We start from the raw sequence: 55,269 nt of genomic DNA, 5'->3' as shown, positions 1-55,269 counted from the left end.
ATAATCCTGCGGCAGACCTTTAACCGGGTTTACTCTGCCGGGGTGTCGTCCGGTGCCATCATGTCATTGAACATCGCTTGCCCCTTTTGCACCTGCACATCCAACCAGACCCGCAGATCATCGACAGTCGCCACATAGGTTTCCATGTAGGGCTGCGCTTGCGGCAGGGTTTCGACGATTTCGGCTGCAAAGAAATACGGGGTGATCAGGATCGCGATCAAGAACAGAACAATGATAAAGCCGCGACGGAAACCGCGACGCTTCACAACGTCGTCTTTTTCCGTCTCTGTCAGGCCAGTGGTATCATTCTCCTCTGCGCGGGCGCGCAGGCTGGCGTTGATTTCATCAATACCCGGAACGGTGCGCAGGTTGGCGTTGGCTGCAACCGCACCTGTGGCAGAAGCGGCAAGGTTCGCGCGCGAACCGCTCTCTGTTTCAGCAAGCTCCGAGATGCGGCGGCGGGTCCCGTCAGGCGCGGCGGCGGCGGGTTTGGCCGCAGTCTTGGTGCCATCCGCAGGCAGATCATGTTCCCGCTCTGCCTCTTCCCGTAGAATATCCGCGATCGAACTTTCCAGAGGCCTGCGTTTGGGGGCCGCAGGCGGCACCGGTGCAGGTGGCTCAGCCGGTTCCGAAGTCTCGGCAATGTCTTCTGGCGCACGACCGGCAACAATCGGCTTATCCGTCTGGAACCATGTATGCGCACAACTTGAACACTGCACATCACGGCCACCTTCGGGGATGACATCGTCGGCAACATCATATTGCGCATCACAATTAGGGCATATCAGCCGCATGTCATTCTTCCTTCTGCCCTTCAACCAGCAGTGTTTTTATTACTTTATCGTTCCGCAATTTAGCAACCACTGCGACAAACGCAAAGGATTTGCGCATCGCCCTCGCACCGATCATTGAAACCTGCGACAGATTTCGGCAGAACGGCAGCGTGACCAAAGGGAATACACCGTGATCGAACTCAATAACGTCGCCTATGGTTATAACGGCAACACGCTGTTTTCCCAGCTTTCTTTGGCGCTGGACCCGGGATCTTTTCATTTTTTGACCGGACCATCGGGGGCAGGAAAAACAACGTTATTGCGGCTTTGCTATGCCGATTTACGCGCCCAATCCGGTCAGGTGAGCCTTTTTGGACAGGATGCCGCCACGCTTAATCGCGACGCAGTGGCAATCGCGCGTCGCCGGATCGGGGTTGTGCATCAGGATTGCCAATTCCTTGACCATCTTTCCATTGCCGAAAATATCGCCCTGCCGCTGACCGTCTCCAACCGGGGCGATGAAACGATGGATAACCTCAAAGAGCTTCTTAGCTGGGTTGGCCTGGAACATCAGGCGAACCAATTGCCTGCCGAGTTATCTGGCGGCGAACGACAGCGGGCGGCGCTCGCCCGTGCTGTGATCACGTCGCCGGATGTCATTATCGCTGACGAACCGACCGGAAATGTGGACTGGGAAATGTCACAACGGCTGCTGATGTTGTTGGTGGAACTGAATCGCATGGGCAAGGCGGTACTGATCGCCACCCATGATTTGCACATGATCCGGTCGCTGAAATCCGATGTCAGTGCGCGTGTGTTGCGTCTGAAAGACCAGCAGCTTGTTCAGGCGGGGGCGGATCTGTGAAGGCGCTTTTTGAACTTATTGTCGGGGACCCGCAGGCGGACCGCGCTGTGCCACGTTCCGGTATCACCTCCCGGCTCACCGTGTTTGTGGCTACAACCATGGCCTTTCTGGCGGTGCTGGCGTTGGCGCTTTCAACCACGGCGGGGCGGGTGGCAGACCGTTGGGCGGATGAGCTGGCACAGGCCGCCACGTTGCGCCTGCCCGCCGATCCTGACCAGTCCGAGGCGCTGCTGCGGCTTGCCCTGCAGATCCTTGAAACCACACCCGGCGTTGCCTCTGCCCGCACACTGAGCAACGCAGAGCAGCAAGCCTTGCTGGAACCCTGGTTCGGGCCTGATCTTCCGCTAGAGACGCTGAACGTGCCGCAACTGGTCGAGGTCATTGCCGAAGATGACGGTTATGATCTGGCTGGGCTAAGCGCGCGGCTTTCTGCGGAAATTCCCGGTGCAGTACTGGATGATCACGGGGCGTGGCGCGAACCACTGATTGCCGCCGCCGGGCGGATTCGCCTGATCGGCTGTGCCATCGCGCTGATGATCGGGGCGACGGTGGCGGCCATGGTGACACTGGCCGCACAAGCATCGCTGTCGGCCAATGCGCAGGTGATCCGGGTGTTGCGGCTGGTCGGCGCGCGTGATGTCTACATCGCCCGCGCCTTCGTCCGGCGCTTCACCCTACGCTCTGCCGCCGGGGCAATGCTGGGGACGATCCTTGCTGTGTTGATCCTATTTGTCCTGCCACAAGGCGAAGGCGTTGGGCCTTTCACAAACATCGGCTTCACCGGGACAGGCTGGCTCTGGCCGGTCCTAATGCCGGTCTTGATCGCATGTATCGCGTTTTTTGCCACACGCGCCGCCGCCCTGCGCAGACTGAGAGAGCAAACATGAGATACGCAATCCAATGGCTCCGGTCGCTTGTCTTTAATATCCAGATGTATCTGGCGATGCCGGTGCTCGGTATCCTTTACCTGCCCGCTGCCATTATATCACCCAAAGGGGCCATCGCCGCCTGTCATGCCTATGTCCGATGGGTGCTTTGGACGGCGTCATGGATGATAGGGCTGAAATGCGAATACCGGGGCGAGGCCCCCAAAGACGAGGTGATGGTCGCGGCCAAGCATCAATCGTTCCTTGACGTATTGGCGATCTACGGGGCTGTTCCCCGTGGCAAGTTCATTATGAAAGCAATCCTGAAATACGCACCGATCATCGGGCAATTCGGGCTGCGCATTGGCTGCATCCCGGTTGACCGGGGCAAGCGAGGTCTGGCAATCAAAAAGATGCTCGCCGATGTACAGAGCGGACGCGCGCTTTCAGGGCAACTGATCATCTACCCCCAAGGCACCCGCATCGCCCCCGGCGTCAGCGCCCGCTACAAGATTGGCACCGGTGTGCTGTATCGCGAGCTTGGTCAACCGGTGGTACCTGTCGCCACAAATATCGGGCTGTTCTGGCCTAAGCGCGGCATCTACCGCAAACCCGGCACGGCCGTATTCGAATTTCTGCCCAGAATTGAACCGGGGCTGGACCTTGATACCTTCATGGCAAAGCTGGAGACCGAGATCGAAACCGCCTCTGACCGGCTGAACGCAGAGGCCGGGTTTCATGGTTAATGATATCGTTAAAGATATTGCCGCAATCGAGGCGCTGTACGGCCAGCCGAGCGAGGCTTCGGTGATTAAGGTCGCCGACCATTTGACCCCACTTTATACGAAATGGATCATGGATTCGCGGTTCTGCGTCGTTTCCACCGTCGGGCCGGGTGGCACCGATGGCAGCCCGCGCGGCGATGACGGCCCCGTGGTGCAGCCATTGGACAATAAGACCCTGCTGATGCCCGACTGGCGCGGCAACAACCGGAAGGACACGTTGCGCAATATCGTGGCTGACGGGCGGATCAGCCTGATGTTTTTCGTGCCCGGTTCAAACAATGTTGTGCGGGTCAACGGGACAGCGGTCGTTTCAACGGCACCAGCGCTAATCGACCGGTTCGAACAGAACGGGCGGCATCCACGTAGCGTTGTGGCGATCACCGTGGCAGAGGTCTACAGCCAATGCGCACGGGCACTTATGCGGGCACAGATTTGGACTTCTGGCGATGAAAGCACGGGGCTGCCGAGTGTTGGCGAATTACTGGCTGAGCAGAAACAGGGCTTTGACGGGCAAAGCTACGACGCCGCATGGACCGGACGCGCCGCCAAGACTATGTGGTAGGGACCACCGCTCAGTTCTTGAGCAGCTGCGTTTCCTTGCTGGCGATCACCATGCGTGCGGCCGGCAAAGGCGCTGTTTCATGCTCCAGTTCCGGGAAAATAAGGCACAATTCCGCATACGTTTCCTTGGAAAAGGTGGCGCTATCGCCCAGAAAATAGCTTTCTGTTTCCAGCCCATCACAATCAACAACTTCGTGCTGATCGAACAGGATGTGGAAGTATTCGACCCCAGAGTCGATCGGGGCCTCAATGATGCTGTGATCATTCATCAGTTTTTTGACCGGCACCAAAATTTCGTCGGTTCCGAAAAGCAGCTGCACCCGCCAACCCGACAAAAGCACGCGATGCTGTGGTGAAAACTGCAAATCTGACCGGGGGCGGCCCGGACCAAAGGCGTCCTGTCGGATCAGAATAGGGCGAAACCTCTTCTCACTTTCCAACACACTCGCTGGGAAATAGCGGCGGCCGATCCAGCGAATTTCCTGCAGCCCATGATCGCGCGTCTGCACCAGATCACCGACACGCAGCGTTTCGACGGCACGTGCCCCGTGCTGCGTCATGATCGGGCAACCTTTGGTAAAACAAAGCGGCGACGCCAGATTGCCATAGGCGATACTAGGTCCCTCGTTGGTATCGACCACCGTCAGCGGGGTATTGATCGGGGGAAAACCACCAATGTCGCCGACGAAGGCGAGACCTTCTACCGTCGCATAGGAGGTAGAGCCCGGTTCGTTGATGTTAAACGCCAGAAGCGTATAGCTATTGCCGTCCGGATCCTGCACCGTCAGCGAATATTCCGCCTCGACCCGTAAGCCTGACGCATAGGTTTCGCCGTCATAAGTCGTCGCGTTTTCGAGGGTTTGAGAGTTGCTACTGTCCCCGAAACTACTGTCGCCGCTGTCATCCACCTGAACCGCGGCCCAGTCGTTGTTGTTTAGCGTGATCGTCACACCCTGCAAATGCGAGCCATCACCCTGCGTGATGCCGGAAAGCTGCTGCCCCCCTGAAACAGTGAGATCGGACTCTGCCAATGTGTATATCGTGTAAACTGCCATGTCTTACGCGTCCGTCTTGGTCGACACCAATGATGTGTATGTGCGACGCATGAACAGGTCGCAGGAAACAATGGCGATTTCGTGCCAATACGCGTTAAAAAATAAGGTGTATGTTTCGTTTATAGGCCGCGAGCCACGCGGCATTGCAGAGACTGGCTTTTATGCGGCCAGCCCCTTGGAGCCAAGATCAAGATAGCGGCGCTGGCGGGCTTTGCGCACATCCTCGGCCGTCTTCCCGTCGAATTCTTTCAGCAACGCGCCAAGCGCCTTGCCGACCGCCTCGATCGCGATCTCGCGGTGACGATGTGCACCACCCTTAGGCTCTGCGATGACAGTGTCACAGACGCCCAGCTCTTTCAGGTCTTGCGCCGTCAGACGGAGTGCCTCAGCCGCTTCGCGCATCTTCTCGGCATCTTTCCACAGGATCGAGGCGCAGCCTTCTGGGCTGATCACGGAATAGACCGAATGTTCCAGCATCGCGACACGGTCCGCTGATGCAAAGGCCACCGCCCCGCCGGACCCGCCTTCGCCGATCACAACACTGATCAGCGGCACGCCAAGGGTCAGGCATTTCTCGGTCGAGCGGGCAATCGCCTCGGACTGGCCGCGTTCTTCCGCGCCTTTGCCGGGATAGGCACCGGGGGTGTCGACCAGAGTGATGACCGGCAGGCCGAATCGGTCGGCCAAATCCATCAGGCGGATCGCCTTGCGATAGCCTTCGGGGCGCGCCATGCCAAAATTCCGTTCGATCCGGGACTTGGTATCATGACCTTTTTCATGACCGATCACGACAACCGGGCGGCCATTCAGACGGGCCAGCCCGCCCATCACCGCATGGTCATCGGCAAAATTGCGGTCACCGGCCAGCGGCGTATATTCGGTGAACAGCGCCTCAATATAGTCTTTGCAATGGGGGCGTTCAGGATGGCGGGCCACCTGACATTTCCGCCAAGCGGACAGGTCTGCATAAAGCGACTGAAGCAAATCCGCCGCCTTCTTATCAAGGGCCGCCGCCTCTTTTTCTACATCCATTTCCGGATTGTCGCGAGCCATCGCGCGCAGCTCTTCTGCTTTGCCTTCGATTTCAGCCAGTGGCTTTTCAAAATCCAGATATTGGGTCATGCCGGAAACTCTTCTCTGCTTTTCAGAATATATGGTCGAATCTAGGCGCATTGGCAACGCCATCATCCCAACCGACTGAACACACGGCAACAGACGGTGCACAGCACACACGAACGGTATTTATTGTTGAGCAAAAAAATACAAAAAATCCAGTGACACCTGATCACCTCTCATATCGGAAACCTTCACCGAAAATTATCTGAATTCGTGCTCGACAGGGCTTAACACGCTCCCGAATGAGCGGCTAAAGGTCAGGGTGTTGCAACAAGGTACATGTGAGAGATCTATGAAAATTTTCGGACTTATCAGTATATTATTATATGTTTCGGCTTCTGCAGCGATGGCGCAGTCAGTCAATTTCGGTACGGACAATGGCGAATGGTCTAACGACGGTGAATGCGATGACCCACGCTTTGTAGGGGCCGGTATGACGACGACCCCGCTACTGCATGACGACGTGCTTGCGGACGCCACCGATTGCCAGACAGCTTTTGAAGCAGGCAACCTGACCCTGCGCGGCGTCGCCCAAAACGGCACAGTTGATTTCGGTGATGACAGCAGCGAATGGGCCAATGACAACGAATGCGATGACATGCGTTTCGAAGGGCCGGGCATGACGACGACCCCGCTGCTGTTCGAAGACATCATGACCGATGCGACCGATTGCCAGACCGCATTCAACGCGGGCCTGCTGGCCTTGGCCGGATCAGGGGACGTAGAGATGCCGGATGATATCATCGTCAAGGGCGTGAACTTCGGTAATGACCTTGGCGAATGGTCCAACGACGGTGAATGCGATGACCCGCGCTTTGTAGGGGCCGGCATGACAACAACGCCGCTATTGCAAGACGACGTCCTGCGCGACGCGACAGATTGTTCCACAGCGTTCCAAGCGGGCAATTTAACACTGCGTGGGGTGGCTAAGGACGGCACCGTCGATTTCGGCGATGACAGCGGCGAATGGGCCAATGACGGCGAATGCGACGACATGCGTTTCGAAGGGCCCGGCATGACCACAACCGCGCTTCTGTTTGACGACATCATGACCGATGCAACCGATTGCCAGACGGCATTCGACGCAGGCAACCTGATGCTGGTCGGTCAATAAAACCTTCGCGCCAGCCTGCGATCATCGCGGGCTGGCGCATGATCGGGTCATACTATTGCGCCCCCTGCTTTGCAAAATCAGCAAGATTTGTCCGCTTGGTCTTTGCTAAAGACTTTGCATGACACAGCAAAAAGCCAAAACCCACCCCCATCAGGACCGCATTATGCGGGTGATTGACTATATCCACAGTCACGCAAGCGCAGATTTGTCGCTTGAGCAGCTTGCCGATGTGGCGGCGATGTCTCGCTTTCACTGGCACCGGGTCTTTACGGCCGTCATGGGTGCGCCGCCTGCCGTGATTATTCGAACGGTGCGGATGCACAAAGCGACCATGTTGCTGTTGCGGACGGATATGTCTGTCGCCAAGGTTGGGGCCGCTGTGGGCTATCCCAATAAACGCAGATTTGACCGTACCTTTAAAGACGCTTATGGCCAAAGCCCGGCGGCGTTTCGCGCCGCGGGTTTGGCATCAGATGAAATATCCCCATCAGTAGGAGAACACCCCATGTTCACTGTCGAGACCCTGATCGCCCCGGCCAAACGCCTTGCAGCGCTCAGCCATGTTGGTGATTATTCAGAAGGCAGCATTTGCTATCAAAAAGTTGCCACGATCATTACGACCGGTGGGCACTGGTCGCACGTGCGGGGCATGGTTGGGATTTACTACGATAATCCCGATGTCACCCCGACCAACGCATTGCGCAGCCATGCGGGCGTTCTTTGGGAAGGGGACGATGTGCCAGCGGGTCTTGAAGACGTTGCCATCGCAGGGGGGCGTTATGCCGTGCTTCACTTCAAGGGGCCTTATATCGGTCTGCAAAAGGCCTATCGCTATCTTTACGGCGATTGGCTCACCGAAACGAATGAACCCCTGCGCGACGCCCCGTGCTATGAGGTCTATTTGAACGATCCCACCTGCACCCCACAAGACGAACTTTTGACGGATATCTACATGCCGCTGGCGGATTAACCTCAGCCTGCGATCATCTCGGACTGGCGCACGATGACCTCGGCCTGCTTGATCGACGCAATATCAACCAGACGGCCTTTGTAGACAGTCGCGCCCTCGCCCCGCGCCTTGGCCTCTTCCATTGCTGACAGGATTTCGCGGGCTTCGGTCACGGCGGCATCGGATGGGGTGAAAACCTCATTCGCGAGTGCGATCTGTTTGGGGTGGATCGCCCATTTCCCCACCATGCCCAGCGTCGCTGACCGGCGCGCCTGCGCGCGGTAGCCTTCGTCATCGGAAAAATCGCCAAAGGGACCATCGACCGGCAGCACACCATGGGTGCGGCAAGCCGCGACGATGGCGGTTTGCGCCCAGTGCCACGGGTCGGAATAATGCCGCGTGTCACCATGCAGCATATAATAGTTTTCCTGCGTGCCACCGATGCCGGTCGTTTGCATCCCCATAGAGGCCGCGAAATCCGCTGCCCCCAGCGACATGGCTTGCAAACGCGGGGAGCTGGCGGCGATCTCCTCGACATGGGCGATGCCAGCGGCGGATTCGATGATGACTTCAAAACTGATCGGCTTGCGGCGCCCCTTGGCGGTTTCGACGGCCGTGACCAGCGCATCAACCGCGTAAACATCCGCCGCACAGCCGACTTTCGGGATCATGATCTGATCCAGCCGGTCGCCCGCTTGTTCCATCAGATCGACCACATCGCGATACCAATAGGGTGTATCCAACCCGTTGATCCGCACTGAAAGATATTTACTGTTCCAGTCCACATCGCTGATCGCGGCGATGACATTGGCGCGGGCTGTGTCTTTGTCAGATGGTGAAACGCTGTCTTCCAGATCAAGGTTGATCACATCCGCCGAACTTGCCGCCATTTTTGCAAACAGCTTGGTGTTTGAGCCCGGACCGAACAGCTGGCAGCGATTAGGGCGGGCCGGGGCGGTCGGTTGCAGGCGGAATGACATTTGCGATCCTCAGCGTATCAAAATTTCACATCTCTCTCCTTAATGGTTAGATTGTTGCGCAACGGATCGCAAGCATGATTTCGCAGCCGCAGCATTTCTGCCGCAGCTTTGCTTACGCTTAAAACTATTAAAAAAGCTCAGACGCCCGCGTCGACAATCGCCCTGGCGAGGATCGGCACGCTGTCTGCGTTCAGCCCGGCCACATTGATCCGGCTATCGCCGACCATATAAATCCCGTGGGTTTCGCGCATCTCTTCAACCTGTTCCGGCGTCGCGCCCAATCGACTGAACATGCCGCGATGCTGCGCGATGAAATCGAACCGGTCGGAATTCGTCAGGCGCTTCAGCTCATCCGCGAGCTGCTGCCGCAGGGCAAGCATACCGTTGCGGGTTTCTTCCAGCTCTGCCTCCCAATCGGCACGCAGGCCGGGGTCGGTCAGAATGGTCGTGACGACCCGCGCCCCATGATCGGGCGGGAAGGAATAGTTTTGGCGGTTCAGGAACGCCAGGTTTTGCTGGGTCAGCGCCTGCTGGTCCGCATCCTTGGCAATCGCCATCAGAACACCGGTCCGTTCGCGGTAGACCCCGAAATTCTTTGAACAGCTCGCCGCGATCAGTACATTGTCAAATGCCCGCGCGATCTGACGGGTGATCAGCGCATCCGCATCCAGCCCATCACCAAAGCCCTGATAGGCAATGTCAATAAAGGGAACAGCGCCTTTTTCCTGCAGAATTTCAATCACTTGACTCATCTGATCATAGGTCAGATTGGCCCCGGTCGGGTTGTGGCAGCAACCATGCAGCAGCACCACATCACCCTTGGCCACCTGTCTCAGGTCAGCCAGCATACCGTCAAAATTCACATCGCGGGTGACACTGTCGAAATAGGTATATTCGGCCATATTCATGCCGAGGTATTTCAGGATCGACGGGTGGTTTGGCCATGTGGGGTTGGACAGCCAAACGGTCGCCTGTGGCGCGGCGATGCGGATCAGTTCAAGCGCCTGCCGGATCGCGCCGGTCCCGCCCGGCGTGGCAATCGCGGCGATCCGTTCGGCGGGCACGCTGTCACCTAACACCAGATCACGCATCGCAGCCCCAAATGCCGGATCACCAGCCAGCCCGGTATAGGCCTTAGTCGATTGATCGGCGAGGATACGGCGCTCTGCCTCTTTGACCGCACGCATGACGGGGGTGTTGCCAGAGGCATCCTTGTAAACACCAACACCCAAATCCACCTTTTCGGTGCGCGGGTCAGCCTTGTAGGCGGCCATCAGGGCAAGGATTTTATCGGCGGGTCGGGCTGTCAGGTTTTCCAGCATCAGGCTGCTCCGGTTTCGATTGGCAGGTCGGCATACATGCCCCATTCGGACCATGAGCCATCGTAAAGTGCGTGATCGGTCTTGCCGATCCGTTCAAGCGCAAGCGACAGGATCGCGGCGGTCACGCCGGACCCGCAGGTGGTGATCGCGGTTTTTTGCAGATCGACGCCTGCGTCACTAAAGATCGTGCGCAATGTATTGCGCGGCTTCATTGTGCCGTCTTCTTTCAGAAGGTCTTGATAAAACACGTTTTTCGAGCCGGGGATATGACCCGCGCGCAGCCCTTCACGCGGCTCTGGCGCATCGCCACGGAACCGGGCCGGGCCACGGGCGTCAATGATTTCCTGATCGCCCAGCTTGGCCGCGCGCGCGACCTCTGTCACATCGCGGACAAGATCTTTGCGCGGGGTCACAGTCATATGCCGGTCGCGGATCACGGGCGGGGTCGCGGTGACTGCATGCCCATCCGCCAGCCATTTGGGCAGCCCACCATCCAATACGGCGATATTGGTCTGGCCCATCAACCGGAACAGCCACCAGACGCGGGCAGCGGAAAAGATACCCGCCCCGTCATAAACCACCACCTGATGCCCATCACCGACGCCCATTGCGCGCATGCGGGACATGAATTTTTCCACTGGCGGGGCCATATGTGGAAGTTCGGAACGCTGGTCGGAAATCTCGTCGATGTCAAAGAAACGCGCGCCAGGGATATGCGCCGTTTCGTATTCCGCCTTTGCGTCGCGGGCCATGTCTGGCAGATACCATGAGGCGTCAAAGATCCGAAGATCAGGGTCCTTCAAATGCGCCGCAAGCCAGCCTGTGCTGACCAGCGTTTTCGGGTCGTCTGACACGGCGGCGGTCATGGTCATACCTTTTCCATTGCGCTTCACAAAACCCGCTGATCGGCTCAGCGCCCGTCATTGGTCATTTCAGAGCGCGGGATAGTTCAGGATGATCGCAAAACGCTTTAATATCAGCGCATGCGTAGCGCGCACAGGACAGCGATACAAGGGGGCGTATAAGACGCGTTTCATGCCGCCATAATCAACGCCACGCGACGACGTAATCGGACCGAAATTCCATATCATAGCCACATATTTGCCGCGTTTCACATTCAGTGGTCTGGTTCTTACGAGTGATTGGCGAGCAGCGAAACCTGTTGCGGACCGTTTTTGGAGACGAGTATGACATCATTGACAAGACGCAGGGCCATTGGGTTGGCCGCTGCGGCTGCCAGTTCCGCGTGTTACAGCCCTTTATACGCGCAATCGACCAACAAGCCAAAAGTTGCATTTACGCTATTGTTCCCGCCCGGGGGCGACTATGGCTGGGACTACGAACATATGCGCGGCATCCAGCAAGCGCGGGATTTTTATGGTGATCGTGTTCAGATCGACACCTTTCATGAAGTCGCCGAATGGGGAAATGGTGACAAGGAAAAGTTCCAGGAACTGGTCGACGATGGATACAATCTGATTTTCACGACCTCTGCCGGTTACATGCGCTCAGCCGTCGAGATCGCACAGCAGAATCCGCAGGTCATGTTTGAATGCTTCGACAGCTACATTCGCTCGGCAAACATCGCGACATTTAACACGCGATGGTACGAAGGCCGCTACGTCGAAGGATTTCTCGCTGGGTCAGTGTCAAAAACCAATCGTGTTGGTTATCTCGGAGCCTATCCAATTCCACAGGTGATCCGTGGCATCAATGCTGCGTATCTGGGTGCAAAATCAGCCAACCCCGACATCGAATTCGAAATTGTCTGGCTGAACACATGGTTTGATCCACAGGCTGAAAGAACCACTGCGCTGGAATTAAACCGGCGGGGCGCCGATGTCCTGATGCAACACACCGTCACCACGGCGGCTGTTGAAGTGGCGCAGGAAAATGGCATCTACAGCTTTGGCCAGGGCTCGGACATGAGCAAATGGGGACCAGACGCCGTGATGACCTCTATGGTCAACAACTGGGGCCCATACTACACACGCAGGATTGGTGAATTCCTCGATGGGAACTGGAAATCAGAGGAAAATTGGCTGGGGCTCGGTCAGGAAATGGTCGCGCTTAGCCCGCTGCTGGAGACATTGCCCAGCCGCACAGTGCTGCAAACTCAGGACTTGATTGCGCGGATCTCATCAGGTGAGCAGCATCCTTTTGTTGGCCCGCTGCGCAAACAAGATGGTTCCGGATGGCTCGCCCCCGGTGAAACAGCAAGCGAAAGCGATCTGCTGACAATGGATTACTATGTAGATGGGATAGCGTCAGTTTATCCGACGGAAAGTTAAGGCAAGATAATGAGTGGGAAATTTGGTAAGAGTGTTACCGCACAACTGATGTTGGCGGCAAGCTTTCTAACGGCGCTTCCAGCGTGGGGCGAAACGACACTGACAGGCATTGACGGCACAGTCGAGATTAGGGGCGAGCTTCTCGATTACGACGAAACGACCTATCGCATCATGACACCGGCGGGTGAATTGGCCGTGCGCCGGGAATTCGTCGTCTGTACGGGTGATGGCTGCCCTGAAACGGCCAGCGCAAATGCAAACGACGATAGGCTGGTCGTTCTGACCTCTGACGATGGTCGGATCAAAATCGAGGGCCAATTGATTGAGGTGACGAACAACGCCTACGTCGTTGAAACGACCAATGGTCTTTTGAACGTGCGGAGCGAGTTCACCACCTGTGAAGGGGCAGCATGCCCAGACACCAGTATCGAAAGCGATAGGTTCGCGGTCTCCGTATCAGGAAGCGATGGCGCGGATCTTCTCGCATCAATCGTTGGTGATTATGCAAGCGCCAAGGATTACAATCTGACTCAGCAGTTGGGTGGTGAAAACACCTTGCAAACACTGCTCGTGGGCAATGAACGCGGGCTGGAAATCGCACGTGTTGTCGTTCAGGAAATGCAAACGCAAGATGCACTGCGTGCTTTGATCAATGGCGAAAGCCAATTTGCTATCACGCGTGAACGGATCACCCCGGCCGCGCTTGCAACGCAGCTGGGCAACAATGTTGCTGACATTTCGGACTATCTCAACGAAGAAATCATTGGGTTGGACGCGGTGAGCTTTGTTGTCGGCGCATCCAGCGGCATTGACGTTATCAGCTTGCGCGATGCGCGCTCTGTGATGAATGGCACAATCACAAATTGGTCACAGCTTGGCGGCGCGAACATGCCAATCACGCTGCATGCGATCGGCAGCAATAGCGGCCTGATGGACCAGCTTCAGTCTTGGGAAATGGTGAGTGGCAGCACGCTTCCGGGTGTGACCATGCATGACACAGCTGAGGCGTTGAATGACGCAGTCAATGCCGATTCAGCCGCTTTTGGCGTGATCTACAAATCGCAGGCCACTGCAGTGAAAACACTGAACCTTGCGTCGGGCTGCAATATCTTCGTCGATAACTCAGAGTTTTCGATCCAGACCGAAGAGCATCCGCTTGCCCTGCGCTGGTATCAGTACAGCCTTAAGGAAGGCACGGTTTCTGAATTCGCGCGCAATCTGAGCCGGTTCATTCCGACTGACTTTGGGCAGCAATCAATCGCTTCCCGTGGCCTTGTCACGCAACAATTGCAGATCCTGCCGATGCATACGCAAGGGGCCCGTTTGCTGTCGACAATTCTGTCGAGCGATACGGATCGTGCATCCAATGTCGTCCTTCGGGACTATTTCCAGGAAGCCTCAAACGCGCGGCGCATCTCGACCTCGCTGCGGTTCCTCAGCGGGAATGCCACGCTGGATACCAAGGCCGAAAGTGACATTGACCGGATTTCTGAAATTGTCCGGTCGAGCGAATACGAAGGTTACGAAGTGCTGGTGTTTGGCTTCAGTGACTCTTTTGGTTCGCTGGAAGCCAATCTGGATCTGTCAGGCCGCCGGGCCGCTTCGGTGCGCGACCTGCTGCTGAACAAAAACCCAGGCTATCTGGAAAGCAGCACAGTGCGCAGCTTCGGCATCGGGCCAATCGCACCTGTCGGCTGTAACGAACTTGCAGAAGGCCGCGAAAAAAATCGCCGCGTGGAAGTCTGGATTCGTCCCCGCGCCTAAGCCTGCATTGAAAACCGATCTGGCGCCCCCGTGGCGCCAGATTTATTTAATCGCATTTGACGAAATACCTGAAATATCTCGCCGTACCCAATGCGTATGCAGTCTTTGATTTCAAGCTGGGTTCGATGAAGTGAATTTTCGCATCGCACGCCACCCCCACCCGACGCACATCAGATCAGTCGCCGTGCCGTAGCAATCGCTGCTTCTGACGACCCCAGTCGCGCTTGGCTTCGGTCTGGCGTTTGTCGTGGTTTTTCTTACCCTTAGCGGTCGCGATCTTGAGCTTCACCAGCCCGCGGTCGTTGAAATACATCACCAGCGGAACAAGGGTCATCCCCTCGCGCTTGGTCGCGTTCCAAAGCCGCGCCACCTCGCGCTTGCTGGCGAGCAGCTTGCGTTTGCGCCGTTCCTCATGGGTGAACATGGCACGCTCATAAGGGGCGATATAGGCGTTGGTCAGCCACAGCTCACCATCATCTACGGACGCATAGCTGTCGGCGATGTTCGACTGTCCGGTGCGCAGCGATTTGACTTCGGATCCCATCAGGATAATGCCGACTTCAATATCGTCCTCGATCGCAAAATCGTAGCGCGCACGCCGGTTTTCGGCGATGACTTTGTAGTTCGTTTTTTCGGGTTTCTTGGCCATGGTGGGTGGGAGATAGGGCATTGGCGGCGGCGGGACAAGGTCCGCCCGCCACGCTGTCAGTCTGCGGACATATCCAGCACCATCTGAAACCCGCCATAGACCATCCGCTTGCTGTCAAACGGCGGCACATTGCCGGTATTCAAGCGTGGGTCTTCAGCCGCCTTAGCGTGTCCGGTATCGCGGGTAGCTTTGTCAGGCCAGGTGACAAAGGCGAACACCACGACCTCATCCGCCTTGACCTTGACGGCCATAGCGAAAGAGGTGACTTCGCCAGCAGGCACATCATCCCCCCAGCTTTCCACAACCCGTGTGGCACCGTATTCAAGGAAAACCTTGCCGGCATCCCGTGCAATGGCAACATATGCATCCTTGTTCGCAGCTGGCACCGCCGCGACATATCCATCGATATAATCCATCGTCCACATCCCCCTGCGGTGATCGCTGCCACGATAAAACCGTTGGCACTGCCACACAACGGTGGTTAGTGTCGCCCGGAACGCAACGGGAACAGAGGGGCCGCGCATGTTCATCCAGCTCACACTGGGCACCGTGTTGATGATGCTGTCGATCCTGATCGCCGGAGCGAGTTTCTGGATGATGGAGGTTTGGCTGATCCGGTTCCGTCCTTGGCTAGCCCGCGCCCCGCATCGGCCCAAGCTGATCCTTGTGCTGTGCATCGCGGCCATCTGGATCATGCTGCAAATGACGGCGGGTGTTTGGATTTGGGCCGGGGCCATGCGGGTGCTGGGCGTGTTCGACGCGATGGAACCTGCGGTTTATTTCTCGCTCGTCGCCTTTACCACCTTGGGGTTCGGGGACGTGCTGCTGCCCACCGAATGGCGCTTGCTGGGCGGAATGGCGGCGGCCAACGGGTTGTTGAATATCGGCCTGGTCACCGCGCTGCTGGTCGAGGCGTTGCGCCACGTGCGCTTACAGCAGCTTGAAGGGCGAAAGGGCGATACATGACGGTCCCGGTACTGAGCAACCGCGCGGCGCGGCATCTGTTTCTGGACCGGCACGGGTTGGCCGACCGCCCTTCTGGCCCCGGCAAGGGCGCGGATTTGAAAGGCGTGATTGATCATCTGGGATTTGTCCAACTGGACAGCGTAAACACCTTTGCCCGCGCCCACGATCTGATCCTGTGGTCGCGCCGTCAGCAATACCGCCCGAAGGCGCTGCAACATCTGCTGCACCGCGACCGGCAGGTGTTCGAACACTGGACCCACGATGCCGCCGTGCTGCCGATTGAAAGCTTCGCCCATTGGCGGTTGCGCTTTGCCCGCGACGCGGTTCGGATGGAGGAACGCTGGAAGGAATGGCGGCGCGGCGATTTCATGGGGAAGATCGACGAGGTGCTGCGCCGGATTTCGGATCACGGGCAATGCACATCAGGTCAGGTGGGCGAAGATGAAGCACGCGGCAAAGGGGGTTGGTGGGATTGGCACCCGTCAAAAACCGCGCTCGAATATCTGTGGCGGTCCGGGCAGGTCTCGGTCGTGCGCCGCGACGGGTTCACCAAGGTTTACGACCTGACCGAACGGGTGATCTCGGCAGAGCATCTGAACCGGCGGCATGATTCGGAAGAGACCGTGGATTGGTGCTGCGCGGGTGCGCTGGACCGGCTGGGCTTTGCCACCAGCGGCGAACTCGCCGCCTTCTGGGATGTGGTCACACCGCAAGAGGCGAAAAACTGGTGCGCGCAGGCCTTGGCAACCGGACGAATCGTTCCGGTCGATGTGCAAATGGTAGATGGGAAGCTGCGTCGTTCCTTTGCATGGCCGGGACTGATGGATATGGCGATCCCCGCGCCTGCCCCTCGGATACGGATACTCTCCCCCTTTGATCCTGCCCTGCGCGACCGGAAACGGGCCGAACGGCTGTTCGGTTTTCACTACCGGATCGAGATTTTCGTGCCCGAGGCAAAGCGGCGCTACGGCTATTACGTGTTCCCGGTGATGGAAGGCGACCGGCTGATCGGACGGGTCGACATGAAGCGGGACAATGGCGTGCTGGCGGTGCGCGCGTTCTGGCCTGAGGTTGGGGTGCGCATGGGCGCAGGCCGCATCAAAGCGCTGCAAGCGGAACTGGAACGGGCCATGGCGTTCGGCGGGTGCGAAGATGTCAGATATGGCGAAGGCTGGTTGCGGGATGGGTGAGATCACCCATCCTACAAGGTCAGTTCAATAACCCTGCATGCACCATCGCCGCCCGGATTTTCTCCTTCGTGCTGTCCATCAACTCTGTCAGGGGCGAGCGGACTTCGGCACTGCAAAGCCCCAGCAGTGACATGCCGTATTTCGCGCCGACGAGACCCGGTTCGGTAAAGACTGCCTCGTGCAGAGGCATCAGCCGGTCGAGCTGGGTCCGCGCGCTGGCATAGTCGCCCGCCAGCGTGGTTTCCTGAAACTCCGCAATCAGTTTCGGCGCGATATTCGCGGTGACCGAAATGCAGCCGACCCCGCCATGGGCGTTGAAGCCCAGCGCGGTGGCATCTTCGCCGGAAAGTTGGATGAAATCCGATCCGCAGGTCAGCCGGGTTTTGGGCACACGGCTTAGATCACCGGTTGCGTCTTTCACGCCCACGATCATCTCATGCTTGGCCAGTTCGCCCATCGTGTCGGGGGTCATGTCGATGACCGACCGGGGCGGGATGTTGTAGATGACGATCGGCAGCCCGCAATTGGCGGCGGCGGTGAAATGGGCGATCAGCCCGCGCTGGGTGGGTTTGTTGTAATAGGGCGTCACCACCAGCGCCGCATCGGCACCGGCGGATTTCGCCGCTTGCACCAGACGGACGGTTTCGGCGGTATTATTGGACCCGGCACCGGCAATGACAGGGATGCGCCCGGCGGCTTCGCTGATGACAATTTCGACCACCATATCGTGTTCTTCATGGGTCAGCGTCGGGCTTTCGCCGGTGGTACCGACCGGGACAAGCCCCTTGCTGCCTTGGTCGATATGCCAATTCACCAGTTTCTTGAGCGTATCCACATCGACTTTGCCGTTCGTAAACGGCGTGACGAGGGCGGGGAGTGATCCCTTGAACATGACACGCTTCCTTCTGGTGCGAGGCGATTGAGTCGCCAGAGTAAAATCGGGCGGACACTAGACGGGAAATCGCCGATTGCCAAGTTTGTGAGTTGCCCTTGTGGTTGGTCAAGTTAGGTTGAAAGGGCAATGACAATTGCGGTGAGCTTAATGCGACTTTCTACTCTCTTTCTTGCGATCCTTCCGGCCCTGCCTGTTGGGGCCCAGCAGGTTGATCCCAAAGCAGTTGCGGCCATTTCTGCAGCGAGCGACGGCTGGGACCGTGCCCATACATTGGCCGAAGACGCCGACCCGGTTGCGACCGATCTACTGACATGGCTGCGCCTGCGCGAAGGCAGCGGCAATTTTTCCGATTACCAGACATTTTTGACGGAAAAACCCGACTGGCCCGCAGCGGAGCGGCTGCGTGCAGCGGGCGAGCGGGCGATCCCCAAAGGCCATGACGCACAAGAGGTGATCGCCTATTTCGTCGATACCCCACCCGATACAGGGCGCGGCGCGGTCCGGCTGGCCGAGGCGCTGATGACCTCTGGCCAGATTAAAGAGGCAGAGGATGTGCTGCGCACGGCCTGGCTCGAACTGCGCCTGAGCGAGCGTGACCAACGGCTGATGCTGGCCGATTTCCCCGATATTTTGCGCCCGTTTCACACGGCCCGCGCCGATAACCTGATCTGGCGGTCACACGTCACCGAAGCGGCCCGCATGTTGCCCCTGCTGGATGCAGATCAGCGGGCCTTGGCAGCGGCGCGGATCGGATATCTGCGGCGCACCCGTAATATGCTGCCGCTTTACAATGCGGTTCCAGAAGCCCTGCGCGAAGACCCCGGCCTGATCCATAGCCGCCAGAACTGGCTGGCGCGTCGCGGCGATTGGGACGAAGCGGCAGAGGTGCTGCTTGAACGCTCTACCAGTCGCGCGGCTTTGGGAGAGCCTGAACCCTGGGCGGGTTGGCGACAGGTGCTTGCCCGCGATGCAATGCAGGAAGGCCGCGCCGATGCAGCCTATCAGCTGGCATCGCGCCATTATCTGACAGGCGGCGCCGATTATGCAGATCTGGAATGGCTGTCGGGTTATCTGGCCCTGACCTATCTGGGTGATCCGTCACAGGCGCTGGACCATTTCGAAAACGCCGCTCGCGTCGTCCGCACGCCGATTTCGAGCGGTCGGATGCATTATTGGGTCGGTCGCGCGCATGAGGCCACGGGCAACCCTGATCAGGCAAATGCCGCCTATGGCGCGGCTGCCGAATACCAGACCAGTTTTTATGGATTACTGGCCGCAGAAAAGCTGGGCCTGCCACTTGATCCTGCCTTTGCCGGCGCACCCGTGGAGTGGCGCGGCGCCCCGATATTCGATCATGATGTTGTCAAATCCGCCTTTATATTGCTGGATGCGGGCCAACGCAGCCATGCGGTCACATTCTTTTCCCGGCTGGGCGAAATTCTGACCCCGGCAGAGCTGGCGCAGATCGGTGCCGCCCTCGATGCGATGGACGAACAATATTATACCTTGCGCATGGGCAAACAGGCGGCATCCAGCAACACGCTCGCGCCGTCGGTCTATTACCCGCTGCATGATTTGGCATTGCTTGAGGTCCCCGTGGATTCTGCACTTGCCCTGTCCATCGCCCGGCGCGAAAGTGAGTTCAATATCGGGATTGGTAGCCCGGCGGGCGCATTGGGCCTGATGCAGCTCATGCCCGGCACCGCGAAAGAGGTCGCAGGGTTTCTGGGCCTGTCATATAGCCGCGCCCGGCTGACCACGGATTGGGCTTATAACGCGCAACTGGGAACGAAATACCTGTCCATACTGGAACAGGAATTCGGCCCCACCCCGGTGTTGATCGCAGCAGGATATAACGCCGGGCCAAGCCGCCCCAATATCTGGATGGATGAACGCGGCGATCCGCGTCTTGGGGAAATGGATGTGGTGGATTGGATCGAACACATCCCGTTCAGTGAGACCCGGAATTATGTGATGCGCGTGGCAGAAAGCATTCCCGTCTATCAGGCGCGCCTGAGCGGTGAAACGGGACCGATCAGGTTCACGGAGATGCTGATAGGGCGCAAGCCCCTGCTACGTCCGCGTGCCCGGCCCCTGCCGCAGGTGGTCGAGGATATCCCGACCCTGCGCCCGCTGTCGCGCCCTGAACCGGGGTAGCGTGGGCTTTACTAGCAGGACAGATCAATCCGTTGATTTGATGACATGCCAGATCGCGTTGATATGCCACGCTGCAACATATGGCTCGCCTCTGATATTGAGCTAACAGCGCGGCAATAAGGAGAGCGTCGCATGTTAGATGATTGGCTGATCCTGACCTCAGCAGCCTGTTTGCTGCTTACTAGTACCCTCCATGCAGTGGGCGGTGAGATTTACCTTTTACGTCCGATGTTCCGACATCGTGGTAATCGCGTGCTTGATAACCAATTGGGACGCCTTGTTCTGCGCTTTGCTTGGCATGTCACGTCGTTAAGCTGGGTGATGCTTGCCGTAATCCTTTACGGCATGGTTTATGCGCCGGGTGTCCTCAATCAGGTTATCCTTTTGAGTGTCGGCATGGGGTTCCTAGTCATTGGGCTGTTTGATCTTGTTGTTAGTAAGGGGCGACATGTCGGCTGGCCCTTGCTGACGCTGACGGGCGTATTTGCGTTGGCGGCGTTGATCTATAATTAGCGCAGGGTAAAATGTCCGCCCTACGCGACCTCTTTTTTCCGTGCGCGCCATAGGGTAAACAGCCCGGCGCCCACGACGATGGCCCCACCCAGCGCCACGTTCCAACGCAGGGTTTCACCAAAGATCAGCAACCCGATGGTGCTGGCAAAGACCAGTTGCAGATAGGCAAAGGGCTGCACCGCGCTGGCCTCTGCCACCTCGTAGGTTTTGATCAGCAGCCAATGCCCGCTGGCCCCGGTGACGCAAAGCGTCGCCATCCAGATCCAATCCGCCCGCCCCATCGGTTCCCAGAACCAAAGCCCGATCCCAGTCATGATCACCGCCCCCACGGTGCCTGTCCAGAAAAACGAGGTCGCCGTGCTGGCCTTGCGCGCGGCGTAGCGGGTCAGCAGCCCATAAAGCGCGAACATAAGTGCGGCGGCGAGCGGGACCACCGCCGCAGGGGCGAAAATGGCAAAGCCCGGTTGCAGAATGACCAGCACGCCGATGAACCCAATCCCGATGGCTGCCCAGCGCCGCCAGCCCACGGCCTCTCCCAAAACCGGGCCAGAGAGCGCGGCAATCAGCAGCGGGTAGCAGGCAAAGATGGCGTGACTTTCCACCAACCCCAGCGCCACAAAAGCGGTGACCATCACGCAGATTTCCAACGCCAATAGCGCGCCGCGAAAGATTTGCAGCACCGGCTGCTGCGTGGCCGCTGCCGCCCGGACGGACCCTGATTGCCGTATGGCGATGGTGATCACAAAGGCGGCAAAGAACCAATAGCGGACCATCACGATCATCAGCACGTTGTATTGTCGGGCTAAATGCTGCGAGATCCCGTCTTGCACCGCAAAGACAAAGGTGGTGGCGATCATCAGCATGATCCCCAGCTTTGTGTTATTCTGCATGGTGTTTCCTTGCGCGGGTCATATGCCGTTTGCGGCCATAGCCGGGGCTGCGCGTAACGTCAAAACCTGCCTCGGTCAGGGCGCGCCGCACATGGCCGGCCGCGCTGTAGGTGGCAGCACTCCCACCGGGTGCGGTATGATCCGCTACGGCTTGCAGCAACGCCGGGTCCCACAGTTCGGGGTTTTTCGCAGGCGAGAATCCATCAAGAAACCATGCATCGGCCTGATGATCCCATCGGGGCAGCGTCTGCCGCGCATCGCCGATGATCACATGCAGCGTGGGACCATCGGGTAGGGCCACAGGTCCGTCGCCGGGCGACCATGCCTCGCGCAACGCATCGGCATAGGGTGCCAGTTCAGGGAAATGCGCCAATGCGTCCCCCATGTCGGCGCTGGCCATGGGGAACGCCTCAAACGATGTGAAATGCAGCGCGCCGGGCCGTCCGGCCTGATCCCAAGCGGCCCATGTCACTAGCAGATTCAACCCGGTGCCGAACCCCAGTTCGCCGATCCGAAAATCACCCCCGAACCGCGCGGGCAGGTCATTGCCGTCCAGAAACACGTGCCGCGTCTCGGCCAGCCCGTTGTCCAGCGAATAATACGGATCGTCAAAAGCCGTGGCGATGGGCACCCCATCCCGCCAGTCGAGTTTTGCCGTCTGGTCTGCCATCGCGTCCTGCCTTAGATACTTGGTCAGTTTTGGGGTGAAGGGCGTGGAATGGCAACGGCTGATATCACGGTGATGGGGGCGGGTATTTTTGGCCTGTCGGTGGGCTATGCCTGCGCCCGGCGCGGCGCGCGGGTTCGTGTGATTGATCCGCATGGTGTGGCCGCCGGGGCCAGCGGCGGGATCGTCGGTGCGCTTGCTCCACATGTGCCGGAAAACTGGAACGACAAGAAGGCATTTCAGTTCGACAGCCTGATCATGGCAGAGCAGTTCTGGGCCGAGGTGTCAGAGCTGACCGGGGCCACGACAGGCTATGCCCGTTCGGGACGCCTGCAGCCTTTGGCCGATGATCGCGCGGTAGAGCTTGCGCGGGCACGGGCCGTGACGGCGGCAGAGCTTTGGCAAAGCAAGGCCCTCTGGCAGGTGATCCCTGCGGGTGATGCAGGGTGGATGCCGCCTTCGCCCACTGGTCTGGTGGTGCATGATACGCTGTCGGCCCTGATCCACCCACGCCGCGCCACCCGTGCGCTGGCTGATGCGATTGTCGCGCTGGGTGGCGAGATCGCAGAGGGTGGCCCACAGGAAGGCCAGATCGTCTGGGCGACCGGCTGGCAAGGTCTGGCAGAGCTCGGTGGGAACGGGGTCAAAGGACAGGCCGCGCTGTTGGAATATGACGCCGCCGGGCAGCCGCAGCTTTTTGCGGATGGTTTGCATATCATTCCGCATGGGGATGGGACGGTGGCCATCGGCTCCACCTCTGAACGGGAATTCGACGACCCAAGCCGCACTGATGCTGCATTGGACGATATTCTGACCCGCGCCATCGCCGCGTTCCCCGTATTACGGGACGCGCCGGTGATCGCCCGCTGGGCCGGTGTCCGCCCCCGCAGTCGCAGCCGTGCGCCCGTGCTCGGCGCGCATCCGACACGACAGGGGGAATTCATCGCCAATGGCGGTTTTAAGATCGGGTTCGGCATGGCGCCCAAGGTGGGCATGGTCATGGCTGATCTGTTACTGGACGAGCGCGATACCATCCCCGACGGGTTCCGCGCCTATAGCGTTTGACGAAATACCTGAGACATGACGTATCAGCTAACGCGTTGAAATCTATGATTTCAGGCAGCGGCAGCTGATTCAGGTGTTTCGCATAACGCTTTAACGGCGAAAACGCGCGCGCGATTTGTGATACAGACGCTTGTTGCGTTCGACGAAATCACCGAACAGCGCTTTGACCAGCGCGCTGCCCCGGCCACTGCCGCGCAGATAGATATACCCGGCACAGGCCCCGATGCCAGAGCCGATGGCGTCAATGATCAGATCCTCCATCGTGTCGTCCAGACCGGATTTCTGCATGTTCAGACCAAAGGTGGAATCCATCGCGAATTCAAAGATTTCCCAGATCGTGCCGACCGTGACCCCCACACAGAAGGCGATAAAGGCCATGGCAACCGGCGGCGCAGCATAGCGGTCACCTGCGAACATCATAAAGATGAACAGAAAGCCGATGGTCCCAAAACCCACGGATGATGCCGCATGTAGGGCGATATCCCACCACCAGAACCGTTCGTAAAAATTAAACGCTTCGCCCATAAAAACACTGGCAAAGATGAACAAAGTCACCGCCACCATAAAAGGCATCGGCAGCGAAATTTGCAGCCGCGAGGCCAGAAAAACCGGCGCTAGCGCAAGGGCCAATGTGGCAAGCGCGACAAAGCCCAGTTCCCAATTTCCCATCACAAGTGCAGCAAGCGCCGCAGCCAACAGCAGCCCCCAGAGAATGACGACAAGCCCGCGCTGGCCAAAAATTTTCGGTGTCGTCATGGTCTTTCCTTTTACCAATCCGTCCCCATTATCATCAGTATGAATACCCATGATAAAGGCGTCCGGATCGCCAGTTACAATATCCGCAAGGCCAAAGGATTGGATCGCAGGCGCGATCCGATGCGTATCCTTACCGTGTTGAACGGTCTTGCGGCCGATGTGGTTGCATTGCAGGAGGCGGATATGCGACTTGGTGCGCGCCCTTCGGCTTTGGCGCGCAGTCTGATCGCTGCGGAAACCGATTTTGAAGTGGTCGCCGTCGCCCGCAATGATGTGAGTATCGGTTGGCACGGGAATGCGGTGCTGGTGCGCAAGGGCATGGGGCACGGCAAGGTCACGCATATCGACCTGCCGGGACTGGAACCGCGCGGTGCGGTTCGTGTCGATCTAGACGGGTTCACACTTGTCGCCACACATTTGGGTCTGATGCGCCGCCACAGGGCGGGGCAATTGCGGGCGATTGCCCGTGCGGTGGCAGGCACTGACCGTGCCGTCGTCGCAGGGGATTTCAACGAATGGTCCCCGCATAAGGGTCTGGAAGTGCTTGAAGATTTCGACATCCACGCCCCCGGCCACAGTTTCCACGCCGCCCGCCCCATCGCCGCATTGGACCGGATCGCGGTGTCACGCGGGCTAACGGTGCATGCCGCCGGGGTCGTGCAGGAAGGGCCTGCCCGCTATGCGTCAGACCACCTGCCGATCTGGGCCGATATTGCGCTGAGATGATGTGATTTCGCTGCCCGGTGGAGCATAACGAATACACCGACTCACACGTCCCGCTGAAGCGAACATAGGCGATCGGAAAAGCGTCGGACTTTTATCGGACTCAGGCCCGTCCCGCTGTCGCCGAAAGCAGCACCGGGTCAATCCCCAGCACCTTGAGCGCGGCAGTCCATTTATGTTCATTCGCGCGGCCAAAAATGATGTCGTCGCGCGGGTCACAGGTCAGCCAGCCGTTTTCCCTGATTTCACGTTCCAGCTGGCCCGGCCCCCAGCCTGCATAGCCCAGCGCCAGCATAGAGCTGTCCGGCCCGCTGCCCTGCGCGATGTCTTCCAGCACATCCAGCGTGGCGGTCATGCAGATATGATCGTCCACATGCAGGCTTCCGGCTTCGGATGTGTAATCATTGCTGTGCAGCACAAACCCCCGCGCGGCATCGACGGGGCCGCCGAAATGCACACGAATGTCGCGCACGCCCGGCTGACGGTTGATCCCTAACTGCTCCATCAGGTCAGAGAAATGCACGTCATGCTGTGGCTTATTGACGATCAGCCCCATGCCGCCTTCGTCAGAATGGGCACACATATAGACCACGCTGCGCGCGAAGCGCGGATCGCCCATATCGGGCATCGCGATCAGTAGCTTACCGGCGAGACTCGATTGTTCTGCTTCCATACCCTTATTATTTGCGCCCAAGGGCAGCGGCGCAAGTGGCAACCGTCACAAAGCTTCGCTCAAACGTGACTTCCCATTTCAGGCCTTATGGATAAGTAAGACGTCATGCGCAAAAACATGCTGACCCTTTTGATGATGACCGCCCTGCCCGGCTTTGCCTTGGCGGATCCTTATAACGGGCTGGCCGAGGCAGAGCTTTTGCCCGGCTGGCGCAACGCGAATGGCGATCACATCGCGGGCCTGCGGATCACATTGCAGCCGGGGTGGAAAACCTATTGGCGCGCGCCGGGCGATACCGGCATCCCGCCGCAGTTTTCATTTGATGGGTCGCATAACATCACCGCTGTCGCGCCGCATTTTCCGATCCCGGATGTGTTTCACCTGAATGGGATGCGCGCCATCGGGTATGCGGATAGTATCGTTTTTCCCCTGACTGTATTCAGCAATGATCCGGACGCGCCGATGCAGATCAGCGGCCAGATCAATATGGGCGTGTGCGAAGAAATCTGCATGCCTGTGACGCTTGATTTCGATGCGCTTCTGCCTGCCGGTGGCGCGCGCGATCCCGCAATCACAGCCGCCCTGATCAACCGCCCCCTGTCGCGTGACGAGGCCCACATCAACGAGGTTGTCTGCACCGTCACCCCGATCAGTGACGGGCTGCGCCTGACGGCCAGCCTTGACGTGCCCCCGATTGGCCCATCCGAGGTTGTGGTGATTGAAGCAGGCGATCCGCATGTCTGGGTGTCAGAGGCGGATGTGACCCGCATCGGCCCGGCGCTGAGCGCGACGGTCGATATGGTGCATAGCAGCGGGCAGGCTTTTGCGCTGGACCGCTCTGCCGTGCGTATCACGCTTTTGGGCCAAGACCGGGCGATAGATATTCAGGGCTGCGCAGCCGGTTAGACCTTGCGCCGCCCCAGACCTGTTGCCAGTGCCGCCCCGATATAGATCAGCAATAGCACCACCATCAGCGCCACCATAAACACGGCCAGCGCCGGACCAAACCCGCCGCCCAGCATCGGCAGAACCGCAGCGGCTGGCGCCCATGCGCTGCCGCTCAGGATCACGGGCAGCACCGTGGCCGCCGCCAATGCCGTCGCAGCCAGCACCCCCAGCCCAGCCGGGGCAATCATCGCCAGATTACGCCCCCGCAATGCCCGTTTTGCCGATTGCATCTGGTTGCGCACATCCTGTTGCATTGCCATCAGCGACGGCACGACAAGCAGCACCAAGAACATCCCCGCCCCAAGACCATAAACCAACGTGATGACCGTGGGCTTTAGGAATTCGGCCTGATTGGACCCTTCGTATAGCAAGGGCGACAGCCCCAGCACCGTGGTCAAGGTGGTCAGCATGACCGGGCGCAACCGGTCTGCCGCCCCGTCGATGATCGCAGGCACGAGCCCCCGGTCGCGGGCGTATTCATCTACCGTTGTCACCAGCACGATACTGTCATTGATGATAATCCCAACCATCCCGATCAACCCGATCACCGTAAACATGCTCAGCGGAATACCCCATTGGTGGTGCCCATAGATCGTGCCCACCAGCCCAAAGGGAATAATCGCCATCACCACCAGCGGGCGCGTCCAGCTACCGAAAATCCAGGCCAAGGTCAGATAGATCCCCATCAGGACCAGGATCAGCCCGGTGCGCGCGTCGTTCAGGAAGTCACGTTCCTGTTCGCTTTGTCCCGAAAGCTGGGTTTCGATCCCATATGTGGTTTCAATCCGGGGCAGAATGTCGTCATCGATGGTCTGCTGAATTTCAGCTGCGCGGGCAGCGTCGTCATCATCCAAGTCCCCTTGTACCGAAATCAACTGCAGACCGTTTTCGCGGATCACCGACGAAAACCCGGTGCGGCTGGTCACCGTCACCACATCTGCCAGCGGGACATAGGCCCCTTCGGTGGTGCGGATCAGTGTCCGGTCAAGAAAATCGGAAGACAGCTCTGCCTCGGGCAGTTCGACCCGGATCGTGGCCGAGCGTGCGCCGTCAGGAAAGCTCGCCGCTTCGATCCCGCCAAGGCGGTTGCGCAGGATCCGGCCCAGCCCGTCGATGTTCAACCCGAGCGCCTGCCCCTGTGGGGTCAGTTCCAAAATCAGTTCTTCCTTGTCATAGGCGAGCGAGTCTTCCAGCCCGGCGATTTCGCCAAAGCGTGAAAGTTCACTTTTCAGCGCCTCTGCCGCCGCTTTCAGCGTGTCGCTATCCGCACCGAACATCTGGATATCAAGGTTATCGCCGCCCGGCCCGGACCCCCAACTGCGGAAGCTAACCGTTTCGGCCATCGGATGCTGACGGATGTTTTCCTGCAAGGCGCTGACAAAGGCCGCGCTGGTATAGGGGCGGCTGTCTGCGTCGATCAGTTCAATCGTGATCGCGCCAAGTTGGTCGGCATCCTTGGATTCAGACCCGGCCAGCGCGCGCCCTGAATTGCCGCCAATTTCGGCTACCGCGTATTTCAGCGGGTTCGCCCCGTGCTCTTGTTCATATTCTGCGCCCAATGCCTCGGCGGCGCGCTGCATTTCGCGCATCATTTCCAGCGTGTCTTCGCGGGTCGCGCCGGGCAGCATCGCAAAGTTTCCGGTCACCTGTGATTGCTCGGGCGCGTTAAAGAACCGCCAATTGACATCGCCTTTGATGAACAAGGCCATTTGGCTGGCCAGCGCCACAAGGGCGAGCGCGAATACCGGGTAGCGTGCCCAGATCACAAACCCCATGAACGGCCGGAACAGTTGATCTCGCACCCAGTCGAACCCTTGGTTTACCTTGCGCGAAGGCCAGTCGTACCAGTGATCTTTAGCGGAATGCGCCATCGAATGCGCCAGGTGGTTGGGCAGGATGATGAAACATTCCAACAGGCTGGCTGCCAGCACCACGATCACCGTGAACGGAATGTCAGAGATCAGATTGCCAAAGCGCCCGCCGATGATCGTCAATCCAAAAAACGCAATAATCGTGGTGATTGTGGCCGAAAACACCGGGCTGAACATCCGCCGTGCTGCGTTTTCCGCGGCCACGGTGGGGTGTTCCCCCAATTGGCGCACCCGGAAATCCGCATGTTCGCCCACAACAATGGCATCATCCACCACGATCCCCAGCGTGATGATCAGCGCAAAAAGCGAGATCATGTTGATCGTGATCCCCACCGCATACATCAGTGCAATCGCCGCGAACATGGCCACGGGAATACCTGCAGCCACCCAGAATGCCGTGCGCGCGTTCAGGAATAAAAACAGCAACCCCACCACCAGCATCAGCCCGGTCAGACCATTGCTCAGCAGGATATCCAATCGACCGGTGATCTGTTCGGCCCGCGCATTGACCAGCGCGATGGACACGCCTGATGGCAGCGATGTGGTCAATTGTTCACTGACCCGTTCAACGGTTTCCTGCATCCCAATCGCGTCGCCCTGGGCAGAGCGGTTGACCCGCAGCTTGATCGCCGGGTTTTCGCCCACGTAATAGGCGCGTTCGCGGTCCGTGCCTTCGACGTTGATCGTGGCCACATCGGCAATCGTCAGGCTGGACCCGTCCGCATTGGACCGCAGCGCAATCGCACCGATTTCATCGGCGCTGCGCTTGGCTACGCCAGTCCGCACCCGTGCGTTGGAGGACACGTCACCGGCGGGGGCGGCTTCGGCCTCTTCCCCGATCCGCTGGGCGATGTCGGCCATGCCGATATCATGTTCAACCAGTGAAAGTGACGGCACCTCGACGATAATCGACGGGGCGGCGACACCTTGGATGATCACCTGCGTGACCCCTTCGGCAAAAAGCCGGGTGGACAGTTCATCGGCAAAGCGGCCCAATTGGTCAACGCCCACAGGTCCAGTAATGACCACATCCGTGACCCGATCAGACCAGCCGCCGCGCCGCACACTGGGTTCATCCGCATCGTCTGGCAGGTTGGACGCGCTATCGACGGCCAGTTGCACATCCTCTGCCGCGCGGTCGATATCGTAGCCGGGTTCGAATTCCAGCCGGATACGCGCGCTGCCTTCGGTCGAACGCGACGAGGATTCCGTGACGCCTTCGACCGCCAGCAGCGTGGGTTCAAGCACCTGCACGATGGCAGCGTCTACATCTTCTGCCCCGGCACCGTCCCAACGCACCGACACGTCGATGTCATCAACCACCACATCGGGAAAGAACTGCGCCCGCATATTCGGAAAGGCGAGCATCCCCGCCGTCAGCATCAGCACCAAAAGCAGGTTGGACGCGGTTTTATGCCGGGTAAAATAGGACAGGATGCCCCCGGCCCGATTGCTTAAAATATCTGCCCCGTTGTCCATTAGCTGCCCATCCTGCTTTCAAGGCGGGCAATGGTCCCGGACGGAACCTGATCCTGTTCCAGCTGACCTATGATCCGCGCCTTGACGTCATCCGGCATCCGGCTGTCTGTGACAAAGGCCATCAGCTTGGCCCGGCGTTCAGGGTCCAGCGTCACCAATTCTTCGGCGTCGGGTTCTGCGGGCCTGCCGGGGTAGATCGGCTGCACCTTGATCCCGGCCCCCAGCAGCGGCGAGCGTTCGGCCACAATCGTGGCCCCGCCCAGATCGCCAACGCTGACGATCACATTGTCACCCTGCCGGCGCAGCAGGCTGACCTGCGCGCTTTCAAGGCGATCCTCTGCATTGACAGTCAGCACGGTTTCATCAGCGGCCACCGCTGTGGCGGGCACCAAGGCTACGTTGTCCAGCGCGGGTTCGTCGATGCTGACCGTCACAAAATCACCAGGGCGAAAGCCCGGCGCGGCATCCAGCGCCGCAAAAAGCAAGCGCCCGGTCTGCCCGGTGCCCACGCTTGCGCCTTCACGGGTGATCTGGCCAGTGGCGGACAGGTTCACGCCAGAGACATCAAGCACCACCCGCACCGGCGCGCTGATCAATGTGCCGGTCCCATCAAGCAGCCGCGCATATTGCGAGGTGGACACACGAAACGCGACTTCAAGCCGTGTTGGATCGACAAGCTGCGCAAACAGCTCATTCGCGGTGACCCGCCCGCCGGGGCTGATCGTGACATTGGCAAGGCTGCCATCGAAGGCGGCAAAAACTTCGGTATCGGCCACGTCGCGTTCCGCTTCGGAGACACTGATGCGGGTGCGTGACAGCATTGTGGTGGCCTGATCAATGCGCGCCGCAGCAGAGGCCACGGATTGCCTGCGCGTCAGCACAGACGCCTGCGCGCTGGACACGGCCAATTCCGCAGTTTCCACGGCGGCGGCTGTGCCGACCCCCCGTTCCTGAAGATCACGGGCGCGGGTCAGCGCCTGTTCACGCAGCGTGGTCTGGGCGCGGGCGGCGGTCAGCTCATCCTCGGCCAGTATAAGGGCGCGTTCGGCATCGCGCAGCTCTGCCTCTGCGTCTTGCTGATCGGCGCGGGCGCGGTCCAGCGTTGCCTGTGCTTCGACCGGGTCAATCTGCAACAAGAGATCACCCGTCTTGACGGTGCCCCCTTCGACCAGCGCATCGCTGGCTTCCAGCACGGTGCCACCGGTCGCGCTGCGCAGGTCCAGCGTCCGCTGGCTACGCAATTCACCAAAGACGGTCAGTTCCGGCACGATAGTCTGCGGGTCTAGCGTGACAACATTCGCCGCAAAGACACGTTCGCGTTGTGGATAGCTGCGCGGTTCTTCGTTCATCTTTGCAACAACGGCCTCGCGCACCATATTGCCTGCCCAGATGACCAACACCAAGGTCACGGCCAAAAGGAAAATGCCCATTAGGCTACGACGTAGAAAGCGCATGTATTCGTCCTTGTGTGTCGCGTTCGTATAAAACCTGCATACAGGTTACGCATGGTTATACGCAGCAGATCATTATTTCCGTCGCAAATGTTCGTCTAACCGCGGCATGATCTCAACAAAGTTACAGGGACGGTGCCGATAATCGAGCTGTTTGCCTAAGATTTCATCCCACGCGTCCTTGCACGCGCCGGGACTGCCGGGCAGTGCAAACAGGTAGGTGCCCTGCGCGACCCCCGCCGTCGCCCGGCTTTGCACCGCTGAGGTGCCGATCTTTTGCATGCTAACGATGGTAAAGACCGTGCCGAACGCGTCGATTTCCTTTTCATAAACATCGCGATGCGCCTCGACCGTCACATCACGCCCGGTCAGCCCGGTGCCGCCGGTGGAAATCACCGCATCCACGTTTTCACCCGCGCACCAAGCGCGGAGCTGATCCGCGATCTGGTCACGCTCATCCGCGATGATCTTGCGGTCGGCGAGCACATGGCCCGCAGCCGCGATCCGATCCACCAGCACCTGCCCGGATTTGTCATCCGCCATTTGCCGCGTGTCGCTGACGGTCAGTACCGCGATGCGCACCGGCATGAAATCTTTGGTTTCGTCAATCCGGCTCATCTATCCCTCAAACCAGTTTACGGTGGGTCCAAGGTTGTGCACCTGGCTGCGCCCGATTGTGCCGGTTTGCCCCCAGCTGTCATGGATATGCCCGCAGAACACATATTTCGGACCGATCCGCACGATGGCGTCGCGCAAAGCGGTGGAGCCGACGGAGTGCCCGGCAGAGGTTTGATCAGCAATCCCTTTGGGCGGGGAATGGCTGACGATGATATCGGCGTGGTCGCAGTGTTTCAGCATCGCCTCTGCCTGTTGTTCGGTCAGGTCAAAAGACCAGTCACCAAAGGGGGTTACGGGAATGCCGCCACCGATGCCAAAGATATCCAGCCCGTCCACATGGGCGGTCTGCCCGTGTAGCACAGTGATGTCTGGCCCCGCAGCCGCGCGCAATTCATCCGCGCTTTCGGCGTTGCCGGGCACAGCAACAAAGGGACATTTGATCCCATCGAGCAGCGCCATCGCCTGATCCAACCCTTGGCGCATATTGCAGAAATCCCCGGCCCCGATCACCAGATCAGCCTCTGCGCTGGCGGCGACAATTGCGGCGGCGCGGGCGCGGGCCAGATGCAGATCGGAAAAGGCGAGGATTTTCATGATTTTAACCTTGCGTTCAGGTCCAGAAGATCTGCCCAAGCCTCGCGCTTCGCGATGGGATTGCGCAGCAGATAGGCGGGGTGGAACATGGGAAGGGTTGGCTTGCCCAGCACATCAACCCAGTGCCCGCGCATCCGTGTGATACCGGTCTTGCCCAGAAGCGCCTGACAGGGGGTGTTGCCCATCAGGATCAGCACGTCGGGATTTGCCAACGCGATATGCCGTTCCAGAAACGGCAGCATCATCGCAATTTCGTCTTTTTCCGGTGCGCGGTTCGACGGCGGCCGCCACGGCAGCACATTGGTGATATAGACGGCACGGGCGGGGTCGGTCTGGTGACGGCCCAGGCTGATGGCGTCCAACATCCGATCGAGCAACTGGCCTGCACGGCCCACAAAGGGACGGCCTGCCCTGTCCTCTTCCCGGCCCGGTGCTTCGCCCACGATCATCACGCGCGCCTCTGCCAGACCATCGCAAAAGACGAAGCTGCGCGCACCTTTTTTCAGCTCGCAATGGTCAAACGCCTGCATCGCGGCGGCAAGTGCGGGCAGATCGGCGACACCGGCGGCGGCGGCGCGGGCTTCGGCCACTGTGTCGATGTCCTGCGGTTGCGGAATGGGGGGCGGCCCGGCGAGATCTGCCGATTTGGGTTTTGGTTTGGGCTTGGCGGCCTCCAGCGCGTAGCGGTCCACTGGGTCATCAAGGATCGCATCCACAATGCCCAATTCGACCTGCCATTCCAGCGCAGCGCGGTCCGCCCAATATGTCTCACCCGAATCCATAAGGACAGGTTACGCGGGATCGACGCGGATGTGCAGTGCACAAAAGCTGCTCAAGTCATGACGAAAGCGGCATGGCGCCATCGGCTAGGTCAAGGTCATGGGAATACTCTGTATCATTATCGGGGCCTTGGCGGGACCTTTGCTCTTTCTGCCGTGGCGGCCCATGTGGGTCTGGGCGAATGTGCTTTGTCTCTTGTACGGAGCGTTCACACTGCTATTGCCTGACCTTCACCACAATAAGACATCCTACATCGATGCGCTCATCGCGCTTAGTTTCATGGTCATCGTAGCCTTTTCCTGTGCGGCACTATTACTACGGATTGTGATGTTCTGCGCCACATATGGCGGCCAGCCGCTCACGTTACCAAGGCTCAAGTGGCCATGGCTACTCGCCATAGGCAATGGCGTAGGCGTTGCAGCGATCATCTTCATGCTGTGCTTTACTAAATTTGGCGGGAGCACACACGCGATACTACTTCATTTCACTTTAATTGGTATTGGCCTTGGGGCTTGGCTGATTAGCATTTTACGCGGGCAGACATTTTTAGCCGGGCTCGCCATTGGACTGATCGCTTTGACACTTTACAGTGCCACCTACCCCAGCAAAATCCAGCGTTCCGCCAATGACGCAGCGCAAGGGTCCACCTACTGCATTTACCTCAATGAACAACGTCGGTTTAGCGGGCAGGCCAGCGACCTTACCTTTTTGACCTTTGACAAAAGTGACTGGCAGGCCCATGCGATCTTGGTCATCCAAGGCCCTGACGGCCCGCGCTATGGCAACTGGTCGTACCGTCAGGGGAAATTCATGGTGCCATGGGATCTCTGGACGCCCCAACCCACACTGCGCTGCCCCGCAGCACATTGATACCATCTTGTGGACTGCTATAAGCGAGGTGACACGATCAAGGGGCCATCATGACATTCAATGCCAAACATCTGCTGGGCATCGAACCGCTGCATCCGACTGAAATCACTGCGCTATTGGACCTTGCCGACAGCTATGCCGATCATAACCGCAAGGGGATCGCCCATCGCGATGTGCTGGCCGGGCTGACGCAGATCAACATGTTTTTCGAAAACTCCACCCGGACGCAGGCCAGTTTTGAACTGGCAGGCAAGCGGCTTGGCGCTGACGTGATGAATATGGGGATGCAGGCGTCCTCCATCAAAAAAGGCGAGACGCTGATCGACACGGCGCTGACCCTGAACGCGATGCGCCCTGATCTGCTGGTGGTCCGCCACCCGCATTCCGGCGCGGTGGACCTGCTGGCGCAAAAGGTGAACTGTGCCGTGCTGAACGCGGGCGATGGTCGTCACGAACACCCGACCCAAGCGCTGCTGGACGCGCTGACGATCCGTCGCGCCAAGGGGCGGCTGCACCGGCTGTCCATCGCGATCTGTGGCGATATCGCCCATTCCCGCGTCGCCCGGTCCAACATCATGCTGCTGGGCAAGATGGAAAACCGTATCCGCCTGATCGCCCCGCCCACCCTGATGCCATCTGGCATTGCTGAATTCGGGGTCGAGGTGTTCCAGGACATGGAGGAAGGGCTGAAAGACGTGGATGTCGTAATGATGCTGCGCCTTCAAAAGGAACGGATGGATGGCGGCTTTATCCCGTCAGAGCGGGAATATTTCCACCGCTACGGGCTGAACGCCACCAAGCTGGCCCATGCCAAACCCGATGCGATTGTGATGCATCCGGGGCCAATGAACCGGGGGGTGGAAATCGACGGCACCATCGCCGACGACATCAACCGCTCCGTCATTCAGGAACAGGTCGAAATGGGCGTCGCCGTGCGCATGGCCGCGATGGAGCTGCTGGCGCGGAACCTACGCGCCGCCCGTGGCCCGCAAGAGGTCCTGGTATGAAGCGCCGCGCTGCTCTACCCTGGCGCCCCGCAATCCGCCCCTTGATGAAAAAGGAGCTGACGTGACCATTGAAATCCCCCGCGACGATTACGGCCATATTCGGGTGTTTCAGGCCCCCGAAGCGCTGTCCGCCGAGGCGCAGTCGAAATCCCCTGAAGGGCTGGCAGAGCTTTTCGGGATCGATACGCTGGACCCCAATTACATCGACATCATCAAGATCGACGATCTCAGTTCCATGGCGCTGACCGACTACATTGCCCAAGGCTATGACATGCATGCCGAAGCGCATGACATCCCGGCGGTGAACGGGATCGAAGGCTGGGCCATTCTGGTAATGTCGCGGGCCTCTCGTGGTCGCAAGATGGTGCTGAAACCCGCCTCCGGCATTCGGCATGTCACCACCTATGTGCCCAATGCACAGATCAAGGTGTCAGAGCCGCTGCGCAGCCCCGCCGCAGATGGCATCATCGGCGATCCGTCCGGCAAACCGCCCAAATCCGACGCAAGGATTGGCGGTATGGTGGCGATGGTCGCGCTGCTGTTGCTTTTCGCGCTGGTCGCCGTGATGGTCTGGGTCGGCGGATGATCGGCCTGCTGCAACGCATCAAACCCAAGCCCAAGTCAGAGCACTGGGAGGATTATTTCCACGGACGCGAGACGCTGCTATGGGAAGGCAAGCCTGAACCGGGGGGCAGAACATCCGTTGGCATGATATTCATGACTGTTTTCGGCCTCCCCTTCCTGTTCACCGGGTTAGCGACATTCGGCACCGGACTGGCCGGCATCTTTAGCGGCGACGTGAACAACTTGGGTGGCGGGATCTTCATGGTGCTCTTTGCATTGCCTTTTGTCGGCGCCGGGGCCGCGCTGGTCTTTGGGCCGTGGATTACCAATCGTTATGCGCATCAGCTGATCCGCTACGCGGTGACCAACAAGCGCGCCTATATCGCGACAAGCTGGTGGCAGCACACTATGCAAAGCTATCCGATCACCGGCGATAACAGCATTGAATTGCAGGAAGGCCGGTTTGACACGGTCTATTTCTTCACCGAAGTCACAACCGATTCAGATGGCGACCGTAAGCGCCGTAAGATCGGTTTCGAACATATCGCAAACGGGATGGCGGTTTATAAGCTTCTCCGCGATGTCCAAGCCAAAGCCATAGAACGCGACAAACACCAGACATGACACAAACACTCTTTATCAATGCCCGCCTGATCGACCCTGTGGCGCTGACTGATCAGCCCGGCGCGCTTTTGGTCGCGGACGGCAAGATTGTCGCCACCTATGATGACACGCCGGATATCGCAGGCGCTGCTGTTATTGATTGCGGCGGCATGTGCCTTGCTCCCGGTATCATCGATATCGGGGTGAAGGTCAGTGAGCCGGGCGAACGGCACAAGGAATCCTTCCGCTCTGCCGGGCGGGCGGCGGCGGCGGGCGGTGTGACCACCATCGTGACCCGCCCCGACACACTGCCTGCCATCGACACGCCGGAAACGCTGGAATTCGTCGAGCGCCGCGCGCAGGAGGATGCGCCGGTGCATGTGTTGCCGATGGCCGCCCTGACCAAAGGCCGCGCGGGCCGCGAAATGACAGAGATCGGGTTCCTGCAGGATGCCGGTGCGGTGGCCTTTACCGATTGCGACCGGGTCGTGGCGGACACCAAGGTCTTCAGCCGTGCGCTGACCTATGCCCGCAGTCTGGATGCGTTGGTGATCGGCCATGTACAGGAACCCATCCTGTCCGAAGGCGCGGCGGTAACGTCCGGCAAGTTCGCCTCGCTCCGTGGTCTGCCCGGCGTGTCGCCGATGGCCGAACGCATGGGGCTGGACCGCGATATCAGCCTGCTGGAAATGACCGGGGCGCGCTACCACGCGGACCAAATCACCACCGCCCGCGCCCTGCCCGCGCTGGAACGGGCCAAGCGGAACGGGCTGCATATCACCGCCGGGGTTGGCATCCATCACCTGACGCTGAATGAAATGGACGTGGCCGATTACCGGACGTTCTTTAAGCTCAAGCCGCCATTGCGCAGCGAAGATGACCGGCTGGCCGTGGTGCAGGCTGTGGCGGACGGGCTGATCGACATCATCTGTTCAATGCACACACCGCAGGACGAAGAAAGCAAGCGCCTGCCGTATGAAGAGGCCGCCAGCGGGGCGGTGGGGCTGGAAACGCTGTTACCCGCCGCATTGCGGCTTTGCCATGCAGAGCTGATCGACCTGCCTCGCCTGTTCCGGGCGCTGTCACTGAACCCGGCCCGCATCCTTGGGCTCGCCGCCGGGCGGTTGCAGGCTGACGCCCCTGCTGATCTGATCCTCTTTGATCCCGACGCACCGTTTCAGTTGGATCGGACACAGTTGCATTCAAAATCGAAAAACACCCCCTTTGATGGCGCACGGATGCAGGGCAAGGTGCTGGGGACCTGGGTGGATGGTCACAAAATATGGGGAGCCAGCTAATGCCGGATTTCATCACACCACCGCTGATCCTGCTTGTCTGGGCAGTGATCGGCTATCTGCTGGGGTCCATTCCCAGCGGGGTTCTGATCGCGCGGGCGATGAACCTTGGCAATCTGCGTGACATCGGGTCCGGCAATATCGGTGCCACCAATGTACTACGCACCGGCAACAAGCGCGCCGCCGCGCTGACGCTGGTCGGCGATGCGCTAAAAGGGGCTGTGGCTGTGCTGCTGGCCCGTGCCTTTGCCGGGGAAGATGCGGTGCAACTGGCCGCGCTGATGGCCTTTATCGGGCATTGCTTTCCGGTCTGGCTGAATTTCAAGGGCGGCAAGGGTGTCGCCACTTATCTGGGGATTTTCCTTGGCTACGCATGGCCCATCGGGCTGGCCGCCTGTGCAATCTGGCTGATCGTTGCGCTGGTCAGTCGGTATTCATCGCTTGCCGCACTGGTCGCTGCGGGGTGGCTGCCGGTCATTATGGCATTCACTGGCTATGGCAGCAGCTTCTTTCTTGCGATCATTCTGTGCCTGATTATGTATGCAAGGCACTGGAGCAATATTCAGCGGCTGCGTGCCGGGGATGAGACCAAGATTGGGGCAAGTGCCGGGGTCCCGAAAACATCAACCGAATAAGTAAGAAAGCCCCGCAGAACGCGGGGCTTTTGCATTTTGTGGTGCAGCCTATCGACCGCGGCCTCACAGTCTTCCAACGACCGGTCCGAGCCCAGAGTGACCGTGCTGCTGCGATGAGGCGAATGGCCGCTTTGCCAGTCACGAAACGAGTAGTGGTATCCCCCGGGCAGCCCAATTCTGAATAATGGTCTCAGCCATGTCTCCGACGGCATGACCACGTGGCTTTGCAGCGAGAGCCGTCAGAGCAAACATATCCAATATACGAGCCTGTCGTTGCCAGTTCTTTGTCAGGTAAGGACACGCATTCTCAAATCCTGAAACGAATGCTTCAAGAAATTTTTTTGAATAATCATGGTTAAACCGACAAAAGTTTCCGACGTCCGCGAACGGGCAACCTGAATACGCAAACTCCCAGTCAATAAAAGCGGCGACATGCCATTCATTATCTTGATGCCTAACGATAATGTTTTTCGGGTTCATATCTGAGTGAACCAGTCGACGAAAATGATCTACGGGCTTCAAGAGTTCGGCACTGTCTTCGCAAAGCTTGATCCACGCATTTGTTGTCGCTGCCGTAAAACGATCGGACGAAGCGAGCTGATCTGTGCAAAACGCTGTGAGTCGTTGCGACCACGGTTCTGCATCTGCCACTTCGAGGCTCTCGGTTGTAAAAAAGCCCGGACGTTGGAACTCCACCGAACCAATGCGAGAAACAAACTCTCCAAGGGCATTTGCGAGCTTTGACAGGTTTTCAGTTTTACAGGTTCGCAGAACATGCTCCAGCGTCTGGCCCTCGACAAAACTTAACACCGTCAAGTCATTAGCCGCAGCTATTACTCTAGGTGTCGGAACAACCTCATTTGCCAAAGTCAGAACGGCTGCCTCAATTGTCGCGTCTGACCCTCCTTGACGCACCACAACGCGCCTGTTGTCAGCGCAGTCCACTAACCACGAGAGATGAGAAAACCCACCAGTCATTTGTGCGAATTTGACTGCCGTCGTTCCAAGTATGTGCATGGCGGACTCAAGGCTTTCCGGCATTTTAATGTCGTTCATAGTGATCTCGTTTTAACCCATCATGTTTGACGACCACCAAAAGACGACATTCTGACGGAATTTATGGATGGCAACTCTGTCCCGCACATCAGGCGTCCATACTGCGACGGGGACCGTCAACAGGCGCGCGAAGAGATTATCGCGGACTGTTCCTCGCTGCGCAACTTTGGTCGGCGCGCGCATTCATCGATACCGATGATTGCATTACACCACGAAATACAAAGGGCTGGCGTAGCACGCCGGGCTTTTTATGAGGTCGGACGGGTATTTATTTACCCGCCATGCGTTCGACCGCGTCAGCAGTGCGCCGTGTGTTGTGGTAGATGCCAAGGCCCAGATACATGAAACCGGCAACGAAACAGACATAAAGCAATCCCAGCACCAGAACCAAAAGCCCGGCAATCGGGCCACCGCCGACCGGCGCACCGTTTGGTCCGGACATTCCGCCGGACGTCGCCGCAAAAGCGGCCAGCAAAACACCCAAAATAGCAAGAATGACAAATAATCCAATCAACAGATCAAGCGAACGAATGAAGAAATCACGCATGAGATATTCCTTTTTACTTAACAGGCGTCCACGTTTAAGAATAACAAAAATCCACGTCAATCTCCCCTAAATTGTGCACCCCATTCAGATGCCAACTGTGGCTAATCGGCACAGCAATAGGGTGCAGTCTGATACCGCCTGCGTGTTGGATTGACAGATGGTACACAGATGTGGCCCGCCTGCCTCGCGGGGTACAGATGGCCGCGCTGAAGCTGGGCGCGCGGATCGCGCGGTTTCTTCCGAAGTCTGAGTGAAAATTCGCTGTGGAGTATTTAAAATGACTGAATTTACAAAGTTAGACGGTGGGGAACGGGGCCCGCGCTTTGACATCAACCCGGTTGCATTCGTCGCCGCGCTGTTCTTGGCCCCGCTATTTGTGACAGCGCTCAGCTTTTGGGCCATCATACCGGTGGTCGCTCTGCCTTTCGCGGCCATTCCGTATCTGGTGATCGGCACACCCATATTGTTTTGGGCGGTTGGGCGCGTCGAACCGAGCTTCATGAACTATGCGCCGCTGGGGCTTCAGGGGAACCTGCTGAACCTGCCGCTTTGCACATTTGTCTTTGCACTGAGAGAGCCGCTGCAGGACGCCCTGACCCTCGCAATTTTTTTTCACGGTATTCGGCGTGATCTTCGCGCCGCTTTACGCAGGTGCCTTTGGCATGCTCTACGCAAGCTTTCACCCCGATGGCTGTGATCGCAAGGATTAACGCATTTCGATTGAAATGCGTGGGTAGACGCGCTCGTAACGCGAACGCACACATAAAAACACGCTTAAAAATTGAAGAGCGGCAATGTCTTGCCGATAAAAATAATGCCGCTTTCATTTTTGCGTCTGCCGCGTCAATTAATCGCAACCTCGCATTTCGCGATATATCATTTGGAGAGCTCCCTTGGATTTCATGACAGCAGTTCGTACCGTCCTCAAAGACAAATATGCAGATTTCAGCGGCCGCGCACGCCGGTCAGAATTCTGGTGGTTTGCACTATTCAGCTTTGCCGCGAACCTAGTTGCAACCTTCATATTTGGCATGATCGGGCTTGGCTTTGTCGCTTATATCGTCTCGCTTGCCCTGCTGGTGCCCGGCATCGCAGTGGCCGTGCGTCGTCTGCACGACCGCGACATGATCGGCTGGTGGTGTTTGATCGCCCTTGTACCGCTTGTCGGTGGGATCGCCCTGCTGGTGATCTGCGCGCTTGAAGGGACAAAAGGTCCCAACAAATACGGTGCTGACCCCGCAGCCTGATCCCGCAGGTTACTTTTAATTCCCAAGACTGCCCCGCCTATGGCGGGGTTTTTCTTTTGCGGCAGGCGTGTTCAACGCATAACGCTTTAGAGCATTTCGGTTTATACTTGGATCACCAATCGCCGCCTTTCGCCTGAGGCTCAAACGCAATTGGTGATCTGCGATGTTTCAAGTTAAAACCGAAACGCTCTAATACGCATACTCCGCATAGATGCGTTTCAGATCGCCATTCCAATCGCCGTGATAGTGATCCAACAATTCATCCGCGAGGGTCTTGCCCGTTTCCACGCTTTCTTTCAGCGCGTTCAGGAAATGCGTCTCGTCCGGCACCAGCCCGCCGACACCGGGGCGGGCGCGGGCTTTGAGCCCTGCCTCGGAAATCGCGAGCACTTGTCGCGCAAGATCATGCATGTTGATCCCATCCACCTGTGCCTGCAACCCATCAACGGATGCGGCCACGCGCAGCGCCTCGCGCTGTTCGTCGGTCCAGTGTTTGCACAGGTCCCACGCGGCGTCGAGCGCCGTTTGATCATACATCAGCCCCACCCAGAAGGCAGGCAGCGCGCACAAACGGCGCCAAGGCCCACCATCCGCACCGCGCATTTCGATGAATTGCTTCACCCGCGCTTCGGGGAAGACGGTGGTCAGGTGATCGGCCCAATCGCTGATCAGGGGTTTTTCACCGGGCAGCGCGGGCAGCTCACCCTTCAAGAAATCGCGAAATGACTGGCCCAGCGCGTCGATATATTTGCCGTCGCGATAGACAAAATACATCGGCACATCCAGCACCCAGTCTACCCAAGCTTCGAACCCGAAACCGTCATCAAACACGAAAGGCAGCATGCCGGTGCGGGCGTCATCAAGGCTGCGCCAAATGCGCGACCGCCAGGATTTATGGCCATTTAGCTGACCTTCAAAAAAAGGCGAGCTGGCAAACAGCGCGACTGCCACAGGCTGCAACGCAACGGCGACGCGCATCTTTTGCACCATGTCCGCCTCTGACCCGAAGTCCAGATTCACCTGCACCGTGCAGGTCCGGCGCATCATCGCCGTGCCCATCGTGCCGACCTTTTCCATATAGTCGTTCATCAGCTTGTAGCGGCCCTTGGGCATCAGGGGCATTTGGTCGTGCGTCCATTCCGGCGCGGCGCCCAGACCGATGAATTTCACCCCAATCTCATCCGCGACGGATTTCACTTCGGCCAGATGTTCGTTCACCTCGTCGCAGGTCTGGTGGATCGTCTCGAGCGGGGCACCGGATAATTCCAGCGCGCCGCCGGGTTCAAGGCTGACGTTCGCGCCGTCTTTGGTCAGGCCGATGATCTTGCCGCCCTCTGCCACGCGGTCCCAGCCAAAGCGTGTCTCCAAGCCCTCCAGCACCGCTTTGATCGACCGCTCGCCGTCATAGGGCAGCGGCAGCAGGCCATCCTGACAATAGCCGAATTTTTCATGCTCGGTCCCGATGCGCCATTGATCCTTGGGCTTGCAGCCTTTCGACAGCACCTCGACCAGTTGCGCGTAGTTTTCAATCGGGCCACCGCCGGACTGTGGAATAGACATGAAGGTGGCTCCGTTCTTGCATGCAGAATGTTATCGGTGACCTGCCGCAAGGGCGGTGTCAATGCAAGAGAGGTCTGACTTTAGTCCAAACAATCACGCGTTTGTCAGGGCTGCGCGACAGCAGATCGAGCATCACTGTCGTCTTGATACCGGGCAGTCCGGCAAAGATATCAAACAGGTCTTCCGCGCCGGTGGCGTTCACCGGGATCGCAATCCGCTGCCCACCCACCCCACTGAGCACCCAATGGGGTGAAGGGTATCCTTCGGGGTCCAGTTCCAGCATGGTCATATCATCCACGTCGATCACGCCGCCATCCAGCGGGCCGAAATAGGCCAACCGCCGTTCGCGGATCTGTACAACGCCCGGCCCGTCACCGCCCTGCCGGAACCGCGCGCGCTGCACACCGGCGACCGCCCAGATGATCCCCAGCGCAATGGTTGTATAACCCAGCCAGCGGCTAATCCCGACGCCACCCAGCCCCCACCACAGTCCCAGCAAAGCAAGCACCGCCCCCATCAGCACATCGCGCCAGCGCCACATGAAGGCGCGCAATTCGGGGCGGATAAAGTCAGACATGGATCACCTGTGGTGTTTGATAGATAACAACGGCGAATTCACCAATGTGCCCAAAACCCAGCGCCTCATAGGCGCGGGCAGCGGGGGCATTGGCCGCAAATAGTATCGCCTCATGTGCGCCCTTCTGGCGCGCCTCTTGCAAGTGCAGACCGACGGCACGGCGGGCGTGGCCCTGACCGCGCAGATCCGGCGGTGTATAAACGCCGCCCACCTGAACTGCCGCAGGCACCCGTGCGTTAAACCCGGTCATGGCAACAGGCACCCCCGCCTGCAACAAAAGCCGGTGCGTATCCGCTGCGATAAATTGCGTAACATCATCCAGCGCTTTCTGTGCGGGGTCCTCGCCCGGCATGGGCAGCGTTTCACGTATATAAGCCTCGCGCCACGCCGTCGCCAGTGCACGCTGCGCCTGTGATATCGGGACCAGATCGTATCCCGCGCAATCCGGCAAACGTAGATCGGCAAGGGGCAGGTGGTAGTGCGGCTCGACCACATCCAAACCCGCAGCGTTCCCCAACCCCAGCGCATCACGCAGGGGCCTGACCTGACGCTGATCCCCCAACACGCCAGCAATCGCCCGGCCCGAAAGGACCACCCGGACATCGCCCCAAGGGGCGGTCGGGCAGCAGGGAAAGACAAGCCCGCCTTCGGTCAGCATCAAGACATCGGTCAGCGCACCCGCCTGCCATTTCACCCAGAACCGCACAGCGCGCCCATGCCCCCCCGCCATCCCATGCCGGGCAAGGTTGGACAGCGGAAACATAGAGATCGCCACATGGGCACGCAAAAATGCCTCAATGGCGGCGCGGTCGGCTTCGGTCCCCGGGATCATGCCCCGACACCTGCGTCATACGGCGCCGCGACAGAGGTGAAATGCAGCTCCGCGAAATCGCGGATCAACGCCCGCCCGCCATCCGCGGTGCGCCGATAGAGCTTTGCCCCCTCGGTCACATACCGTTCCTTGCGCGCGATTATGCCGTCGATGTCCTGCATGATCGGCTTTGCCCCTGACTGCGACGGCCAATCATCCCCCTGCACCCGGCGCAGACCAGCGGCTTTACCGATGATATCCTTGGTGCCCGCCGCTGTTTCAATGTGGTAGGTTTCGTCATCAATGAAGAAACCACCGCCGCCCCAGGTATCGACCTGTGGGTACAATGCGAGCGCCGAAAAATAAGGCACGCGGCTGATCACAGTATGCGTACCCTGCGCTGGCGTGCACCATTTCCCGTTCAGTATGAAATAGAGGAAGTGCCGGCCATCAGGTGAGATGTCACAACGCTCTGTATAGATCTTTTGCTTGACCCATTGCCCGATATCGAAGCTATCGGTCTGGGTGTCCCATCCAATCATGCAGAAATGCCGTGACGGCCCCTGTCGCAAGATGACGCCCCGTTCAGCCGCAGCGGCAAGGTACAGATGTAGCGTGATCGTCGGCGGCTGGGTCACCCCCAATCCCCCAAGGCCTGTTGCCAGACGGTCAGCGCCGCCACCGCCGCTGTGTCAGCGCGCAGGATGCGCGGGCCAAGGCTGATAGGATGCGCATAGGGCAACCCGCGCAGTCGGTCGCGTTCTGCGGGGGAAAAACCGCCTTCGGGCCCGATCAGGATCGCCCAAGGGCCGGGGCTGTCGGGCAATGCCACCGGATCGCCGATCAGCAGTTCGTCACAAAACATCAGCTGACGGCCGGCGGGCCAATCGGCCAGCAGCCTGTCCAGCCGCGTCACCTCATCCACCGGGGGGACAAATGTGCCGCCGCATTGTTCAGCGGCCTCAACCGCGTGGGCCTGTAGCTTGTCCTGCCGCACGCGGTTCGCGGCTTGGGTAAAGTCGGTCTGCACCGGCATCACGCGGGCCGCCCCCATCTCAACCGCTTTTTCCACGATAAAAGCCGTGCGTTCCTTGCGGATCGGGGCAAAGAGAAACCACAGGTCAGGCGGTACCTGCAACGGGCGGGTCTGCGTGTGACACAGCAGCACACCGCCTTTTTTGCTCGCTTGAATCACTTCGGCATCCCATTCGCCATCTGCGCCGTTAATCAGCGATATGACCGCCCTCTGATCCAGCCGCATCACCCCAAACAGATAATGCGCCTGATCCCGCGACAGCGGAACCGTTTGCGCTTCCCCCAATGGGTGATCTACAAAAAGCCGAACCTTCGATACCATGAGGCGGACCATATGACCGAGAACGTCGAGACGCCAGAGGTGACGGGTACCGTCGCTGATGCGGTAAAGGGAAACTGGGTCGACACGCTAGCCCCCGCTGCAACGCGCCCTTTCCTGCGGCTCAGCCGGGCGGACCGGCCCATCGGCACCTGGTTGCTATATATCCCCTGCCTGTGGGGGCTGGCGCTGGCGATGTTGGCGACCGATAGCGCCAGCACGCATGATCTGTGGACCATCGCAGGCTGCGCCGTAGGTGCGTTCCTGATGCGCGGGGCGGGCTGCACATGGAATGATATCACCGACCGCGATATCGACGGGGCCGTTGCGCGCACACGGTCGCGGCCAATCCCATCGGGGCAGGTAACCGTACGTGGCGCAGTGATCTGGATGGCGGCGCAGGCGCTTTTTGCGTTTTTGATACTGCTAACGTTTTACAAGACAGCGATCATTCTGGGGATCGTGGCGCTTGCCCCTGTGGCCATCTATCCATTTGCCAAACGGTTCACATGGTGGCCGCAGATTTTTCTGGGGCTGGCCTTTAACTGGGGCGCGTTGCTGGCTTGGGCGGCACATACCAACAGCCTCGGGCCGGTGCCGCTGATTCTGTACGTGGCCGGGATCGGCTGGACGTTGTTTTATGACACGATCTACGCCCATCAGGACACCGAAGATGACGCGCTGATCGGGGTGAAATCAACCGCCAGACTGTTCGGGGACACCACGCGCAAATGGCTACGACTATTCATGACGGTCACCGTATTGTTGTTTCTGGGGGCTGTGGTGCTGGCCTGTATGGACAGATCGCTGCTGTCACTTGTGATTGCCATCGGCGGGCCTTGGGCGCTGGGTTGGCATATGACCTGGCAAACCCAGCGGTTCGACGCCGATGATAATGCCATGTTGCTAAGGTTGTTTCGGTCCAATCGGAATGCCGGGCTGATCCCCCTGCCGTTTTTCGCTGTTGCGCTTCTGGTGTGATTGATCCCCGGCGCGGCTAGGCCTATGCACTAAGTCACGCCAAACAAACGGACCCCCATGCGCCTTTCAGCCATATTCATACGTCTCGCCGTCTTTGCCCTTGCCGCGATCGCCTCTGGCGTAGCCGCCCGTACCACCGTCAGCATCGTCGAGGAACGATCTGTCGTTTCGGTGCAGAAAAGCCTTATAAATCAAGGCTACGAATGGGCTTCTGTTCTAGGTGACGGGCTACAGGTGATCCTCGAAGGGGTCGCCCCGACAGAGGCAACACGGTTCCGCGCGATCTCTGCCGCGGGCGAGATGGTGGATGCCAGCCGGGTGATCGACAATCTGTCCGTCGCCGATTCGGCCCAGATCGCCCCGCCTGCTTTCGCAATCGAAATTCTGCGCAATGACAGGGGCGTGTCACTGATCGGGCTGATCCCGGCCACCACAAACCGTGATGACCTTGCAGCAAGGATCACCGATATCGCAGACGGCCAGCCGGTGACGGATTTGCTAGAGGTCGGCGATTACCCCGCCCCCGACACATGGCGGCCCGCGATGACTTACGCCTTACGGGCGCTGGAACTGCTGCCGCGCTCGAAAATCTCGGTCAATGCTGACCGGGTAACGATCAACGCGATCTCTGACAGCCCCGAAGAAAAGCGCGACCTTGAGGCCCGACTGGCCCGCAACACCCCCGCCGGCGTGCGGCTGGCGGTGGATATCGGCGCGCCACGCCCTGTAATCTCGCCCTTTACGACGCGCTTTCTGATTGATGAAACCGGCCCGCATTTCGATGCCTGTGCTGCAGACACCGAAGAGGCCCGCGATGCGATCTTTGCCGCCGCCACAGAGGCCGGGCTGGAAACCCGCCCCAATTGCACGCTGGCGCTGGGCGCCCCGTCGCGCACATGGGGCGAGGCGGTGGCCCTGTCCATTTCCGCGGTCAGCCAGCTTGGCGGCGGCACCATCACCATCGCCGATACTGATGTCACGCTGGTCGCGCCGATGAGCACCGGCCAAGGCACGTTCGACGATGTGGTGGGCGAGCTTGCCAATGCCCTGCCCGAGGCGTTCGCGCTGACCGCAGAACTACCCAGACCGCCCGAGGAAATCCCCGGCGGCACACCACAATTCACCGCCACGCTCAGCCCCGAAGGACAGGTGCAGCTGCGCGGGCGTATCCCTGACGACATCACCAACACGGTGGCCGAAAACTTTGCCATCGCGAAATTCGGTCAGCGGCAACTGACCATGGGCACGCGGATCGTCGAAGGTCTGCCCCAAGGCTGGCCCGTGCGGGTGCTGGCGGGAATCGAGGCGCTGTCAAAGTTGTCCAACGGTTCGGTCGTGGTGCAGCCTGAAACGATCACTGTACGCGGCAACACCGGCAATCCGGATGCGAGCGCCGAAATCTCGCGCTTGCTGATCGCCAAGCTGGGTCAGGGCGCAGTGTTCGAAATTGATGTGACCTATATCGAACAGCTCGACCCGGTCGCCAGCCTGCCCACGGCTGACGAATGTATCGCCCAAATCAAAGCGGTGACGGCGAACAGCAAGATCATCTTTGACCCAAGCTCTGCCGATATCACCGCCGCAACACAGCCGGTTGTTGATGAAATCGCCGAGATCCTGAAACAATGCGGTGATCTGCGGATCGAGGTGGCGGGCTTTACCGACAGCCAGGGCCGCGAAGAAATGAACCAGCAGTTGTCGCAACAGCGGGCAGAGGCGGTGCTGACCGCGCTGCGTGCCCGGCGGGTGCCGGTGGGCACCTTTGACGCCGTCGGTTACGGCGAAGAAAACCCGATTGCCGACAATGGCACCGAGGAAGGACGCGAAGCCAACCGGCGGATCGAATTTAATCTGATCGTGCCCGACCCAATCCCTGAAGACACATCAACGCTTGACGCAATCGCGGAAGACACCCCGATCGACAGCGACACAGCCCCTGACAGCGAATAGACAAGGCCAGACAGTTGAACAGAACCGAATTCATCATCGCCACTGCCGTTATCCTCTTTGTAGCTTTCGTGCTTGGCTGGTTTGCCAGTTGGCTGGTCAACCGGTTTACCCGCGTGACCAAGGCCGAAATCGGCGAGCTGGACAAGATGGCCCAAGCCCTGCACGAAGCCGAGGAAACCCGCGATCAGGCGATCACCTATCTGCAGCAGCGCGAAGCAGAGATGACCAACCAACTGTCCCAGACAGAGGCAGAACTGCGCGCCGCAATGGACGGGCTGCGCGAAGCCCGGCGCGAGGCGGAAGAATTGCGCGCCTATGTGGAACGCCAGAACGCGCGCTGACGGGGGGCCGGAAAAATAATTTCCAGACCTGCCAAGGATCACTGGATCGCCCGCGTCAAAGCATTATCAAAGATATGCAACCTTGCAGGAGAACCAGCATGATCCGCCCCTTTCTGACCACCAGCCTGATCGCACTTTGCGCCCCCGCCTTTGCCGACAGCATCACCGGCGCAGCCCGTGTTGATACCGTCACGATCTACCCCGGCGCGGCCACTGTCATGCGGCAGGTGACGCTGGACCTGCCCGCTGGCCGTCACGATATTACCATTCCCGACCTGCCGCAGGGCCTGCGTAGCGAAGGGCTGCGCCTTGCCGCGCCGCAGGGGGTGGAAATCGGCGCTGTCAGCCTCGCCCATGACCGGCTGCCCGTGACGCCGGATCAAACCACACCCGAAATCGTCGCGGCAGAGGAAGAAGTTGAACGCCTCGAAGGCGTGCTGCGCGAACGCGATGCCGCCATTGCGGAAATCCGGCTGCGCGTGCAGGCGGCCGAAGAACAGCTGGCCTTTCTGCAAAGCCTCAGCCAAGCCAGCGCAGGCGAAACGCTGACCGGCAGCAGCATTGCCGATATACAGGCGCTGGCGCAGATGGTGGGCACTGAAACGCTGAACATCCGCCAGACCGCCTTTGCCGCCGAACAAGAAGCACAAGCCGCAGAACGCGCCCGCGAGGATGATCAAGAGGCGCTGCAGGATGCCCGCCGCGCCCTATCCGCGCTGATGGCCCCCAAGCAGGACGGCAGCGTGCTGACCTTCACGGTAGAGACCGCCGCCGCAGGTGAAGTCACCATCGATATCAGCAGTATGGAAGGCTATGCCAACTGGTCGCCGGTCTATGACATGCGGCTGACGACCGGTGATGATGCGACCCTTGATATCGAACGGGGCGTGGTCGTGTCGCAAGAGACCGGTCAGGACTGGCTGGATGTGAAACTGGTTCTGTCCACCGCCCGCCCCGGCGAACGCATCGCCCCCGGCCAGCCGTGGCCACAGTTGCGACGGATCATTTCCGAAGATGATCTGGACCGCCCCATTCCCTTGGCCCGTGGGTCAGCCCCGGAGATGGAAATGATGGAAGCCCCGATGGCCTCTATCGCCGCTGATGCTGTTGCAGCCCCGGCCCCGTTCAAGGCCACCGCCGATTTCAGCGGTGCAACTGTCAGCTACACTTATCCGGGCCGGGTCGATATCCGCAACGGGGTTGAAGACCTGCGCATGCCGCTTGATACGTTGGAACTAGACGCCGATGTCTGGGCCGAGGCGGTGCCAAGCGGCGACCAGATCGCCTATCGCATGGCTGAATTCACCAATGATACGCAAGAAGTGCTGCTGCCCGGACAGGCCATGCTGATCGCCGACGGCACAATGATCGGGTTCAGCAACCTGCCACTGCTCGCCGCCGGTGCGGATACCAAAATGGGGTTTGGTCCGCTGGACGGGCTGCGCCTGACCCGCGCGATCCCGAATAAATCCGAAGGCGATGTGGGCGTGTTCAGCAGTTCCAACCGGCTGACCGAACAGGCCGTCATGACAGTAGAGAACCTGACAGGGCAAACGTGGGACGTGCTGCTACGCGACGCGATCCCCTATTCCGAACAGGATGACCTAGAGGTCGACGTGACCGCCAGCCCATCCATCACCCGGCGCGCGCCCGAAGACCAGCGCGGCATTCTGGAATGGGACCTGACAGTGCCCGCCGGTGAAAAACAAGAGGTGCGTCTGGACTATACATTGACTTGGCCAAGCGGCTACGTCCTGCGCTAAGCGAATAACCGCCGCAATTTGCGATTGTTTTTGAAACTTCTTCCAACCCCCTGACGTGACTGATTTATATCAGGTTACGCAGGGGGTTGTTTGCGATGAAACGTGTTTTACTGATGCTTGGCCGGTCCCCCAAACAGGACATTGCCAATACCAACACACCGCTCGGTTCACGAAAGCCGACGCAGGAAGAAACAGCGAAGCTTTTCGAGCAGGATATGAAACAGCACTAGCGCGAATTCGGGTCGGGTGGGTTGAAACCCACCTTACGATGTTGCTCTGTAGTGCTTTCACCGCGCGGTCTTGTGGGGGCGGCTAGGCCAACCCCCATGCAAATCACATATTCGGATAATTCGGCCCGTCACCACCCTGCGGGACCGTCCAGTTGATATTCTGCGCCGGGTCCTTGATGTCGCAGGTCTTGCAATGCACGCAGTTCTGAAAGTTGATGACAAAGCGTGTATCCTTGCCCTCTTCGCTCACGAACTCATACACGCCCGCCGGGCAGTAGCGCGCAGAGGGGCCTGCATATTTCGGCAGGTTGATGTCCACCGGCACGGACGGGTCTTTCAATTGCAAATGCGCGGGCTGGCTTTCTTCGTGATTGGTAAAGCTGAAAGACACATTGGTCAGCCGGTCAAAGGACAGGACGCCATCTGGCTTGGGATAATCAATCTGTTGATGTTGGCTGGCCTCTTCCGTCGCCTCTGCATCCGACTTTCCGTGCTTGAGCGTGCCAAACAGCGAAAAGCCCAGCGTATTTGCCCACATGTCCATGCCGCCAAGACCCATCCCGGCCAGCAAGCCGTATTTTGACCAGAGCGGTTTGACATTGCGGACCTTCTTCAGATCCTTACCGATCTCACCCTCGCGCACAGCCGTATCATAACCGCCCAGCAGATCACCACCGCGCCCGGCCTTGATGGCGGCCAGCGCCGCATCAGCTGCGGCGATACCCGACAGCATAGCGTTATGGTTGCCCTTGATGCGGGGCACATTGACCATGCCCGCCGCACAGCCCAGCAGCGCGCCACCGGGGAATTCAAGCTGCGGCATCGACTGATACCCGCCTTCGGAAATCGCCCGCGCGCCGTATGCGACGCGCTTGCCACCTTTCAGCAGGTCGGCCACCATCGGATGATGTTTGAACCGTTGGAATTCCATGTAAGGGAAAAGATGCGGGTTCTTGTAGTTCAGGTGCACGACAAAGCCGACATAGACCTGATTGTTTTCCAGATGATAGATAAAGGACCCGCCCCCGGCATTGCCATCAAGCGGCCAGCCCATCGTGTGGGTGACTGTGCCCTCACGGTGCTTGGCAGGATCGATTTCCCAGATTTCCTTCATGCCCAGCCCGAATTTCTGCACGTCATGCCCGGCAGACAGGGCGAATTTTTCGATGACCTGTTTTGACAGCGACCCGCGCACGCCCTCACCTAGGAAGACGTATTTTCCGTGCAGTTCCATACCCGGCTCATAAGACGGGCCAGGCGTTCCATCGGGGTTTTTGCCGAATTCACCGGCGATCACGCCTTTGACTTCGCCATTGTCGCCATAGACCAGTTCAGAACAGGCCATGCCGGGGAAAATCTCCACGCCCAGTTCTTCGGCTTGTTCGGCCATCCAGCGGCAGACATTGCCCATCGACACGATGTAGTTGCCGTGATTGTTCATCAGGGGCGGCATGGCGAAATTGGGCACGCGCAGCTTGCCTGCCTCGCCCAGCATATAGAAATTATCCTGACTGACAGGCACGTTCAGCGGGGCGCCTTTATCTTTCCAATCGGGGATCAGTTTGTCCAAGCCAACCGGGTCCAGCACCGCGCCTGACAGGATATGCGCGCCCACCTCGGACCCTTTTTCAAGCACAACAACGTTCAAATCGGCATCTAACTGCTTTAGCCGGATCGCCGCTGACAGGCCCGCAGGACCTGCACCCACGATGACCACATCATATTCCATTGCTTCGCGTTCAATCTCGGCCATCGGCACATCCTTTACAAAGCGGGGGCAGAACCCCTTTTATTCAGTCGCAGCAAGGGTTACCTGATGACCGAATAAGGGGCAATCAATACACCACGTCAAAACGTGCAGATGGTGCGCCCGATTGCGACGGGGCTTGACTATGATATGCCCTGATAGGCTATGAACGTCCGATTGATAGAATTTGCCTTGGGGGCAATATGGAAAAGATACCTCTGACCCGTGCCGGGTTCGAAAAGCTGGATGCGGAACTGAAGCATCTGAAGTCCGTCGAACGGCCTGCCATCATCCGCGCGATTTCCGAAGCGCGCGAGCATGGCGATCTGTCCGAAAACGCGGAATATCATTCTGCGAAGGAAAAGCAGTCCTTTATCGAAGGCCGCGTGAAAGAGCTGGAAGGCGTGATTTCACTGGCCGATGTGATCGATCCGAAGAAACTGACCGGGCCGATCAAATTCGGTGCCACGGTGCAGGTCGTGGACGAAGATACCGACGAAGAAAAGACCTATCAGATTGTTGGCGAATACGAGGCTAACATCGAAAACGGCAAGCTGAATATGAAATCCCCGCTTTCCCGCGCACTGATCGGTAAGGAAGAAGGCGACAGCGTCGAGGTCCGCACCCCCGGCGGGATGCGCAGTTACGAGATCCTCAAGATTACCTATCAGTAAAAGCGTACGAGGGCGGCATGGCGCAACATCCTATCAGCCCATCGGCCGCTAAGGCCGCAGATACAACCAGCGCAGGGGTGATCGCCGCTGCGCTGTCTTTTGCGTGGCTGGCCGCTGTTGGCGTGTTCTTTTGGGTCTTGCCGCCGCAAATCAGCACCGCCGAAGGCTTTGACAGTCTGCGTCTGGTCTTGCTGCTGGTGGCGATCTTCACGCCGGTTGCGATGATCTGGGTCGCTGCCGCCGCTGCAAAATCCGCCCGGATCGCGCGTGCGGAATCTTTTCGCATGCAGGCAGCTATCGACGCCATGCGCCAGAAAATCCAAACGGAAAAAGCCATCAAGCAGGTCACCGTTGCAGAAAAGCCCGCCGAAAAACCGGCCACCACGCCCGCCGGCTACACCCCGCGCCCCGCACGTCGCCGTGTGATCTCTAAACTGATCGTGCCGCAGCCTGCCCCTGTCGCAAGTGACCAGCCCAGACTGGCGCTTGGCACCCGGCCAGAGGACATGGACCCGCCGCTGCAGCGCCCCGATCTGGTGCGCGCGCTGAATTTTCCCGATGACGAACATGACGAAGAGGGTTTCGCCGCGCTGCGCCGGGCGCTACGCGACCGCAATTCACGTAAACTGGTGCAGGCAAGTCAGGACGTTTTGACGCTCTTGTCGCAGGACGGCATCTTTATGGACGAGCTTGAGGCAGAACCGGGCACAGCCGGGCTTTGGCGGCGGTTTGCCGGTGGGGAACGCGGTAAAAGTATTGACCGACTGGGCGCAGTCCGCACCAAGGAGCCTTTGATGCTGGCCGCCGGGCGGATGCGCGAAGATACGATTTTCCGCGATGCGGTGCACCATTTCCTGCGGCGCTTTGATCAGATGCTGCTGGTCTTTGCGGAACACGCCACCGATGATGACCTTCTGGAACTGTCAGAAACCCGCACCGCCCGCGCCTTTATGCTGCTGGCGCGGGCCACGGGGACTTTCGACTGACGCATTTTCGGTCCAGATTAGCGCCAAGCAGACGGGAATAGCGCCAGTTTCATGTGGGACATCTTTCTAAAGACATTACCGTTCTTCATGCTGATCGGGCTGGGGTATGGCGCGGCGCGGACCAAATTCTTTTCGGAAGAGGCTACCGCCTATCTGACGAAATTCGTCTTTTACTTTGCCCTGTCGGCCATGCTTTTCCGGTTCTCGGCCAACCTGTCGCTGGGCGCGATCTTTGACTGGTCCTTTGTCCTTGCCTATCTGACCGGAACGCTTGCCGTGTATCTGACCGCCACCGCCGTTGCGATGCGGCGAGGTATCCCCGTGACCGAAGCCGCGGTCGAGGCGCAATGCGCCACCATCGGTAATGTGGGTTTTCTGGGCATCCCGATGCTGGTCCTGCTGCTGGGCGAAACCGCCATCGGCCCGATCATGATGGTGCTGGCGGTGGACCTGATCGTCTTTGGCAGCTTGATCGTGATCCTGATCACCGGGGCGCGCGACGGGCGGATGTCTCCGAAAATTTTGGTGACGGTCGCTGTTGGGCTAATCAAGAACCCGATGATCGTGTCCATCAGCCTTGGGCTGCTCGTCTCAGCCTTTGCCCTGCCCGTCCCGGTGCCGATCAATGAATTCCTGACCCTTCTGGGCAACGCGGCCACCCCCGGCGCGCTGTTCGCCATCGGTGCGTCTCTGGCCAGCAAATCGGCAGAGCGGGTGGCCGTCGCGGCATGGCTCAGCCTGTGCAAACTGGTGCTGCATCCGGTGGCAGTGGCCATTGCGGCCTTGCTGGTCTTCAACGTGCCGCCCGCAATGGCAGGCGTCATGATTGCGGCGGCGGCCCTGCCCGTGGCGGGCAATGTTTACATCATCGCCCAGCACTACCGGGTCGCGCCCTCCCGCGCCTCTGCCGCGATCCTGCTGTCCACAGCGGCCAGCATCGTCACCGTGTCGGTCACCATCGCATGGGTGACAACCTATCTGCGGTAGGGTAGCCCTGAACCAACACAGGGAGGGCATGATGAAAACGATTTCCGAAAACCGCTGCTTCGGGGGCACCCAAGGGGTCTATTCACACAGCTCGACCAGCTGCAATTGCGACATGACCTTTGGGTTGTTCCTGCCGGAGGAGTCCGCCTATGGCCCGG

General features: G+C 59.1%; 59 protein-coding genes (1 of these 59 cut by a window edge). 32 read left to right on the top strand and 27 right to left on the bottom strand.

Annotated features, from left to right (window positions below; all coding sequences use genetic code 11):
* Positions 1–29: 29 nt before the first annotated feature.
* On the bottom strand, positions 30–794 hold the full coding sequence (locus tag ACJ5NV_RS02610; protein WP_411642060.1) for a zinc-ribbon domain-containing protein: 765 nt from the start codon (positions 792–794) through the stop codon (positions 30–32).
* A 1-nt stretch (position 795) separates the two neighbouring features.
* Entirely contained in the window at positions 796–951 is a 156-nt protein-coding gene (locus ACJ5NV_RS02605) for a hypothetical protein (RefSeq protein WP_411642059.1), read from the bottom strand.
* A 12-nt stretch (positions 952–963) separates the two neighbouring features.
* Here ACJ5NV_RS02605 and ACJ5NV_RS02600 point away from each other — a divergent pair, with 12 nt between their 5' ends.
* From ACJ5NV_RS02600 to ACJ5NV_RS02585, 4 genes are read left to right on the top strand one after another with little or no spacing between them, the layout of a single operon-like run.
* Positions 964–1,638: a cell division ATP-binding protein FtsE gene (locus ACJ5NV_RS02600; protein ID WP_411642058.1), complete on the top strand. Its 675-nt coding sequence runs from the start codon at positions 964–966 to the stop codon at positions 1,636–1,638.
* Positions 1,635–2,525: a cell division protein FtsX gene (locus tag ACJ5NV_RS02595; RefSeq protein WP_411642057.1), complete on the top strand. Its 891-nt coding sequence runs from the start codon at positions 1,635–1,637 to the stop codon at positions 2,523–2,525. The genes ACJ5NV_RS02600 and ACJ5NV_RS02595 overlap by 4 nt, the downstream gene beginning before the upstream one ends.
* Positions 2,522–3,250: a lysophospholipid acyltransferase family protein gene (locus tag ACJ5NV_RS02590; RefSeq protein ID WP_411642056.1), complete on the top strand. Its 729-nt coding sequence runs from the start codon at positions 2,522–2,524 to the stop codon at positions 3,248–3,250. Before ACJ5NV_RS02595 ends, ACJ5NV_RS02590 begins: the two co-directional genes overlap by 4 nt.
* Positions 3,243–3,851 carry a pyridoxamine 5'-phosphate oxidase family protein gene (locus ACJ5NV_RS02585; protein WP_411642055.1) on the top strand — a complete coding sequence of 203 codons (609 nt, stop codon included), beginning with the start codon at positions 3,243–3,245 and terminating at the stop codon, positions 3,849–3,851. Before ACJ5NV_RS02590 ends, ACJ5NV_RS02585 begins: the two co-directional genes overlap by 8 nt.
* 10 nt (positions 3,852–3,861) lie before the next feature.
* On the opposite strand, the gene ACJ5NV_RS02580 is transcribed toward ACJ5NV_RS02585, so the two are convergent.
* Positions 3,862–4,905: a Hint domain-containing protein gene (locus ACJ5NV_RS02580; protein WP_411642054.1), complete on the bottom strand. Its 1,044-nt coding sequence runs from the start codon at positions 4,903–4,905 to the stop codon at positions 3,862–3,864.
* Between the two features lie 159 nt (positions 4,906–5,064).
* Complete coding sequence (locus ACJ5NV_RS02575) at positions 5,065–6,027, bottom strand: acetyl-CoA carboxylase carboxyltransferase subunit alpha (RefSeq protein WP_411642053.1); 963 nt, start codon at positions 6,025–6,027, stop codon at positions 5,065–5,067.
* A gap of 427 nt (positions 6,028–6,454) precedes the next feature.
* Here ACJ5NV_RS02575 and ACJ5NV_RS02570 point away from each other — a divergent pair, with 427 nt between their 5' ends.
* Both ACJ5NV_RS02570 and ACJ5NV_RS02565 read left to right on the top strand, forming a co-directional pair.
* On the top strand, positions 6,455–7,135 hold the full coding sequence (locus tag ACJ5NV_RS02570; protein WP_411642052.1) for a hypothetical protein: 681 nt from the start codon (positions 6,455–6,457) through the stop codon (positions 7,133–7,135).
* Positions 7,136–7,253: 118 nt separating this feature from the next.
* On the top strand, positions 7,254–8,105 hold the full coding sequence (locus ACJ5NV_RS02565; RefSeq protein ID WP_411642051.1) for an AraC family transcriptional regulator: 852 nt from the start codon (positions 7,254–7,256) through the stop codon (positions 8,103–8,105).
* A gap of 2 nt (positions 8,106–8,107) precedes the next feature.
* Here the strand turns inward: ACJ5NV_RS02565 and ACJ5NV_RS02560 are convergent, their stop codons facing one another.
* The 3 genes from ACJ5NV_RS02560 to sseA form a co-directional block, all read right to left on the bottom strand.
* The gene (locus ACJ5NV_RS02560) at positions 8,108–9,064 is read right to left on the bottom strand and encodes an L-malyl-CoA/beta-methylmalyl-CoA lyase (protein WP_411642050.1); all 957 of its coding nucleotides are present in this window, start codon (positions 9,062–9,064) and stop codon (positions 8,108–8,110) included.
* A gap of 137 nt (positions 9,065–9,201) precedes the next feature.
* Entirely contained in the window at positions 9,202–10,386 is a 1,185-nt protein-coding gene (locus ACJ5NV_RS02555) for an amino acid aminotransferase (RefSeq protein WP_411642049.1), read from the bottom strand.
* Positions 10,386–11,252 (bottom strand): 3-mercaptopyruvate sulfurtransferase, encoded by an 867-nt coding sequence (gene sseA, locus ACJ5NV_RS02550; RefSeq protein WP_411642275.1) that lies wholly within the window; start codon positions 11,250–11,252, stop codon positions 10,386–10,388. Before sseA ends, ACJ5NV_RS02555 begins: the two co-directional genes overlap by 1 nt.
* A 321-nt stretch (positions 11,253–11,573) precedes the next feature.
* Here sseA and ACJ5NV_RS02545 point away from each other — a divergent pair, with 321 nt between their 5' ends.
* A complete protein-coding gene (locus ACJ5NV_RS02545; RefSeq protein WP_411642048.1) occupies positions 11,574–12,677 on the top strand; it encodes a BMP family ABC transporter substrate-binding protein in 1,104 nt (367 codons plus the stop codon).
* A 9-nt stretch (positions 12,678–12,686) separates the two neighbouring features.
* On the top strand, positions 12,687–14,441 hold the full coding sequence (locus ACJ5NV_RS02540) for an OmpA family protein (protein ID WP_411642047.1): 1,755 nt from the start codon (positions 12,687–12,689) through the stop codon (positions 14,439–14,441).
* Positions 14,442–14,616: 175 nt separating this feature from the next.
* Here ACJ5NV_RS02540 and smpB read toward each other — a convergent pair whose 3' ends face one another.
* Positions 14,617–15,090, bottom strand: a complete 474-nt coding sequence (smpB, locus tag ACJ5NV_RS02535) for an SsrA-binding protein SmpB (protein ID WP_411642274.1) — start codon at positions 15,088–15,090, stop codon at positions 14,617–14,619.
* Positions 15,091–15,146: 56 nt separating this feature from the next.
* Positions 15,147–15,506, bottom strand: a complete 360-nt coding sequence (locus ACJ5NV_RS02530) for a DUF1428 domain-containing protein (protein ID WP_411642046.1) — start codon at positions 15,504–15,506, stop codon at positions 15,147–15,149.
* Between the two features lie 106 nt (positions 15,507–15,612).
* On the opposite strand from ACJ5NV_RS02530, the gene ACJ5NV_RS02525 reads away from it, so the two are divergent.
* Positions 15,613–16,056, top strand: a complete 444-nt coding sequence (locus ACJ5NV_RS02525) for an ion channel (protein ID WP_411642045.1) — start codon at positions 15,613–15,615, stop codon at positions 16,054–16,056.
* A complete protein-coding gene (locus tag ACJ5NV_RS02520; RefSeq protein WP_411642044.1) occupies positions 16,053–17,246 on the top strand; it encodes a winged helix-turn-helix domain-containing protein in 1,194 nt (397 codons plus the stop codon). Before ACJ5NV_RS02525 ends, ACJ5NV_RS02520 begins: the two co-directional genes overlap by 4 nt.
* 19 nt (positions 17,247–17,265) lie before the next feature.
* On the opposite strand, the gene dapA is transcribed toward ACJ5NV_RS02520, so the two are convergent.
* A complete protein-coding gene (gene dapA, locus ACJ5NV_RS02515) occupies positions 17,266–18,138 on the bottom strand; it encodes a 4-hydroxy-tetrahydrodipicolinate synthase (RefSeq protein ID WP_411642043.1) in 873 nt (290 codons plus the stop codon).
* Positions 18,139–18,288: 150 nt separating this feature from the next.
* On the opposite strand from dapA, the gene ACJ5NV_RS02510 reads away from it, so the two are divergent.
* Positions 18,289–20,298 (top strand): lytic transglycosylase domain-containing protein, encoded by a 2,010-nt coding sequence (locus tag ACJ5NV_RS02510; RefSeq protein WP_411642042.1) that lies wholly within the window; start codon positions 18,289–18,291, stop codon positions 20,296–20,298.
* 132 nt (positions 20,299–20,430) lie between these two features.
* Positions 20,431–20,811 carry a hypothetical protein gene (locus ACJ5NV_RS02505; protein WP_411642041.1) on the top strand — a complete coding sequence of 127 codons (381 nt, stop codon included), beginning with the start codon at positions 20,431–20,433 and terminating at the stop codon, positions 20,809–20,811.
* 20 nt (positions 20,812–20,831) lie between these two features.
* Here the strand turns inward: ACJ5NV_RS02505 and ACJ5NV_RS02500 are convergent, their stop codons facing one another.
* Positions 20,832–21,701: a DMT family transporter gene (locus tag ACJ5NV_RS02500; protein WP_411642040.1), complete on the bottom strand. Its 870-nt coding sequence runs from the start codon at positions 21,699–21,701 to the stop codon at positions 20,832–20,834.
* The gene (gene mnmD, locus ACJ5NV_RS02495) at positions 21,691–22,371 is read right to left on the bottom strand and encodes a tRNA (5-methylaminomethyl-2-thiouridine)(34)-methyltransferase MnmD (protein WP_411642039.1); all 681 of its coding nucleotides are present in this window, start codon (positions 22,369–22,371) and stop codon (positions 21,691–21,693) included. Before mnmD ends, ACJ5NV_RS02500 begins: the two co-directional genes overlap by 11 nt.
* Positions 22,372–22,419: 48 nt before the next feature.
* Here mnmD and ACJ5NV_RS02490 point away from each other — a divergent pair, with 48 nt between their 5' ends.
* Positions 22,420–23,433, top strand: coding sequence for an NAD(P)/FAD-dependent oxidoreductase (locus tag ACJ5NV_RS02490; RefSeq protein ID WP_411642038.1), 1,014 nt, complete (start codon positions 22,420–22,422; stop codon positions 23,431–23,433).
* 90 nt (positions 23,434–23,523) lie between these two features.
* Here the strand turns inward: ACJ5NV_RS02490 and ACJ5NV_RS02485 are convergent, their stop codons facing one another.
* The gene (locus tag ACJ5NV_RS02485) at positions 23,524–24,189 is read right to left on the bottom strand and encodes a hypothetical protein (RefSeq protein WP_411642037.1); all 666 of its coding nucleotides are present in this window, start codon (positions 24,187–24,189) and stop codon (positions 23,524–23,526) included.
* 39 nt (positions 24,190–24,228) lie between these two features.
* On the opposite strand from ACJ5NV_RS02485, the gene ACJ5NV_RS02480 reads away from it, so the two are divergent.
* Complete coding sequence (locus ACJ5NV_RS02480) at positions 24,229–24,915, top strand: endonuclease/exonuclease/phosphatase family protein (RefSeq protein WP_411642036.1); 687 nt, start codon at positions 24,229–24,231, stop codon at positions 24,913–24,915.
* A gap of 100 nt (positions 24,916–25,015) precedes the next feature.
* On the opposite strand, the gene ACJ5NV_RS02475 is transcribed toward ACJ5NV_RS02480, so the two are convergent.
* Positions 25,016–25,585: a YqgE/AlgH family protein gene (locus ACJ5NV_RS02475; RefSeq protein ID WP_411642035.1), complete on the bottom strand. Its 570-nt coding sequence runs from the start codon at positions 25,583–25,585 to the stop codon at positions 25,016–25,018.
* Positions 25,586–25,690: 105 nt separating this feature from the next.
* Here ACJ5NV_RS02475 and ACJ5NV_RS02470 point away from each other — a divergent pair, with 105 nt between their 5' ends.
* Positions 25,691–26,491, top strand: a complete 801-nt coding sequence (locus ACJ5NV_RS02470; protein ID WP_411642034.1) for a protein-disulfide reductase DsbD domain-containing protein — start codon at positions 25,691–25,693, stop codon at positions 26,489–26,491.
* On the opposite strand, the gene ACJ5NV_RS02465 is transcribed toward ACJ5NV_RS02470, so the two are convergent.
* The 5 genes from ACJ5NV_RS02465 to ACJ5NV_RS02445 all read right to left on the bottom strand — a co-directional run bounded on the left by ACJ5NV_RS02465 (position 26,488) and on the right by ACJ5NV_RS02445 (position 33,328).
* Complete coding sequence (locus ACJ5NV_RS02465; protein WP_411642033.1) at positions 26,488–29,883, bottom strand: efflux RND transporter permease subunit; 3,396 nt, start codon at positions 29,881–29,883, stop codon at positions 26,488–26,490. The genes ACJ5NV_RS02470 and ACJ5NV_RS02465 overlap by 4 nt on opposite strands.
* A complete protein-coding gene (locus tag ACJ5NV_RS02460) occupies positions 29,883–31,337 on the bottom strand; it encodes an efflux RND transporter periplasmic adaptor subunit (protein WP_411642032.1) in 1,455 nt (484 codons plus the stop codon). The genes ACJ5NV_RS02465 and ACJ5NV_RS02460 overlap by 1 nt, the downstream gene beginning before the upstream one ends.
* Positions 31,338–31,409: 72 nt before the next feature.
* Complete coding sequence (gene moaB / locus ACJ5NV_RS02455) at positions 31,410–31,952, bottom strand: molybdenum cofactor biosynthesis protein B (protein ID WP_411642031.1); 543 nt, start codon at positions 31,950–31,952, stop codon at positions 31,410–31,412.
* On the bottom strand, positions 31,953–32,546 hold the full coding sequence (locus ACJ5NV_RS02450; RefSeq protein WP_411642030.1) for a metallophosphoesterase family protein: 594 nt from the start codon (positions 32,544–32,546) through the stop codon (positions 31,953–31,955).
* Entirely contained in the window at positions 32,543–33,328 is a 786-nt protein-coding gene (locus ACJ5NV_RS02445) for a uracil-DNA glycosylase (protein WP_411642029.1), read from the bottom strand. Before ACJ5NV_RS02445 ends, ACJ5NV_RS02450 begins: the two co-directional genes overlap by 4 nt.
* A 163-nt stretch (positions 33,329–33,491) precedes the next feature.
* On the opposite strand from ACJ5NV_RS02445, the gene ACJ5NV_RS02440 reads away from it, so the two are divergent.
* The 6 genes from ACJ5NV_RS02440 to plsY all read left to right on the top strand — a co-directional run bounded on the left by ACJ5NV_RS02440 (position 33,492) and on the right by plsY (position 38,300).
* Positions 33,492–34,196 (top strand): hypothetical protein, encoded by a 705-nt coding sequence (locus tag ACJ5NV_RS02440; protein WP_411642028.1) that lies wholly within the window; start codon positions 33,492–33,494, stop codon positions 34,194–34,196.
* Positions 34,197–34,246: 50 nt separating this feature from the next.
* Complete coding sequence (locus ACJ5NV_RS02435) at positions 34,247–35,203, top strand: aspartate carbamoyltransferase catalytic subunit (RefSeq protein ID WP_411642027.1); 957 nt, start codon at positions 34,247–34,249, stop codon at positions 35,201–35,203.
* A 61-nt stretch (positions 35,204–35,264) separates the two neighbouring features.
* Entirely contained in the window at positions 35,265–35,789 is a 525-nt protein-coding gene (locus ACJ5NV_RS02430; RefSeq protein ID WP_411642026.1) for a hypothetical protein, read from the top strand.
* Positions 35,786–36,391 (top strand): hypothetical protein, encoded by a 606-nt coding sequence (locus ACJ5NV_RS02425; protein WP_411642025.1) that lies wholly within the window; start codon positions 35,786–35,788, stop codon positions 36,389–36,391. The genes ACJ5NV_RS02430 and ACJ5NV_RS02425 overlap by 4 nt, the downstream gene beginning before the upstream one ends.
* On the top strand, positions 36,388–37,668 hold the full coding sequence (gene pyrC / locus ACJ5NV_RS02420) for a dihydroorotase (RefSeq protein ID WP_411642024.1): 1,281 nt from the start codon (positions 36,388–36,390) through the stop codon (positions 37,666–37,668). Before ACJ5NV_RS02425 ends, pyrC begins: the two co-directional genes overlap by 4 nt.
* On the top strand, positions 37,668–38,300 hold the full coding sequence (plsY, locus tag ACJ5NV_RS02415; protein WP_411642023.1) for a glycerol-3-phosphate 1-O-acyltransferase PlsY: 633 nt from the start codon (positions 37,668–37,670) through the stop codon (positions 38,298–38,300). Before pyrC ends, plsY begins: the two co-directional genes overlap by 1 nt.
* A 138-nt stretch (positions 38,301–38,438) precedes the next feature.
* Here the strand turns inward: plsY and ACJ5NV_RS02410 are convergent, their stop codons facing one another.
* Positions 38,439–39,356 (bottom strand): phosphotransferase family protein, encoded by a 918-nt coding sequence (locus tag ACJ5NV_RS02410; RefSeq protein WP_411642022.1) that lies wholly within the window; start codon positions 39,354–39,356, stop codon positions 38,439–38,441.
* Positions 39,357–39,624: 268 nt separating this feature from the next.
* Complete coding sequence (locus ACJ5NV_RS02405) at positions 39,625–39,903, bottom strand: hypothetical protein (protein ID WP_411642021.1); 279 nt, start codon at positions 39,901–39,903, stop codon at positions 39,625–39,627.
* Positions 39,904–40,180: 277 nt separating this feature from the next.
* Between ACJ5NV_RS02405 and ACJ5NV_RS02400 the strand changes: the two genes are divergently transcribed.
* Positions 40,181–40,600: a hypothetical protein gene (locus ACJ5NV_RS02400; protein ID WP_411642020.1), complete on the top strand. Its 420-nt coding sequence runs from the start codon at positions 40,181–40,183 to the stop codon at positions 40,598–40,600.
* 205 nt (positions 40,601–40,805) lie between these two features.
* The gene (locus tag ACJ5NV_RS02395; RefSeq protein WP_411642019.1) at positions 40,806–41,150 is read left to right on the top strand and encodes a DUF805 domain-containing protein; all 345 of its coding nucleotides are present in this window, start codon (positions 40,806–40,808) and stop codon (positions 41,148–41,150) included.
* A 189-nt stretch (positions 41,151–41,339) separates the two neighbouring features.
* Here the strand turns inward: ACJ5NV_RS02395 and ACJ5NV_RS02390 are convergent, their stop codons facing one another.
* Genes ACJ5NV_RS02390 through ACJ5NV_RS02370 form a run of 5 tightly spaced genes read right to left on the bottom strand, consistent with a single transcriptional unit; the run spans position 41,340 to position 45,455 of the window.
* Entirely contained in the window at positions 41,340–42,710 is a 1,371-nt protein-coding gene (locus ACJ5NV_RS02390) for a glutamate--cysteine ligase (RefSeq protein ID WP_411642018.1), read from the bottom strand.
* A 58-nt stretch (positions 42,711–42,768) separates the two neighbouring features.
* Complete coding sequence (locus ACJ5NV_RS02385; protein ID WP_411642017.1) at positions 42,769–43,287, bottom strand: hypothetical protein; 519 nt, start codon at positions 43,285–43,287, stop codon at positions 42,769–42,771.
* Complete coding sequence (locus ACJ5NV_RS02380; RefSeq protein ID WP_411642016.1) at positions 43,280–44,119, bottom strand: GNAT family N-acetyltransferase; 840 nt, start codon at positions 44,117–44,119, stop codon at positions 43,280–43,282. Before ACJ5NV_RS02380 ends, ACJ5NV_RS02385 begins: the two co-directional genes overlap by 8 nt.
* Positions 44,116–44,736: a hypothetical protein gene (locus tag ACJ5NV_RS02375; protein WP_411642015.1), complete on the bottom strand. Its 621-nt coding sequence runs from the start codon at positions 44,734–44,736 to the stop codon at positions 44,116–44,118. The genes ACJ5NV_RS02380 and ACJ5NV_RS02375 overlap by 4 nt, the downstream gene beginning before the upstream one ends.
* The gene (locus ACJ5NV_RS02370) at positions 44,733–45,455 is read right to left on the bottom strand and encodes a 16S rRNA (uracil(1498)-N(3))-methyltransferase (RefSeq protein ID WP_411642014.1); all 723 of its coding nucleotides are present in this window, start codon (positions 45,453–45,455) and stop codon (positions 44,733–44,735) included. Before ACJ5NV_RS02370 ends, ACJ5NV_RS02375 begins: the two co-directional genes overlap by 4 nt.
* Before the next feature lie 12 nt (positions 45,456–45,467).
* Here ACJ5NV_RS02370 and ubiA point away from each other — a divergent pair, with 12 nt between their 5' ends.
* The 5 genes from ubiA to ACJ5NV_RS02345 all read left to right on the top strand — a co-directional run bounded on the left by ubiA (position 45,468) and on the right by ACJ5NV_RS02345 (position 50,717).
* A complete protein-coding gene (gene ubiA, locus ACJ5NV_RS02365; RefSeq protein ID WP_411642013.1) occupies positions 45,468–46,433 on the top strand; it encodes a 4-hydroxybenzoate octaprenyltransferase in 966 nt (321 codons plus the stop codon).
* 57 nt (positions 46,434–46,490) lie between these two features.
* A complete protein-coding gene (locus tag ACJ5NV_RS02360) occupies positions 46,491–48,383 on the top strand; it encodes an OmpA family protein (RefSeq protein WP_411642012.1) in 1,893 nt (630 codons plus the stop codon).
* Between the two features lie 14 nt (positions 48,384–48,397).
* A complete protein-coding gene (locus tag ACJ5NV_RS02355) occupies positions 48,398–48,724 on the top strand; it encodes a hypothetical protein (RefSeq protein WP_411642011.1) in 327 nt (108 codons plus the stop codon).
* 98 nt (positions 48,725–48,822) lie between these two features.
* The gene (locus ACJ5NV_RS02350; RefSeq protein WP_411642010.1) at positions 48,823–50,487 is read left to right on the top strand and encodes a DUF4139 domain-containing protein; all 1,665 of its coding nucleotides are present in this window, start codon (positions 48,823–48,825) and stop codon (positions 50,485–50,487) included.
* Between the two features lie 95 nt (positions 50,488–50,582).
* A complete protein-coding gene (locus ACJ5NV_RS02345; protein ID WP_411642009.1) occupies positions 50,583–50,717 on the top strand; it encodes a hypothetical protein in 135 nt (44 codons plus the stop codon).
* Between the two features lie 103 nt (positions 50,718–50,820).
* On the opposite strand, the gene ACJ5NV_RS02340 is transcribed toward ACJ5NV_RS02345, so the two are convergent.
* Positions 50,821–52,470, bottom strand: coding sequence for an electron transfer flavoprotein-ubiquinone oxidoreductase (locus tag ACJ5NV_RS02340; RefSeq protein WP_411642008.1), 1,650 nt, complete (start codon positions 52,468–52,470; stop codon positions 50,821–50,823).
* A 197-nt stretch (positions 52,471–52,667) separates the two neighbouring features.
* On the opposite strand from ACJ5NV_RS02340, the gene greA reads away from it, so the two are divergent.
* The 4 genes in view from greA to fghA are tightly spaced (at most 51 nt apart) and all read left to right on the top strand, a layout consistent with a single transcriptional unit that may run on beyond the window.
* Positions 52,668–53,138 (top strand): transcription elongation factor GreA, encoded by a 471-nt coding sequence (greA, locus tag ACJ5NV_RS02335; protein WP_411642007.1) that lies wholly within the window; start codon positions 52,668–52,670, stop codon positions 53,136–53,138.
* Positions 53,139–53,155: 17 nt separating this feature from the next.
* A complete protein-coding gene (locus tag ACJ5NV_RS02330) occupies positions 53,156–54,124 on the top strand; it encodes a hypothetical protein (protein ID WP_411642006.1) in 969 nt (322 codons plus the stop codon).
* Between the two features lie 51 nt (positions 54,125–54,175).
* Complete coding sequence (locus tag ACJ5NV_RS02325; RefSeq protein WP_411642005.1) at positions 54,176–55,111, top strand: AEC family transporter; 936 nt, start codon at positions 54,176–54,178, stop codon at positions 55,109–55,111.
* 31 nt (positions 55,112–55,142) lie between these two features.
* On the top strand, positions 55,143–55,269 hold the start of the coding sequence (gene fghA, locus ACJ5NV_RS02320; RefSeq protein WP_411642273.1) for an S-formylglutathione hydrolase. It continues 704 nt past the right edge of the window; the window shows 127 of its 831 coding nt (coding positions 1–127); it begins with the start codon at positions 55,143–55,145; its stop codon lies beyond the right edge, outside the window.

Origin of the sequence: Loktanella agnita, from assembly GCF_046640325.1 — a bacterium.
Lineage (GTDB): Bacteria > Pseudomonadota > Alphaproteobacteria > Rhodobacterales > Rhodobacteraceae > Yoonia > Yoonia agnita.
The sequence above is the reverse complement of the archived record's forward strand: the minus strand, read 5'-3'. Positions and strand labels throughout refer to the sequence as shown.

What these genes read in the sequence shown, in the direction of transcription:
- ACJ5NV_RS02610 (WP_411642060.1), bottom strand. Translation starts at nt 794, where the DNA reads ATGCGGCTGATATGCCCTAATTGTGATGCGCAATATGATGTTGCCGAC.
- ACJ5NV_RS02590 (WP_411642056.1), top strand. Translation starts at nt 2,522, where the DNA reads ATGAGATACGCAATCCAATGGCTCCGGTCGCTTGTCTTTAATATCCAG.
- ACJ5NV_RS02585 (WP_411642055.1), top strand. Translation starts at nt 3,243, where the DNA reads ATGGTTAATGATATCGTTAAAGATATTGCCGCAATCGAGGCGCTGTAC.
- ACJ5NV_RS02580 (WP_411642054.1), bottom strand. Translation starts at nt 4,905, where the DNA reads ATGGCAGTTTACACGATATACACATTGGCAGAGTCCGATCTCACTGTT.
- ACJ5NV_RS02575 (WP_411642053.1), bottom strand. Translation starts at nt 6,027, where the DNA reads ATGACCCAATATCTGGATTTTGAAAAGCCACTGGCTGAAATCGAAGGC.
- ACJ5NV_RS02570 (WP_411642052.1), top strand. Translation starts at nt 6,455, where the DNA reads ATGACGACGACCCCGCTACTGCATGACGACGTGCTTGCGGACGCCACC.
- ACJ5NV_RS02565 (WP_411642051.1), top strand. Translation starts at nt 7,254, where the DNA reads ATGACACAGCAAAAAGCCAAAACCCACCCCCATCAGGACCGCATTATG.
- ACJ5NV_RS02560 (WP_411642050.1), bottom strand. Translation starts at nt 9,064, where the DNA reads ATGTCATTCCGCCTGCAACCGACCGCCCCGGCCCGCCCTAATCGCTGC.
- ACJ5NV_RS02555 (WP_411642049.1), bottom strand. Translation starts at nt 10,386, where the DNA reads ATGCTGGAAAACCTGACAGCCCGACCCGCCGATAAAATCCTTGCCCTG.
- sseA (WP_411642275.1), bottom strand. Translation starts at nt 11,252, where the DNA reads ATGACCGCCGCCGTGTCAGACGACCCGAAAACGCTGGTCAGCACAGGC.
- ACJ5NV_RS02545 (WP_411642048.1), top strand. Translation starts at nt 11,574, where the DNA reads ATGACATCATTGACAAGACGCAGGGCCATTGGGTTGGCCGCTGCGGCT.
- ACJ5NV_RS02540 (WP_411642047.1), top strand. Translation starts at nt 12,687, where the DNA reads ATGAGTGGGAAATTTGGTAAGAGTGTTACCGCACAACTGATGTTGGCG.
- smpB (WP_411642274.1), bottom strand. Translation starts at nt 15,090, where the DNA reads ATGGCCAAGAAACCCGAAAAAACGAACTACAAAGTCATCGCCGAAAAC.
- ACJ5NV_RS02530 (WP_411642046.1), bottom strand. Translation starts at nt 15,506, where the DNA reads ATGGATTATATCGATGGATATGTCGCGGCGGTGCCAGCTGCGAACAAG.
- ACJ5NV_RS02525 (WP_411642045.1), top strand. Translation starts at nt 15,613, where the DNA reads ATGTTCATCCAGCTCACACTGGGCACCGTGTTGATGATGCTGTCGATC.
- ACJ5NV_RS02520 (WP_411642044.1), top strand. Translation starts at nt 16,053, where the DNA reads ATGACGGTCCCGGTACTGAGCAACCGCGCGGCGCGGCATCTGTTTCTG.
- dapA (WP_411642043.1), bottom strand. Translation starts at nt 18,138, where the DNA reads ATGTTCAAGGGATCACTCCCCGCCCTCGTCACGCCGTTTACGAACGGC.
- ACJ5NV_RS02510 (WP_411642042.1), top strand. Translation starts at nt 18,289, where the DNA reads ATGCGACTTTCTACTCTCTTTCTTGCGATCCTTCCGGCCCTGCCTGTT.
- ACJ5NV_RS02505 (WP_411642041.1), top strand. Translation starts at nt 20,431, where the DNA reads ATGTTAGATGATTGGCTGATCCTGACCTCAGCAGCCTGTTTGCTGCTT.
- ACJ5NV_RS02500 (WP_411642040.1), bottom strand. Translation starts at nt 21,701, where the DNA reads ATGCAGAATAACACAAAGCTGGGGATCATGCTGATGATCGCCACCACC.
- mnmD (WP_411642039.1), bottom strand. Translation starts at nt 22,371, where the DNA reads ATGGCAGACCAGACGGCAAAACTCGACTGGCGGGATGGGGTGCCCATC.
- ACJ5NV_RS02490 (WP_411642038.1), top strand. Translation starts at nt 22,420, where the DNA reads ATGGCAACGGCTGATATCACGGTGATGGGGGCGGGTATTTTTGGCCTG.
- ACJ5NV_RS02485 (WP_411642037.1), bottom strand. Translation starts at nt 24,189, where the DNA reads ATGACGACACCGAAAATTTTTGGCCAGCGCGGGCTTGTCGTCATTCTC.
- ACJ5NV_RS02480 (WP_411642036.1), top strand. Translation starts at nt 24,229, where the DNA reads ATGAATACCCATGATAAAGGCGTCCGGATCGCCAGTTACAATATCCGC.
- ACJ5NV_RS02475 (WP_411642035.1), bottom strand. Translation starts at nt 25,585, where the DNA reads ATGGAAGCAGAACAATCGAGTCTCGCCGGTAAGCTACTGATCGCGATG.
- ACJ5NV_RS02470 (WP_411642034.1), top strand. Translation starts at nt 25,691, where the DNA reads ATGCGCAAAAACATGCTGACCCTTTTGATGATGACCGCCCTGCCCGGC.
- ACJ5NV_RS02465 (WP_411642033.1), bottom strand. Translation starts at nt 29,883, where the DNA reads ATGGACAACGGGGCAGATATTTTAAGCAATCGGGCCGGGGGCATCCTG.
- ACJ5NV_RS02460 (WP_411642032.1), bottom strand. Translation starts at nt 31,337, where the DNA reads ATGCGCTTTCTACGTCGTAGCCTAATGGGCATTTTCCTTTTGGCCGTG.
- moaB (WP_411642031.1), bottom strand. Translation starts at nt 31,952, where the DNA reads ATGAGCCGGATTGACGAAACCAAAGATTTCATGCCGGTGCGCATCGCG.
- ACJ5NV_RS02450 (WP_411642030.1), bottom strand. Translation starts at nt 32,546, where the DNA reads ATGAAAATCCTCGCCTTTTCCGATCTGCATCTGGCCCGCGCCCGCGCC.
- ACJ5NV_RS02445 (WP_411642029.1), bottom strand. Translation starts at nt 33,328, where the DNA reads ATGGATTCGGGTGAGACATATTGGGCGGACCGCGCTGCGCTGGAATGG.
- ACJ5NV_RS02440 (WP_411642028.1), top strand. Translation starts at nt 33,492, where the DNA reads ATGTGGGTCTGGGCGAATGTGCTTTGTCTCTTGTACGGAGCGTTCACA.
- ACJ5NV_RS02435 (WP_411642027.1), top strand. Translation starts at nt 34,247, where the DNA reads ATGACATTCAATGCCAAACATCTGCTGGGCATCGAACCGCTGCATCCG.
- ACJ5NV_RS02425 (WP_411642025.1), top strand. Translation starts at nt 35,786, where the DNA reads ATGATCGGCCTGCTGCAACGCATCAAACCCAAGCCCAAGTCAGAGCAC.
- pyrC (WP_411642024.1), top strand. Translation starts at nt 36,388, where the DNA reads ATGACACAAACACTCTTTATCAATGCCCGCCTGATCGACCCTGTGGCG.
- plsY (WP_411642023.1), top strand. Translation starts at nt 37,668, where the DNA reads ATGCCGGATTTCATCACACCACCGCTGATCCTGCTTGTCTGGGCAGTG.
- ACJ5NV_RS02410 (WP_411642022.1), bottom strand. Translation starts at nt 39,356, where the DNA reads ATGAACGACATTAAAATGCCGGAAAGCCTTGAGTCCGCCATGCACATA.
- ACJ5NV_RS02405 (WP_411642021.1), bottom strand. Translation starts at nt 39,903, where the DNA reads ATGCGTGATTTCTTCATTCGTTCGCTTGATCTGTTGATTGGATTATTT.
- ACJ5NV_RS02400 (WP_411642020.1), top strand. Translation starts at nt 40,181, where the DNA reads ATGACTGAATTTACAAAGTTAGACGGTGGGGAACGGGGCCCGCGCTTT.
- ACJ5NV_RS02395 (WP_411642019.1), top strand. Translation starts at nt 40,806, where the DNA reads ATGACAGCAGTTCGTACCGTCCTCAAAGACAAATATGCAGATTTCAGC.
- ACJ5NV_RS02390 (WP_411642018.1), bottom strand. Translation starts at nt 42,710, where the DNA reads ATGTCTATTCCACAGTCCGGCGGTGGCCCGATTGAAAACTACGCGCAA.
- ACJ5NV_RS02385 (WP_411642017.1), bottom strand. Translation starts at nt 43,287, where the DNA reads ATGTCTGACTTTATCCGCCCCGAATTGCGCGCCTTCATGTGGCGCTGG.
- ACJ5NV_RS02380 (WP_411642016.1), bottom strand. Translation starts at nt 44,119, where the DNA reads ATGATCCCGGGGACCGAAGCCGACCGCGCCGCCATTGAGGCATTTTTG.
- ACJ5NV_RS02370 (WP_411642014.1), bottom strand. Translation starts at nt 45,455, where the DNA reads ATGGTATCGAAGGTTCGGCTTTTTGTAGATCACCCATTGGGGGAAGCG.
- ubiA (WP_411642013.1), top strand. Translation starts at nt 45,468, where the DNA reads ATGACCGAGAACGTCGAGACGCCAGAGGTGACGGGTACCGTCGCTGAT.
- ACJ5NV_RS02360 (WP_411642012.1), top strand. Translation starts at nt 46,491, where the DNA reads ATGCGCCTTTCAGCCATATTCATACGTCTCGCCGTCTTTGCCCTTGCC.
- ACJ5NV_RS02350 (WP_411642010.1), top strand. Translation starts at nt 48,823, where the DNA reads ATGATCCGCCCCTTTCTGACCACCAGCCTGATCGCACTTTGCGCCCCC.
- ACJ5NV_RS02345 (WP_411642009.1), top strand. Translation starts at nt 50,583, where the DNA reads ATGAAACGTGTTTTACTGATGCTTGGCCGGTCCCCCAAACAGGACATT.
- ACJ5NV_RS02340 (WP_411642008.1), bottom strand. Translation starts at nt 52,470, where the DNA reads ATGGCCGAGATTGAACGCGAAGCAATGGAATATGATGTGGTCATCGTG.
- greA (WP_411642007.1), top strand. Translation starts at nt 52,668, where the DNA reads ATGGAAAAGATACCTCTGACCCGTGCCGGGTTCGAAAAGCTGGATGCG.
- ACJ5NV_RS02330 (WP_411642006.1), top strand. Translation starts at nt 53,156, where the DNA reads ATGGCGCAACATCCTATCAGCCCATCGGCCGCTAAGGCCGCAGATACA.
- ACJ5NV_RS02325 (WP_411642005.1), top strand. Translation starts at nt 54,176, where the DNA reads ATGTGGGACATCTTTCTAAAGACATTACCGTTCTTCATGCTGATCGGG.